Source organism: Pseudomonas fungipugnans, assembly GCF_029955235.1.
Classification (GTDB): Bacteria; Pseudomonadota; Gammaproteobacteria; order Pseudomonadales; family Pseudomonadaceae; genus Aquipseudomonas; species Aquipseudomonas fungipugnans.
Genome location: NZ_JARBWL010000002.1, coordinates 1,718,142 through 1,775,607 on the forward strand (window position 1 = coordinate 1,718,142; position 57,466 = coordinate 1,775,607).

Below are 57,466 nucleotides of genomic sequence, written 5' to 3' on the forward strand. Positions count from 1 at the left end.
GATGGTGGCGAACGTTATGCCACCACCTATTACGATCAGGACTGGCTCAAGGCCCAGGGGTATGAATTAAGCGGCTTGATGGCGGCTGTGACGGCGAGTGTCGAGCGTGGCGAGCCGCTGCCGGCCTCTGTATTACGAGCGAACATCTGACACACCGCAGAACAAAATGTGGGAGCGGGCTTGCTCCCACAATTTTTTGTTGCCAGGAGTGCGTGTCAGGCCTCGAGACCGAGGATGTCGCGCGCCACGGCTTCAGCGATGCGAATCCCGTCCACACCCGCCGACAAAATCCCCCCCGCATAACCTGCGCCTTCGCCCGCCGGGAACAAGCCTTTCACGTTCAGGCTCTGCATCGACTCGTTACGGGTGATACGCAGTGGTGACGAAGTGCGGGTCTCGATCCCGGTCAACACCGCGTCATGCAGTGAATAGCCGCGAATCTGCTTCTCGAACGCCGGCAAGGCTTCGCGAATGGCTTCAATGGCAAACGCCGGCAACGCCAGGGCCAAGTCACCCAAGGCTACGCCGGGTTTGTAGGACGGCTCGACGCTGCCCAGCTCGGTGGACGGCTTGCCCGCAATAAAGTCGCCCACCAGTTGCGCAGGCGCCTCGTAGTTGCTGCCGCCCAAGACAAAGGCGTGGGATTCCAGGCGTTCCTGCAACTCGATCCCGGCCAGCGGACCGCCCGGATAATCCACTTCCGGGGTGATGCCGACGACGATCCCGGAGTTGGCGTTGCGCTCGTTACGCGAATATTGGCTCATGCCATTGGTCACGACGCGATTCGGTTCGGACGTCGCTGCCACCACCGTGCCGCCCGGGCACATGCAGAAGCTGTAGACCGAACGGCCGTTCTTGGCGTGATGCACCAACTTGTAATCGGCGGCCCCCAGTTTCGGGTGACCGGCGTACTTGCCCAGGCGGGCGCGGTCGATCAACGATTGCGGGTGTTCGATGCGGAACCCCACCGAAAACGGTTTGGCTTCCATGAACACGCCACGGCCGTGGAGCATGCGGAAGGTGTCGCGAGCGCTGTGACCGAGGGCCAGAATCACGTGTCTGGAATGAATCTGTTCGCCGCCATTGAGCTCGACGCCGACCAGTTGCCCGTCTTCGATCAGCACGTCGGTGACGCGCTGCTGGAAGCGCACTTCGCCGCCCAGTGCGCGAATCTGCTCACGCATGTTCTCCACGACGCCGGTCAGGCGGAACGTGCCGATGTGCGGTTTGCTGACGTAGAGAATTTCATCCGGCGCGCCCGCTTTGACGAACTCGTGCAAGACTTTGCGGCCGATGAATTTCGGGTCCTTGATCTGGCTGTACAGCTTGCCGTCGGAGAACGTCCCCGCGCCGCCCTCACCGAATTGCACGTTGGATTCCGGGTTGAGCACGTTTTTACGCCACAGGCCCCAGGTGTCCTTGGTGCGCTGACGCACTTCGGTGCCGCGTTCGAGGATGATCGGCTTGAAGCCCATTTGCGCCAGCAGCAGGCCGGCGAAGATCCCGCACGGGCCGAAACCGACGACTATCGGGCGTTGTTGCAGATCCGCCGGCGCCTGGCCGACAGGTTTGTAGCTGACATCCGGTGCTTCGTTGACGTTACGGTCATCGGCGAACTTGTGCAGCAGCGCCGCCTCATCTTTGGCGCTGAGGTCGATGGTGTAGATGAAGCACAGCTCGGAGGACTTTTTGCGCGCATCGTAGCTGCGCTTGAACAAGGTGAAATCGAGCAAGTCATCGCTGGCAATGCCCAGGCGCTGCACGATGGCAGGGCGCAGGTCTTCATCGGGATGGTCGATCGGCAGCTTGAGTTCAGTGATTCGTAACATGACAGGGTCCGGTTCGCGGGGCGCACAACTGCGCCAAGGCGTTTGAAGGGCGCAATTATAGGCCCCAAAAGCCGGTCCCGTGAGGCAAAAACGATCAGTCGTTACGCCCGCCGCCGAAATAGCCGCAACCGCGCTGCACCTGACCGTCGATACGCAGCTCGGCCGTCATGTGCTGGACGCTGCCGGTCGTGCTGTCGACGCAACGTTGCGGTGCCACCCAGAGTTCGATGTGCTTGCCATTGGCTTCGCTGCTGAGATTGAAGCGGCCGTCGCCCAGTTGTTCTTCAACATAAGGCACCGCCAGCGCTGGCTGACCGGCCTGATCGATGACCATGCCCTTGCCGCTGACTTTGACATTCCATTCAGGTGCATGGCCGCTGGCGCGCAGGATCAGCAGTTTGAAATTGGGGTCGTCGCATTGCGCGCCTGAACGTTCGACGCGGTACAACTGCTCCAGGTCGAGGCTGCTGTCGGCGCCACTGGTTTTGATACGGCCACGCACGTCGGCGAACAGCTTGCCCTGTTGATCGGCCAGGTGCGCGAACTCTTGCAGCACACTGGTGCCACCGGTGTCGTTGACCGCATAGCTGCGCTGTTCATTGCAGGGCTGGAACTGCAGCTTGCCGCCTACCGCCATCAGTTGACCCTGCATACGGGTCTGGCCGACGTGTGAGGCGCTCTGGCGCGGGCCATCGAGCAACTGGCAGGCGGCGAACAGCGGAAGCAGGGCAATAACGATCAAGGAACGGGCAACACGCATCTTTGGCTCTCCAGACAAGTGCCGCCACGTTACTCAGCCTGACCGCGCATCACAACCCGTTATCGCATCCGGTTCAGGTAGTCGGGCTTAACCGACGTGAAATGTTTGGCCGGTTTGCAGGCCCTCCACACTTTTGGCGTAAGCCAATGCCACATCCGCCGCAGGCACTGGTTTGTAGCCACGGAAGTACGGCGCGTAGCTGCCCATGGCTTCGAGCAGCACGGTCGGGCTGATCGAATTCACGCGCAGGCCGCGCGGCAGTTCGATGGCGGCGGCGCGCACGAAGCTGTCCAGCGCACCGTTGACCAGCGCCGCCGATGCACCCGTGCGAATCGGATCGTGGCTCAGGACGCCAGTGGTGAAGGTGAACGAGGCGCCGTCGTTGGCGAACTCACGGCCGATCAGCAACAGGTTGACCTGGCCCATCAGCTTGTCTTTCAGGCCCAGGGCGAAGCTTTCCTCAGTCATTTCGCCGAGCGCGGCGAAGGTCACGTTGCCGGCAGCGCAGACCAGTGCGTCGAATTTACCGGTCTGTTCGAACAGTTTTCGGATCGAGGCACTGTCGCTGATATCCACATGGTAATCGCCGCTGCTGCGACCAATCCGAATGACTTCGTGACGTTGGGACAGCTCTTTGTCGACTGCCGAACCGATGGTGCCGCCTGCGCCTATCAAAAGAACTTTCATCGTGCTGTTTCCTCAAGGGCTTGAACGAGGTTTCAGTCTAGAGTGGTTTTTTCCGTGGATAAGCGTGCTAATAGGCAACCTTTGGTTTTCTATTGGAAACAATCCATGAGCGAAATGGATGATCTGGCGGCGTTCGCGGTGTTGATGGAAGCCGGGAGTTTTACCCTGGCGGCCCAGCAATTAGGCTGTAGCAAGGGGCAACTGTCCAAACGCATCAGCCTGCTGGAAACGCGGTTTGGCGTGGTGTTGCTGCAACGCACCACCCGTCGCCTGAGTCTGACGGCGGCAGGTGCGGCGTTGCTGCCTCAGGCGCAAGCGCTGGTAGTCCAGGTCGACAGGGCGCGTCAGGCCCTGGCTCGATTGAAGGACGACATGGCCGGCCCGGTGCGTATGACGGTGCCGGTTTCACTGGGGGAAACGTTCTTCGAAGGGCTGCTGCTGGAATTTTCCGGCAAGTACCCAGAGGTGCAGATCGAGCTGGACCTGAGCAACCACTTCCATGATTTGTCCCGGGACGGATTTGACCTGGCGATCCGCTCCGACGTGGGCAATGACGAACGCCTAGTGGCTCGCCCGTTGCTGGCCTGGCACGAGATGACGTGCGCCAGCCCGGCCTATCTTGAACAATATGGCGAACCGCAGACGCCGGCGGCGCTGGCTGAACACCGTTGCCTGCTGAATAGTCACTACAGCGGTCGCGAAGAATGGCTGTATCACCAGCAACACGAGTTGTTGCGGGTGCGCGTGTCGGGGCCGTTTGCCAGCAATCATTACAACTTGCTGAAGAAAGCGGCATTGGCCGGCGCCGGCGTTGCGCGGTTGCCGTCGTACCTGCTGCAAACGGAATTGGCTGATGGGCGTTTGCGCTGGCTCCTGCGTGATTATCAGACGCGGCGCATGCCGATGTACCTGGTTCATCCATATCAGGGCGGCTTGCCAAAACGCACGCAGGTGTTGGCGGATTATCTGATTGGCTGGTTCAAGCGCAGTGGAGAGGCGTTGGACAGGCTGCAACGTTAACCCTGGTTCACCTCCCCCTGCCGGACTTTTGTGGATCAATCTGCTCCAGCGCCTGATTCACCGCCAGCTCACCGAGCATGATATTGGCTATTTCCCAGCCCATAGACACCGTGCGCGATTTTGATTCATGTCCCTGAATACTGGGGCTTTGTCTTGTGTTTTTTCATGTAGAACAGTGAATTGTAAGTTGAACAACGCCTGTTTTCCGGTTGCGATCGTCAGTAAGGTGCCTTGAGTGTGAAGAACCGATTTGCAGACTTTTTCATTAGCAGAAACTTTTCACTCTTGTGGCTGGCCCAGGCGCTCTCTTCTTTTGGCGAGTTTGTGTTCGAGAGTACGGTCGTCGTCTGGCTGGTCGCCGATCTGTTTCGCGACAGTGCCTTTTTACCGAGTGCCGTCGGGTTGGCAGTCGCCGCCTCGGCCATCCCACGGGTGCTGGTAGCGCCGTTGGCCGGGGCCTGGGTTGATCGCATGACACCGCTCTACGTGATGATGGCGGCAGACGCCATCAGGGTGACCAACTTCCTGATTTTCGTCCTGGTCTACTCGCTGTTCGATCTCGACAAGATGCAGGTGCTTTTTGGTGTATTGGCCGTGTTGCTCCTGAACAGCAGCGCTGCGCAGTTTTTCAACCCCTCGCGTCAGGCGGTCATGCAAGTGGTCATCCCGCCGGCCAAACGGGTGGGTGCATCGGCCAAGGCGATGTTTTCCCTGACGGGCATCGCCGTGCTGTCGGCGTCTTTGGGGCCTGCGCTGTATGCCTCGGTCGGGCCGGCGTGGGCGCTGATGATCAATGTATTGGCCTTTAGCTGTTCGGCGCTGTGTATCGTCGCCACCCGAGGCCTTCGGAACACGTTGCTGGTGCAACAGGAACGGCCTTCATTCTGGGGTGGGGTGTCGGCAGGCCTGCGGTTTTCATGGGGGCATGCGTCGATTCGCACCTTGCTGATCGGTATCGCGTTGTATGGCTTTTCGCTCGGGATCAATAGCGTCGCTTTATCCTTGTATGCCTTTAAAACACTGGGGTTAAGCCCCTATGAGTTCGGTCTGATTCTGGCTGCATTTCCCATTGGCGGGTTGATTGCGGCGTTGCTGGTGGGGCCGATATTGAAGTTTCTCAGCATTCATCAAGTGTTTGTCGCTTCCATTGTGTGCATGGGCCTGGGTTATCTGGGGTATTCGCTCACGCCACCGTTCTACCTGGCATGGGCGCTGATGTTCTGCTGCGGGTTGTTCTTTGCGATGTTTGCCGTTGTCCAGGGGCCGATGCTTCAGGAAGCCGTCCCGGCTGGTTACATGGGGCGAGTGTCCGCAACCATCACCCCCATCCTGGCGATTGCGTCGCTTGCCGGGACGCTGGTGTGCTCCCAGACTCTTTATCTGGCGCAAGAGCTGAACGAGCGTTTTGACGCTCATCTGGACGTCTATGGCTGCTACATCCTGATTGCTGCCTGCCTGTTGCTGCTGGGCGGAGGGTTGATGTTGAGGGGGCAGCGGGTTGCAAGAGGCCAGGTTGCCGAGGCGCTCTGACACCACACACCTGTGGGAGCGAGCCTGCTCGCGAAGGCCGTTTCACATTCAATAGAGATGTGGATTGATCCACCGCTTTCGCGAGCAAGCCCGCTCCCTCAGGGGGATCTTCATTGTTTTTGAGGTGTGCGCAAGGCAAAAAAAAACGGCCCGCGAAGGCCGTTTTTTTGTTTACCGCAAAGGTTTAGCCACCCAGATACGCTTCGCGCACTTTCGGGTCGGTCAGCAGTGCTTCACCGGTGCCTTCCATCACGACCCGGCCGTTTTCCAGCACGTAGGCACGGTCTGCGATTTTCAGGGCCTGGTTGGCGTTCTGCTCTACCAGGAACACCGTCACACCGTCCTTGCGCAGCTGTTCGATGATGTCGAAGATCTGCTGGATGATGATCGGTGCCAGACCCAGCGACGGCTCGTCGAGCAGCAACAGCTTGGGCTTGCTCATCAGCGCACGGCCGATGGCGAGCATTTGCTGTTCGCCGCCGGACATGGTGCCGCCGCGCTGGCTGAAGCGCTCTTTCAGGCGTGGGAAAAGTCCGAGAACCTTGTCCATCTGTTCCTGATAGTCGCCCTTGTCGGTGAAGAATCCGCCCATGGCGAGGTTCTCTTCCACGGTCAGGCGGGCAAACACCCGACGACCTTCCGGCACCACCGCAATGCTCTTGCGCATGATCTGCGCCGAGCTCTGCCCCACGAGCTCTTCACCCATGTACGTGATGCTGCCGCTGTGAGCCTGGGGCGAACCGCAGAGCGTCATCAACAGGGTGGATTTGCCAGCGCCGTTGGCCCCGATCAGGGTAACGATTTCGCCCTGGCGGATTTCCACGTTGACGTTGTGCAGGGCCTGGATCTTGCCGTAGAAGGTGGAAACGTTTTCGAATTGCAGCATTTACGCTTCCCCCAGGTAGGCTTTGATCACTTCAGGATTGTCGCGGATCTGTTCCGGCGTGCCGTCGGCCAGGGGCGTGCCCTGGTTGATCACGACGATGTGGTCGGAAATGCTCATGACCAGTTTCATGTCGTGTTCGATCAGCAGCACGGTGACGTTGTGCTCTTCGCGCAGCATGCTGATCAGCGCCTTGAGATCTTCGGTTTCCTTGGGGTTGAGGCCGGCAGCCGGTTCGTCGAGCATCAGGATCCGCGGGCGGGTCATCATGCAGCGAGCGATTTCCAGGCGACGTTGCTGACCATAGGCCAAGGTGCCGGCCGGGCGGTTGGCAAACGCGGTGAGGTTGACCTTGTCCAGCCAGTACTCGGCAAACTCCATGGCCTCGCGTTCGCTCTTGCGAAACGCCGGGGTCTTGAACAGACCGGCCAGGAAGTTGGTGTTCAGGTGACGGTGCTGGGCGATCAACAGGTTCTCGACCGCCGTCATGTCCTTGAACAACCGTACGTTCTGGAAGGTGCGCACCACGCCTTTGCGGGCGATCTCATGGCCCGGCAAGCCCTCGATGGCTTGCCCGTCCAGCAGGATGCTGCCGCCGCTTGGCCGGTAGAAACCGGTCAGGCAGTTGAACACGGTGGTCTTGCCCGCACCGTTGGGGCCGATCAGTGCCACGACCTGTTTTTCCATAACGGTCAGGGCCACGCCGTTGACCGCCAGCAGGCCGCCGAAGCGCATGCTCAGATTGTCGACTTTAAGAATCTCGCGGCTCATTTTCGCAACTCCATGTGTGGGCGTTGCATCGGCAGCAGACCTTGAGGACGCCAGATCATCATCAGCACCATCAAGGCGCCGAACATCAACATGCGGTATTCACTGAACTCACGCATCATTTCCGGCAACAGGATCATCACCACGGCAGCGAGAATCACGCCCAGTTGCGAGCCCATGCCACCCAGCACCACGATGGCGAGGATGATCGCCGACTCGATGAAGGTGAACGACTCCGGCGTTACCAGGCCTTGGCGGGCGGCAAAGAAGCTGCCGGCGAAACCGGCGAAGCTGGCGCCCAGGGTGAAGGCCGAGAGCTTGATGACGGTAGGGTTGAGACCCAGTGCGCGGCAAGCGATTTCGTCTTCACGCAACGCTTCCCAGGCACGCCCGATGGGCATGCGCAGCAAACGATTGATGACGAACAGGGCCAGCAGCGCCAGCAACAGGGCCACCAGGTACAGGAAAATCACCTTGTTGACCGGGTTGTAGGTCAGGCCGAAGAACTCGTGGAACGTTTGCAGGCCATCGGCGGCGGTGCGCTCGAAACTCAGGCCGAAGAAGGTCGGCTTGGGAATGTTGCTGATACCGTTCGGGCCGCCGGTGAGGCCGGTCAGGTTCCGCAGGAACAGACGGATGATTTCACCGAAGCCCAGCGTCACGATGGCCAGATAGTCACCACGCAAGCGCAGTACCGGAAAACCCAGCAGGAAGCCGAAGGTGGCCGCCATCATCCCGGCAATCGGCAGGCAGATCCAGAAGCTCAGGCCAAAGTAATGCGACAGCAGCGCATAGCTGTAGGCGCCGACGGCATAGAAACCGACGTACCCCAGGTCGAGCAGACCGGCCAGACCGACCACGATGTTCAGGCCCAGGCCGAGCATCACGTAGATCAGGATCAGCGTGGCGATGTCCACCGCACCGCGAGAGCCGAAGAACGGCCACACCAGGGCGCCGGCGATCAACGCGATGATGACCCAGCGCTGGGTGGTTGGCAGGGTCAGGAAGTTACTGGCCCTGGCCGGTATCATCGGTATGCTTGGCGAGGATTTCCACGCCGCGCTGATCGGATCGTTGAACAGCACGCGCAGGAACATCAGCACCGAGCAGATCGCGATGATCGCCAGGGTGGTGTTGCTGGTGCCGTGGACTTCCAGGTTGATGCCGACGATGGTCAGTTTCAGACCGAGTACCGGGTAGGCCACAGCCCACACCAGCAAGGCGCTGAACAGCGCCTGTTTAATATGTTTAGTCATACCTTCTCAACCTCCGGACGGCCCAGAATGCCGGTCGGCCGGAACAACAGCACCAGAACCAACAAGCCGAAAGCCACGACGTCCTTGTACTGGTCGCCGAAGATATCGGCACCAAAGGCTTCCGCCACCCCAAGCACCAGCCCGCCGAGCATGGCGCCGGGAATGCTGCCGATACCGCCCAGTACTGCTGCGGTGAAGGCCTTGAGGCCGACGAGGAAACCGGCGTTCGGATTGATCACGCCATATTGCATGCTCAGCAAAACGGCCGCGACCGCCGCCAGCGCTGCACCGATGACGAAGGTCAGGGCGATGATGTTGTTGGTGTTGATACCCAGCAGGTTGGCCATCTTGATGTCTTCGGCACAGGCGCGGCAGGCGCGACCCAGACGAGAGCGGGAGATGAACATTGTCAGGCCGAGCATGGCGATCAGCGTCACCACGAACACGACGATCTGCATGTACGAAATCAGCACTTCATGTGCGCCACCTGGCCCGAAGGAGATGTTGCCGGGGATCAGGTTGGGAATGGATTTGTCCTTGGAGTCTTGCGCCAGCAGAACCGTGTTCTGCAGGAAGATCGACATGCCGATGGCGGAAATCAGCGGGATCAGACGGTTGCTGCCGCGCAAGGGGCGGTAGGCGATCCGTTCGATGCTGTAACCGTAGGCACTGGTAACGACGATGCTCGCGAGGAAAGCCGCGGTCATCAACAGCGGGACACTGTCGAGTCCCATCATGGACAGCCCGGCGATGGCGATGAACGCCACGTAGGAGCCGATCATGTACACCTCGCCGTGGGCGAAGTTGATCATTCCAATGATGCCGTAAACCATCGTATAGCCGATGGCGATCAGGGCATACGTGCTGCCAACGGTCAGGCCGTTAACCAGCTGTTGGAAGAAGTGATAGATGTCAGGCATTACAGCGCTCCTAAAAACCTGATACGCATTTCACTGGTGGAGTCATTTTCCCGCTCGGAGCCCGTGGATCTGCATCCACTTCGGTTTCGAGGTTTGCCAGCGAACCGCTGATGACGGTTTTGAGATTTTCAGGTGGGGAGACTTGCGGATCACGCAAGCGCGGCCCAGTACATTCGTAAAACAAAGCCCACGGCACGCCGTGGGCTTTATTGGCAGTCAGTCAGGCAGCGCCTTACTGAGGCGAAGCTTCAGTTTTAGGTTTGCCGAAGTGCCACTCGTAGACCACGAACTTGAAGTCTTTCAGGTCGCCCTTGGCGTCGAAGCTCAGGTCGCCAGTCGGGGTCTTGAAGGTGCCTGCGTGAATGGCTTCGGCCACTTTGGCAGGGTCTTCGCTCTTGGCAGCTGCGATACCACCGGCAATGACTTCAACAGCCGAGTAGGAAGGGAATACGAACGGGCCGCTCGGGTCTTCTTTCTTGGCTTTGAACGCGTCAGCCAGGGCGACGTTGGCCGGATCCTGGTCGAAGGATTTCGGCAGGGTCACCAGCAGGCCTTCGGAAGCGTCTTTGGCGATCTGCGAAATGGAGTCGTTACCCACGCCTTCCGGACCCATGAACTTGGCTTTCAGGCCTTTTTCCTGGGCTTGACGCAGGATCAGACCCAGCTCCGGGTGGTAGCCGCCGTAGTAGACGAAGTCGACGTTGGCTTGCTTGAGCTTGGAAATGATCGAGGAGAAGTCTTTGTCGCCAGCGTTGATGCCTTCGAACACGGCGACTTTCACGCCATCTTTCTCGAGGGTCTGTTTAACGGCGGTGGCGATGCCTTCACCGTATTGCTGTTTGTCGTGCAGGACAGCAACGATTTTCGGTTTGACGAACTTGGCGATGTAGTTACCAGCGGCAGGGCCCTGGGCGCTGTCCAGGCCGATGGTGCGGAACACCATTTTGTAACCACGGGCGGTGATGTCCGGGCTGGTGGCAGCCGGGGTGATCATGATCACGCCTTCGTCTTCGTAGATGTCGGAAGCAGGTTGAGTGGAGCTGGAGCACAGGTGACCGACCACGAACTTGACGCCGTCGTTGACGACTTTGTTCGCAACAGCCACCGCTTGTTTCGGATCGCAGGCATCGTCGTATTCAACGGCTTCGAGTTTCTTGCCGTCGACGCCGCCCTTGGCGTTGATCTGTTCGATGGCCATTCTGGCGCCACTGAACTGCATGTCGCCGTATTGGGCTACAGGACCGGTTTTAGGGCCGGCGATGCCGATCTTGATGGTGTCGGCTGCGAACGAATGGCTGGCAACCCCGGCCAGAACCATAGCGGCAAACAGTTTGGAAATCTGCTTAGTAGCCTTAGTCATAGTGCTCCACTCTTACTGTTGTAGTTTTTATAGTCCTGGCGCCGTAGCAGCAGAACCGGGTCAGATATCTTCGATACCTTCCGGAAAATGCCCCCGGCAACTGTACCGGTACAGTGTAGAGCGCCAATTGTTGGCCTGGGAAGCTGGCGCCAGGGGGCAAAACCTGAGGGTGTCGCTATTTTGAAAGAAAAATACAGAATTGCGGCGGGCTGTTAGCTGGCTAATTGCTTGAAACCTCAGCATTCCCTGGCTTTCCTGCGTTTTTCTTTCGGTGACGCAATTGCATCCGGGTTTTTCTGCCAGACCACCGACGTTATCATTCACGCCGATTTCTTTTCCGGACAGGACCCATGACTCAAGAACCTAGCACCCTCTATGCCAAGCTGCTTGGTGAGACCGCATCTATTAGTTGGAAGGAACTGGAACCGTTCTTCGCCAGGGGTGCCCTATTGTGGGTCGACCCGGCCCTGGATTTGATCGCAGCCGCAGAGGCCGTGGCTCAGGATGAAGGGGAGAAAGTCGCTGCCTGGCTGGCTGCTGACAAGGTCGCCAAGCTCTCTGAAACGCGGGCGCTGGATCTTTTCGAGCGCGATCCGGCGCTGTGGGCAGTGGTGGTTTCGCCGTGGATTCTGATCCAGGAAAGGGCGGCCGCCAAATAGACTGCGCTTTATTGGTGCGCGTGATTTGCCGGGAAAAGTGTGTAGCCGAGTAGCGTGATGGCATGTTGCCGTGGAGAAAGGCCACAGAAGGGTCTTGAAGAGGGTGACGTGCGCGTAACGGGAACAGTTTTGCGAGCTGCCTGCGGGCTGCTTAATTGTTTCTGGATGTTGGGATTTGTGCTGTAGGTGAGGCCGTCATCGCGAGCAAGCTCGCTCCCACAGTTGACCGCATTCTGTCTGAATGAATGCGGTCAACTGTGGGAGCGAGCTTGCTCGCGATTGGGGGCAACCCGGTCTCGCGCCGGACCTTAAAACGTCTTGCCAGTATGGTTATTCAGCGAAATAACCTTGGTCTTGCCAATCCGGTGGCGGTAGATCTCGCGCAGGTACTTGATCGCCTTCTTCACGCAATCGCGCGACAGGCGAATGTCGTTGATCGAGACGAACTTGTCCTTGTCGTTGATCAGCTCGCGGTACTTCTTCTCGTACATCGGCTTGATCGCGTACCAGTTGGTGTCGAGGATTTTTGCCGGGTTTTCGAATTCGTTGAGCAGGTCGTCGATCAGGCCTTCGTCAAACTCTTCATTGATGATGAAGTCGAGGATCGAGTTGTCCAGGGTCTCGTCGAAGCGGTACGGATTTTTCGCAAAGCAGCGCTTGATGAAGGCCACGATCAGGGTCAGGAAGTCGTCCGACAGGCACGGGCTCTTGGCGATCAAGGTGGTCAGCGACAGGTTGGCCGAAGCGCCGATCACCAGTGCGTAACGCTTGAGCGTGGTGTTGGGGAACAGGCTGTTAAGGTGGGTCTTCAAGCGGTTGAGGTCCATGTAGGACAGCTTGTAGTCCTTGGGCAGCGAGACGATCGACACCACTGACGAGCAGTTCTTGAAGAAATGCAGGTCGTGCAACGCGGCCGCGTCGTAGCCGGAATTCTTGTACTGCTCAAGCGAGGCGCGATAGCGCTTGGACTCGATCGGCAGCAGGCTGATGCCTTCGATGGCCTGGGTGACCTTGTTGAAGTGCGGCAGGTCGATGGAGCGGAAGAACAGGTCGTCGATGTTCAGGCGCTGCGGCTCTTTGTCGAATACCTTGAACTTGTCGCTGCTCGGCGGCGGCGTTTCCGGCACCACGGATTCGGCATAGGCAATCGCCACCGGGCCGGCGAGGCTCATGAACAGATCGTTGGCGTCCAGGCGAATGGTTTCGCCGATGTCGATACCGGCACGACGGAAATAGTTCTGGTCGTAGTCAGTGGTGACCGCCTGCGCCGTCAGAATGTTGAAGATCTGCTGCGAGATGTACTGGTTCGCGTGCTTTTCCATCGCGTTGACGTCGATGTTCTGAATGTTGCCGTCATCGCTTTCTTCGGCATAACGCATGATGTCGTTGGAGATCAGCATCATCGCGTTCCATGGACGAATACGGCCCATGACGCTGGCTTCGCTGCTGTCTTCATTGTCGAAGTTGTAGGAAAAGTCCCATTCTTCCGACAGGTATTTGCACAGCAGGCGACCGGCGTTGATGTGCAGCGCCTCGGACATTTCGCTGCGGTGATCGGAAATGTTCGGCAGCACACAGATGCCGCTGGTGAAGATCGGCTCGAAGACGAAGGAGTGGCCGCTCTTGCTGTCGTGCTCGTCCACCGGTTTGGTGTCGAACGTCTTGTTCATGTACGAGTGCTGCTGGGCCAGGCCGAATTCCGAGGCCATGCCCGAGCCCGTTCCGCCGCCGGCACTGAAGATCGAGAAATACAGGCGCGACTGGTTGGCCTTGATGCCGCAGCTGTCGATCAGGTACGAGTGAATCATTTTCCAGTCCGGGCTGGAGAAACGCTGGGTGTCCTTGTTCAGGATGATCTTGGCCAGGTACTGGCCGAGGATCGGCGCGTTACCGGCGCCACCGGCATGGACTTCCGACAAGTCCATGATTTTCATTTTGCTGTAGTCGCGCAAAAAGCCGCTTTTTTCGCCCTTGCGCGAGAAGCGGATGCGCCCGGCGATGTCCTTGTCCAGGTCGCCCAGCATCACCAGCGGCTCGACCAGGAACACCGGTTTGGTCGCCTTGTTCGGGCCCAGGCGCAGGTTGTTGCGGATCCACTGTGCCGGGCTGTAGCCCTTTTCGGCGTAGCGTTTGTCCGGCGACAGGCGATCTTCGTTGTTGAATTCGTTGAGGTAGAACTTGCGGGCGTTGTACACCAGCTCCGCCACGTCCAGCGCAATGTTGGAGCCGCAACGGCCCAGGCCGATCAGGCACACCGAGGGGAATTCCTGCTCGTTGTGCTGTTCGCTGTCGCCTTCCTGATGCGGTGGGCGCGGGAACACCATGTCGCGCAGGCCGTCGAGGTTATCGAGGATGCGGTCGGTATTGGTTTCGGTGAAGTACAGGTATTGCTGGGTTGCCAGCGGGCGCGATGCAATCAATGGCTTTGACGGGGCGGGGCTGTTGGCCGCGGGGCTCAGGGTCAGATCGGATACCGCAGTGGCCGGATTGTTCTTGGAAGTCATTGTGCGCCATATACCTGGACTGGTTGGCTCGCCGACCTGGTGCGACGAGCCATCACGGAATGGATTCTCGCGACTTGTAGCGCGATATTTGCCCAGACGTCAGGGACTTGGCCTGAACGTTACTTGGGGGAATCCTTTCCTGAATCATGATGAATCGGCCAATATTCGGCGATCTTTAATCAAAAGGAGGCAAGATGATGGCAACCCTGTCAGGCGAGTGCCCAAACGTGTGGGAGCGCGCTTGACCTGCGGTCATCACCAGGAGTCGCGCGCGCCCTCAGCGGATTGGACGCACAACCGATCCGCCTCCATGGGGGCCAGGGCTTTTAGGAAAAGGATCCGGCGACGTTAGTGCCGTTATACCGCGAGCCAGACTCAGAGGGCTGACCGAGTGACTGTGTTTGCGTTGGTTGATTTCGTGTAGCACCGGCAGTAACTCCTCCAGTGACACCGGCCGACTGAGCAGATAACCCTGGACGAAATCGCAACCGTGGCGCTCCAGGAATTCGTATTGCTCCAGGGTTTCGACGCCTTCGGTAACCACCTGCAAATGCAGGGTGTGGGCCATGACAATGATTGCCTGGACGATCTCCATGTCCTGGGTGGCCTTGGGGATATCCTGGATGAATGAACGGTCGATTTTCAGCGTATTGAGTGGCAGGCGCTTGAGATAGGCCAGGGACGAATATCCGGTGCCGAAGTCGTCGATCGACAGAGAAACTCCGAGGGCGCGGATCTGCCGCAACAGCACCAGCGTATTGGCGATGTTGCCCATCAGCGCGTTTTCGGTCACTTCCAGTTCCAGCCGCTGGGGCGCGACGCCGGCCAGGCGCAGGGCATGTTCGATTTCGTCGGCCAGCTCTTCCCGGGCCAGGTTCAGCGGCGAACAGTTCACGGCGATTTTCAGCTCCTCGCATCCCTGTCGGGAGAGTGTGCCCAAGTCCTCGCAGGCTTTGCGCAGCACCCAGTTGTCGAGCTCGGCAATCAGGCCGTTGTTTTCGGCGATGCTGATGAAACGGTCCGGGGGAAGCAGGCCAAGGACCGGATGCTGCCAGCGGATCAGGGCTTCCAGCTTGGTGACCTGCCCGGTTTTGAGGTCGTAGATCGGCTGGTAGTAGAGCATCAGCCCGGCTTCCTCGCGCAGGGCGTAGCGCAATTCTTCTTCGAGTTGCAGTTCCAGCGTGGCGCGGGTTTTCATGTTGGAGCTGAAAAAATGCAAGCTGTTACGTCCGCTGCCCTTGGACTGGTACAGCGCCAGATCGGCGTTTTTCAGCAGGTCCTCGCACGTGTTGCCGTCTTCGGGGAACAGGCTGATGCCGATGCTGGTGGTCATGACCATGCGCCGCCCGGCCAACTCGATCGGCTCTTTCATTTTCAACATGATGCGCTGGGCCATGTGTCGCGCTTCCTCGCGCTCGCGCAGGCCGATAAGAATGCAGAACTCGTCGCCGCCGAACCGCGCCACGACATCGTCGTGGCTGCGTACCGACCCCTTGATGTGATGGGCGATGACTTTGAGCAATTCGTCGCCAGCGTCGTGGCCAAGGCTGTCATTGATTCGTTTGAAGTGATCGATGTCGAGGAACATCACGGCCAGCATGCCGCCTTCGGTGGTTTTCTCGATGAGCTTTTCGGCAAAGATCTGGTTGAAACCCCGACGATTGATCAGATTGGTCAGGGCGTCGTAGTGCGCCACCTGTTGCAGCGACATGCGCGCCTGATCAAGCTGGCTGAGCAGGGCATTGACCCGGCGCAGGTCGCGCTCCTTGTTTTGCAGCTTTTTGTCGGCCAGCGCTGCGCTGATCACGCTGCCGATGATCAGCAGCATGATGACCGCCACCGTCAGCCCCAGTTGCAGGTGATTGTTGGCGCTTGGCGCGATCAGCACGCTACCGACAGGCACCACCAGGTTGAGCGCGGCCATGGCGGTGAAGTGCATGCCGATGATGCCCGCGCCCAGCACCAGGCTGGTGGCGTATTTGAGCAATTGATGGAACATGCCGCTGCCGTCGCGAAGGTGCCGGGCAATCGACAACGTGGCCAGGCTGGCAGCGATGCCGATCAGGATCGACAGGACGAACAACCCGGGTTGGTAATAAGCCTTGGCACTGGATTGCAGGGCGGCCATGCCGACGTAGTGCATGCTGGCGATGCCAAAGCCGATCCAGACCGACGTCCGGACGTACTGCCAGAGGGTATGCCGGGGCTGGCCAAGGCTATACATCGCCAGCAGCGAAGCGCCGAAGGCGAAGAATAGCGAGAGCAAAATGGTCGGGAGTCTGTAGTGGACCTCCAGGGGCACCTGAAAGGCCAGCATGCCGATGAAATGCATGGTCCAGAGGCCACCGGCCAGGCATGCGGCGCCGACCCAGCGCCACAGTCGCTGCGAGGTGGGGTTGTCTGCATGCCCGACACGCTCGGCGGTGTCCAGGGTCGCAAAACTGGCCGCGCAGGCCACCAGGTAGGCGGCCAGCACCAAAAACGGATCATGTGTGCAGTTGAGTATGACCTGCCCGCTGCGCGGCAACTCGGTAATAAACTGCAAACCAAGCCAATCCATAGCATGCCCCGTCTCTGAGTCATCCTGGCCCGCGCCTTAGATGCTGGCGAATGGATGGAGTATAGAGGCCGTGCCAGGAGCGCAAGGGATGGTGGCACATTGGTGCCAATGATTTTGAAATTAGTCTGATAGCCGTTTGCGCTAAGGCTCAGGCGCTTTGTTCGTAAGGCATGTCGAAGGCTGGTTCCAGTGGTGGCAACCCGAACGCCGCTCGGGCTGCATCGCAATCGACGTTGGCTTCGCCATGCTCCCAGGATGCTTCGAACTCCCGGCAAGTGCTGGAGCGTTGCGCGTAGATCGAGCATTGCACGGTGCTGCCCACTTCACCTTTCAGGCTGATGCACCGGGTGGGCTTGCAGTCGGTGCCGAGCATCGCCACGCGGCTGGGACTGATGGAGGCGACCAGCTCATCGGGCACCGTTCCCCCGGAAGAGGCGCATTCACCCCAGAAAAAAGACACGCGAAAATGAGAACAGCAGGCACCGCAATTCAGACACGGACTGGCTTCGGACATGGGCGATTATCTAAGGGGTGGGGACGCAGGGAGGGGGCTGGGAAGGTCGCTATTCTAGGCTTCGCAACGGCGTTGGGAAGGGGGGGCTGAAGGTATTTTTCAACGCTTGGTCGGACGGCACAACATCACTGCAAGTCCCCTGTGGGAGCGAGCTTGCTCGCGATGACGGAGTGTCAGCCAACGAATAGGGCGACTGTTACGCCGCCATCGCGAGCAAGCTCGCTCCCACAGGGTTTTGTGGTGTCCGGAGGCCGGCGAGGGCGCCATGGTCTGCTATCAAACTGGCGAATGATCACAGACAGCTTTTGCACAGCTGACTAGATTGCAGACTCCGGGGGCAGTGACGCCTCATAACAATAAAAGAGACGGACCCATGCAGAACTCGACCCAAGCGGCGAATGCCTGGCGCATTCTGTTCCTGTTGTTCCTGGCCAATCTGTTCAACTTCTTCGACCGCACCATCCCCGCGATCATCATCGAGCCGATCCGCCATGAATGGCAGCTCAGCGATTTTCAGCTGGGCATCATCGGCACCGCGTTCACCCTGGTTTATGCCATCGCCGGACTGCCGTTGGGGCGGCTGGCCGACACCGGTTCGCGCAGCAAACTCATGGGTTGGGGCCTGGCGGTGTGGAGCGGGCTGACGGCGGTCAACGGGTTGGTGGGCAGTTTCTGGGGTTTTCTGATCGTACGCATGGGCATCGGTATCGGCGAAGCCAGTTACGCACCGGCGGCCAACTCGCTGATCGGCGACCTGTTCCCGGCTCATCGTCGGGGGCGGGCGATGGGAATTTTCATGCTGGGTTTGCCGCTGGGGCTGTTGTTGGCGTTCTTCACCATCGGCGCCATGGTCAAGGCCTTCGACAGCTGGCGCGCTCCGTTCTTTATCGCTGCGGTGCCGGGGCTGATCCTGGCTATTTTCATGTTCTTCATCAAGGAACCGAAACGCGGCGCTGCCGAGAGTGTGTGCGTGTCCCAGGAGCGCGTGGGCCGGCCGATCCGCCGGGTGTTGGCCGTGCCGACTTTCTTGTGGCTGGTGCTGGCAGGGCTCTGTTTCAACTTCGCCACCTACGCCTGCAACTCGTTTCTGGTGCCGATGCTGCAGCGCTATTTTCTGATGCCGTTGCAGGAAGCCGCCGTGGCAACCGGGGTGATTGTCGGCATCACCGGCTTGTTCGGCCTGACCCTCGGCGGCTGGGTCGCCGACAAGATTCACCTGCGAGTGGCCAATGGGCGTCTGCTGTTTGCCGCGTTCAGCCTGATCATCTCGACGGTGTGCACCGCTTGGGCGCTGCACGCCGGGCGGATCGAAATTGGCGTGTTCGTTGCGCTGTTCAGTGTAGGCTGGTTGTTTGCCTACAACTTCTATACCTGTGTGTACACGGCCATCCAGGACGTGGTCGAACCACGCCTGCGGGCCACGGCCATGGCGCTGTTTTTTGCCGGGTTGTATTTGCTGGGTGGTGGATTGGGACCGGTGGTGGTGGGCGGTTTGTCCGATCATTTTGCCCAGATGGCGATGTCGCAGGCGGGCGCCGGGCAGATGACCGAGGCGTTCAAGGCGGTCGGATTGCATGACGCGATGTACCTGATCCCGGTGGCGCTGTTTTTCACCATGGTGTTTCTGTTTTTGGCGGCGCGGTGTTTTGTACGCGATGCGAAGCGGATGAAAGCGGGGTTGGTGGCTGAGGTTGAGCCAGAAGTTTCTGTGGCAACTGCCTGATCGCGAAGAGGCAATCCGTTGCCCCGCAAAAAAACAGGCCTACCACATTTGGAGTGCGTTCCCTGTGGGAGCGGGCTTGCCCGCGAAGAGGCCGTCAGCAACGGCACAAAAAATGAAGTGAATAAAAAAGGCCCGCATCGCTGCGGGCCTTCTTTTATAGCGGTGCAGCAGAGGGGATTAACCCGCCACCAGCACCCGAATCGCTTCCAGTCGCAGTGCAGCCTTGTCGAGCATGGCCAGACCTTGCTCGCGCTGGTTGCGCAGGGCCACCAGTTCGCTGTCGCGCACGGTCGGGTTGACCGCTTGCAACGCGGTCAGGCGCGCCAGTTCTTCGTCGGTATCGGCTGCCAGGCGGCGTTTCGCCTCGGCCACACGCTCGGCGTGACGCGGGGTGATTTTCTCTTCGCCAGCGTTGATCCGTGGCGTCAGCTGGTCGCGCTGGGCCTGGATGAACTTGTTGGCGCTGGCGCGTGGCACGCTTTCCAACTGGTCGTTCAGGGTCTCGAACGAGACGCGGCCCGACAAGTCGTTGCCGTTGGCATCGAGCAGGCAGCGCAACGCCGCCGGCGGCAGGTAACGGCCCAGTTGCAGCGAGCGCGGGGCAACCACTTCGCTGACGTAGAGCAGTTCCAGCAACACGGTACCGGGTTTCAGCGCCTTGTTCTTGATCAGCGCCACGGCGGTGTTGCCCATCGAGCCGGACAGCACCAGGTCCATGCCGCCCTGCACCATCGGGTGTTCCCAGGTGATGAACTGCATGTCTTCGCGAGACAGCGCCTGGTTGCGGTCGTAGGTGATGGTCACGCCTTCGTCGTCACCCAGCGGGAAGCTGGCGTCGAGCATTTTTTCGCTCGGCTTGAGGATCAGGGCGTTTTCCGAATGGTCTTCGCTGTCGATCCCGAAGGCGTCGAACAGGGTTTCCATGTAGATCGGCAGCGCGAACTGATCGTCTTGCTCAAGGATGTCCTCGACCAGTTGATCACCTTCGCCGGCGCCGCCGGAGTTGAGTTCCAGCAGGCGGTCGCGGCCAGTGTGCAGCTCGGCTTCCAGGCGCTCACGCTCGGCGCGGGCCTCATCGATCAGCGCTTGCCACTCGCCGTCGTCGGCGTTTTCCAGCAGCGGCAGCAGCCGAGGGCCGAATTGATGCTGCAGGGCGTTGCCGGTCGGGCAGGTATTGAGGAAGGCGTTCAGCGCTTCGTGATACCACTGGAACAGGCGCTCTTGCGGGCTGGTTTCCAGGTACGGTACGTGCACTTCGATGATGTGCTTCTGGCCGATTCGGTCCAGGCGACCGATGCGCTGTTCCAGCAGGTCCGGGTGCGACGGCAGATCGAACAGCACCAGATGGTGCGAGAACTGGAAGTTGCGGCCTTCACTGCCGATTTCCGAGCAGATCAGCACTTGTGCGCCAAACTCTTCGTCGGCGAAGTAGGCGGCGGCGCGGTCACGTTCGAGGATGTTCATGCCCTCGTGGAACACCGTGGCCGGAATGCCGGAGCGCACGCGCAGGGCGTCTTCCAGGTCCATGGCGGTTTCGGCGTGGGCGCAGATCACCAGCACTTTGGTGCGTTTGAGCATTTTCAGCTGATCGATCAGCCACTCGACGCGCGGGTCGAATCTCCACCAGCGCTCTTCTTCGTTGGCGTCCGGCTGGGCCTGGAAGCTGACTTCCGGGTACAGCTCGGCGTGATCGGCCAACGGCAATTCGAGGTACTCGTCGGGGCAGGGCAGCGGGTACGGGTGCAGCTTGCGCTCCGGGAAACCCTGCACGGCGGCGCGGGTATTACGGAACAGCACGCGGCCGGTGCCGTGGCGGTCCAGCAGCTCGCGCACCAGACGGGCGCTGGCTTCGGCGTCGCCATCGTTGACGGCGGTCAGCAGTGCTTCGCCTTCGTTGCCAAGGAAACCCTGAATGGTCTTGTGCGCCGCCGGGGACAGGCGGCCCTTGTCCAGCAGCTCCTGCACGGCTTCGGCCACCGGGCGATAGTTTTCGCTCTCGGCGCGGAAGGCGGCCAGGTCATGGAAACGGTTCGGGTCGAGCAGGCGCAGACGGGCAAAGTGGCTGTCCTGGCCCAGTTGTTCCGGGGTGGCGGTCAGCAGCAACACGCCGGGAATGACTTCGGCCAGTTGCTCAACCAGCGAGTATTCCGGGCTGGCCTTGTCTTCGTGCCACACCAGGTGGTGGGCCTCGTCGACGACCAACAAGTCCCAGCCTGCGGCGAACAGTGCGTCCTGGGCCTTCTCGTCGTCCACCAGCCATTCCAGAGCCACCAGCGCGAGCTGGGTGTCTTCGAACGGGTTGGCGGCATCGCTTTCAATGAAGCGTTCTTCGTCGAACAGCGCGACCTGCAGGTTGAAGCGGCGGCGCATTTCCACCAGCCACTGGTGTTGCAGGTTTTCCGGCACCAGGATCAGCACACGGTTGGCGCGACCGGAGAGCAGTTGGCGATGGATCACCAGACCGGCTTCGATGGTTTTACCCAGGCCTACCTCGTCCGCCAGCAGAACCCGTGGCGCGATACGGTCGGCGACTTCACGGGCGATGTGCAGTTGGTGCGCGATCGGCTGTGCACGCACGCCGCCCAGGCCCCAGAGTGCGGACTGCAGCTGACGGCTGGTGTGTTCCAGGGTGTGATAACGCAGGGAGAACCAGGCCAGCGGGTCGATCTGGCCGGCGAACAGACGGTCGCTGGCCAGACGGAACTGAATGAAGTTCGACAGCTGGGTTTCCGGCAGGGTGACCACTTCGTTTTGCGCGTTGAGGCCGTGGTAGACCAGCAGGCCATCGACGTCGTCGACTTCCTGTACGGTCAGTTTCCAGCCTTCGAAGTGAGTGATCGAATCACCCGGGGAGAACCGCACGCGTGTGAGGGGCGCATTCCGTAGCGCGTACTGGCGAGTGTCGCCAGTGGCCGGGTAGAGCACGGTCAACAAGCGGCCGTCCTGTGCCAGAACGGTGCCTAAACCCAGCTCGGCTTCGCTGTCACTGATCCAGCGTTGCCCCGGTTGATACTGCTGCGCCATGCTGCCTGACTCCCACCTTGAAAAAGCGGGCTATCTTAACGGAATGAGGGCTTGAGGGCCAAAGGACTCTCATAAAAACTCACACTCTTGCGTCAGTCCCAGGATCGATGGCATGCGGGCCAGGGCACCAATGACTGCCAACCAGGTCACAAGTTTGCGACCAATGGCTCAAGTCGCCACCGGCGCAGCCGACAGCCTGCTGACAGGAGACCCATAATCATGCTGCCACCGATGCTCCCCTTGAGCGCCGTGCCGATCACCTCCCAGCAGGATCCGGTGCGTCCGCGCCCGGACATTGCCCCGGTAGTACCGGTGCAGGAAAGCTCCAACGAAAGCACCATCGATTTGCAGAATCGCGATCCGGAAGCGGCGGGCCTGCAACTGCGTGAAGAGCAACGCCGCCAGCAAGAGCGTCAGCGCCGTCGGCGTGAAGCCGATGACGACCCCGAAGCGCACTTGGCGATACCCGGTGACGAACTCAATGCCGACAACACCGTGCCAGTGGCGCCGTTGATAGAAGATGAGCCGCGTCAGGGGCTGTGGGTCGATATCCAGATTTAAGCGGGCGGCTGGTCAGCACTGCCTTCACCCTGCATTATTAGCGCATCCCTGCCACGCGATGCCCTGCACACCATGAGCCAAGACGACAAACTGATCGACCTCAACAGCGAACGCGCCAAGCGGGTTCACGACCTCAATGAAAAGCGCCTGAATGAAGTGCGTCAGGCGTTCGAGCAGGCGATGCCGTTGGGTAAAGCCAAGAAAAAGCCGAAAAACAAACCGAAAAAGCGTTGAAGCACCCTGCATCGGTTGATGCAGGTCAGTTTTTCACCCTCCTTTACGCCCTGTCGTGGGTGCCATTGATCCCGGTCAATTTTCTCTCCTGCCTGATTGGTTAACTTAGCCCCATCGCAACAGGGCAAGTGCAGGAGGCCAGTCATGTTTTTCGATAACGTGGTGATCGCCGGAGTGCTGACAGTCGGCCTCATGGTTCTGTTTTTCGCAGGGTTTGGATTTTTTATCTGGAAGGACGCAAACAAGCGGAAAAAACCGTAGTTCCTTCCGAGTAATGAGCACGCAAGGCATTTTGGGCAACTTCGGTTGCCCTTTTTTTGCCTGCAGAAATCTGACTGCCAGCACGAATCCCACAGTGGTTCTACGGTGTTTGGAAGAAGGCAGGCAATAAAAAAGGCGCGACTCTTGCGAGGCGCGCCTTTTTCGTTGCAGCGACGTATCAGCTAAGCGCTTTCGACGCCAGCCAGAACAAGCCGGCCGACAGGCCCACCGTAGCCGGCAGGGTCAGGACCCAGGCCAGCAGGATGGTTTTCACCGTGCCGCCTTGCAGGCCGCTTTTGTTGGCGACCATGGTCCCGGCCACGCCCGAGGACAGGACGTGGGTGGTGGACACCGGCAGGCTGAAGATGTTGGCCAGGCCGATCATGCACGCAGTAGTGATCTGCGCCGACATGCCCTGTGCGTAGGTCATGCCTTGCTTGCCGATCTTCTCGCCGATGGTCAGCACCACGCGTTTCCAGCCGACCATGGTGCCAAGGCCCAGGGCCAGGGCGACCGCCAGAATTACCCAGAACGGGGCGTATTCGGTGGTGGTGGTCAGGTCTTTGCGCAGCTTGTCCAGGTCAGCCTTTTCACGGGCGTCGAGGCCAGGCAGCTTGCCGACTTTTCTCGCGGTGTCATCCAGGCAGAGCAGGTAGCGACGCACTTCGATGCGGCTGTCGGACGTCAGCGAGTGATAGTCCGCAACACCTTTAAGGGTACCGAGCAGGGCGGTGATGGTCGGTTCGGTCTGTTGCGGATTGCAACGGAATTTCTCCGGCAGATCGCCTTCCACGCTTTTGCCCAGCGCCAGGTATTCACCCAGGGTGTCGGCGTTGCGCTTGTAGAACTGGCTCAAGTGCAGGGTCGCGTCACGGGTGCGTTCGATCTGGTAAGTGGTGCTGCTCAGGTCGAGAACGAACTGTGCCGGCACGATGCCGATCAACACCAGCATGATCAGGCCGATGCCTTTCTGGCCATCGTTGGAACCGTGGACGAAGCTCACGGCCATGGCCGAAATCACCAGTACCAGGCGATTCCAGAACGGCGGGTGCTTCTTGTCATCGAGCTTGCGGCGCTGGTCCGGCGTCTTGTGCATCTTGGACAGCGGACGCCACCATTTAAGGCCGACCAACACCAGCGCGGCAACAATGAAGCCTGCCATCGGCGAGAACACCAGGGAGGCGCCGATATCGATCGCCTTCTGCCAGTTCACGCCATCGGCCAACGGAATGTCGTTGATCAAGGCGTTGGCCAGGCCCACGCCGAGGATCGAGCCGATCAGCGTATGGGAGCTGGAGGCGGGGATACCGAAGTACCAGGTGCCGAGGTTCCAGGTGATGGCGGCGGCGAGCAACGAGAACACCATGGCCAGTCCGTGTCCGGTGTTCACATTGATCAGCAGCTCTACCGGCAGCAGGTGGACGATGGCATACGCCACGCCCACACCGCCCAGCAGCACGCCGAGAAAGTTGAACACACCGGAAAAGAACACCGCCAGATGAGGCGGCATGGCTTTGGTGTAGATAACAGTGGCCACCGCGTTTGCAGTGTCATGAAAGCCGTTGATGAACTCGAAGGCGAGGACAAAGGCCAGGGCGAGCAAGAGGCTCACAAGCACCCAAGCATCCAGTCCGCTGAATAAATCGATCATGAAGGTTTTCTGACCCGGTCATAAGGGGGCGCGATTATGCCAGAAAAGACTGCCGATCAATGCACTAGCTGCTCATCGGTAACATTCTTCAACGAATTAATTTGCCACGAGCCCCTAAGCCCCAGGCTTTTACTGGGTTTTGCAACCAATTGAATTTAAAAGAAAAATACTGAGGAGCAAGCGATTGTGTCGAGGTTGTGAACACCTCAAACGCTTGTGTGAAATATCTGAGAAGCGAGTCAGACATGCGCCATTTGCCTCATTCGGTGGCTGAGGTGGCTGCTGCCCGCTCATAGCGGGCGCGAAAGGCATGGTCGATGCACCGCGCTTTTAACGGATGCAGACGTAGACCCTTGAAGGATTCAGGCCGCGGCGGTCAAGGCTCTTCGGCTTTGAGTTCCTTTTCCATCTTCTGCAGTTCCTGGGTGAAGGCCTGGTCCTGAACGGTGGCGCGTTTACGCCAGGGCTTGCGTTCCGGTTCGGGCTGAGCGGCGTAGGTGGTGACTTCCCCGCCGTAAACTTCCTTGTAGCGTTGTTCCTGGCGCTCAAGTTCCGCGCGCAGTTCGTCTTTCGTCACAGTGCTACCTGTTTGAGTTGAGATAAATTCTGGTGAAACGCGCTGCATCGAGTTTATTGACCGCACTCGTCGAAAGGACAATACCTGGCAGGCATTGGCCTTTGAATGATTGGGCAATCAACACTTCCATGTTGCAGGCGGCCACGGCACCAGAGAAAACAGCTGACGCAGCATCAGGTTCTTGTTCCAGCAAGCGCGTTGGCAAGGCATTTGAGATGAGCGCCGGGCGCTGGCTGCTGACAATGGCGATGGAACATCGCATTGCCGGGTAGCGCGTTCGGCAAGTAAGAAACCGACACGTCGCTGAGATGTATTATAGCGGCCGATCCGAAGAACACTATCACTGAGGAGTTAAAAGTGCTGCTGCGTGTGTGATGTTTTTGTTACCCGCAACTTTTTAACGGTCGTTAACCCATGTTTGGACGGCACGGTGCAGTGTTTTGTTTCTGGCGCCATTAAGTCGAACAAGTTATTGCTGCTACTTCTCAGTTGAAGGTTGCTGCAAGCGCCGATGCGTCATTGAGCCTGGCCCAGGGCGAGCGATTGCGATTATCGGTCTGTGGTTCGATAATCGCCCAATCTTGATGCGCCCCGGCTTGTACAGGAGCGTGCGAGCCGCTTGTAATAGCCGTTGATCCGTCTAGGAAAAGGACCTGATATGAACGATCAAATGCGCAACTCCTTCGCCTCAGTGGCGCCACCGATCGTTGCGTCACCGGCCAAACGGATTCAGGCCCTGACCGGCGACCCGGATTTCATGACGTCCCTGGCCCGTGGCCTGGCAGTGGTGCAAGCGTTCCAGGAACGCAAACGGCACCTGACCATCGCCCAGATCAGCCATCGCACGGAAATTCCCCGCGCGGCTGTGCGCCGTTGCCTGCACACCCTGATCAAGCTCGGCTACGCCACCACCGACGGGCGCACGTATTCGCTGCTGCCCAAAGTCCTGACGCTGGGCCATGCCTACCTGTCGTCCACGCCACTGGCGGTGTCGGCCCAGCCGTATCTGGACCGCATGAGTGAGCAACTGCATGAAGCCTGCAACATGGCCACGCTGGAAGGCGATGACATCCTTTATATAGCCCGCTCGGCCACCACCCAGCGCCTGATCTCGGTTGATCTGTCGGTCGGTGGGCGACTGCCGGCCTATTGCACCTCGATGGGCCGGATTCTGCTGGCGGCGCTGGATGACACCTCTTTGCGCGAGTACCTCGACCACGCGGAGTTTCAAGCCAAGACCAGCCGTACGTTGCACACCCCCGAAACGTTGCTTGAATGCCTGCAAGAGGTACGGCAGCAAGGCTGGTGCATCGTTGATCAGGAGTTGGAGCAGGGCCTGCGGTCGATTGCCGTTCCGGTGTATGACGCTTCCGGGCAAGTGGTGGCGGCACTCAATGTCAGCACCCATGCCGGGCGCGTCAGCCGCAGCGAACTTGAGCAGCGTTTCCTGCCCGGGCTGCTGAGCGCCAGTCGCGACCTCAGCGCGCAGTTGTTCGCCTGATCGATACGTAAATGTGGCGAGGGAGCTTGCTCCCGCTGGACGGTGCAGCAGGCCCGGTTTTCTGGGGAACAGGGGACGCTGCGCGACCCAGCGGGAGCAAGCTCCCTCGCCACAGGTCTAGCTGTGTGCATTGAAGACGTTCGATAAACGCACACAGTTGCGTTTGTCGAATTGACGCACTTTCCCCCGGCTTATTAATGTCGCGCCAGCGTCATCCGGCGCTCTCCGACTGCGTTCTTGCGTGGAATATAAAAATAATGAACCAGCCTCAGTCTGCTGTAGGGAACTGCCTTGATGTGCAGTCCTTTATCAATGCCCAACCCATCTCACGCTACCAGTGGCGAGTGGTGATCCTGTGTTTCCTGATTGTCTTTCTCGACGGCCTCGACACCGCTGCCATGGGTTTTATCGCCCCGGCGCTGTCCCAGGATTGGGGCATCGACCGCGCCAGCCTCGGCCCGGTGATGAGCGCCGCGCTGATCGGCATGGTCTTCGGCGCACTGGGCTCCGGCCCGCTGGCTGACCGCTTCGGGCGAAAAGTCGTACTGGTCGGGGCGGTGCTGTTGTTCGGTGCCTTCAGCCTGGCTTCGGCCTACAGCAGCAACGTCGAACAGCTGCTGGTGCTGCGCTTCCTCACCGGTCTGGGCCTGGGCGCCGGCATGCCCAACGCCACCACGCTGCTGTCGGAATACACCCCGGAGCGCAACAAGTCGCTGCTGGTGACCAGCATGTTCTGTGGCTTCAACCTGGGCATGGCCGGTGGCGGGTTTATCTCGGCCAAGCTGATCCCGGCATTCGGCTGGCACAGCCTGCTGATGATCGGCGGGATCCTGCCGCTGATACTTGCGGTGGTGTTGCTGTTCTGGCTGCCGGAATCGGCGCGCTACCTTGTCGTGCGGAACCGTGGCACCGACAAAGTGCGCAAGGCCCTGGCGCCCATTGACCCGGCAGTGGTGGCGCAGGCATCGAGCTTCAGTGTGCCGGAACAGAAGACCGTCAAGGCCCGCAACGTCTTCGCCGTGATTTTCTCCGGCACCTACAGCACCGGCACGCTGCTGCTGTGGCTGACCTATTTCATGGGGCTGGTGATCGTTTACCTGTTGACCAGCTGGCTGCCGACGCTGATGCGCGACAGCGGAGCGAGCATGGAGCAGGCGGCGTTCATCGGCGCGTTGTTCCAGTTCGGCGGGGTATTGAGCGCGGTCGGTGTGGGCTGGGCCATGGACCGCTTCAATCCGCACAAGGTGATCGGTATTTTCTACCTGTTGGCGGGAGTGTTTGCCTACGCCGTCGGGCAGAGCCTGGGCAACATCACGTTGCTGGCGACCCTGGTGTTGGTGGCAGGGATGTGCGTCAACGGTGCGCAATCGGCGATGCCGTCGCTGGCGGCAAGGTTTTATCCGACACAAGGGCGGGCGACGGGCGTGTCGTGGATGCTCGGGATTGGCCGCTTCGGCGCGATTCTCGGGGCCTGGATGGGGGCAACGTTGCTGGGGCTTGGCTGGAATTTCGAGCAGGTGCTGACGGCGCTGGTGATCCCGGCGGCGCTGGCGACAACGGCGGTGGTGATCAAGGGCATGGTCAGTCATGCGGATGCGACCTGAGGGACTGATCCAATATTTTTGCTGCATCTGATGGCCTCTTCGCGAGCAGGCTCGCTCCCACAGGGAGAAGCGACCAACTGTGGAAGCGAGCTTGCTCGCGAAGCTTTTGATCTGGATCGATAGGAAGACAACAATCTGTTCGATAACCGAACACTCACTCGATTATCGGATTGTTTGGCTTTTTCCCCAGGCTTAATCTTCAGTGACTCCGGCGCAGTCCAGGCGCCCCTTCTTCCACTGTCGGTTCATCTCAAACGGGAGCCTGCTCCATGGCTGAAATCCTTTCGCTGCATGACGCGGTGAAGCAGTTCGTCAACGACGGCGACACCGTCGCGCTCGAAGGCTTCACCCACCTGATTCCGACGGCGGCGGGTCATGAAATCATTCGTCAGGGCAAGAAAGACCTGACCTTGGTACGGATGACACCTGACCTGATCTACGACCAGTTGATCGGTGCCGGTTGTGCTCGCAAGCTGATTTTTTCCTGGGGCGGCAATCCCGGTGTTGGCTCTCTGCATCGCCTGCGCGACGCGGTCGAGAAGCACTGGCCCCATGCCCTGGAAATCGAAGAACACAGCCACGCCGACCTGGCCAACGCCTACGTCGCCGGTGCTTCCGGCCTGCCGTTCGCGGTGCTGCGTGCCTACGCCGGCTCCGACCTGCCGAAGGTCAATCCGCTGATCAAGACCGTGACGTGCCCCTTCACCGGCGAAGTGCTGGCCGCTGTACCCTCGGTGCGTCCGGACATCACTGTGATCCATGCGCAGAAAGCCGATCGCAAGGGCAATGTGCTGCTGTGGGGCATTCTTGGCGTGCAGAAAGAAGCCGCGTTGGCGGCCAAGCGCTGCATCGTCACCGTCGAAGAAATCGTCGACGACCTCAATGCTCCGATGAATGCCTGCGTGCTGCCGACCTGGGCCCTGAGCGCGGTGTGCCATGTGCCCGGCGGCGCGCATCCGTCCTACGCTCACGGCTACACCGAACGCGACAACCGTTTCTATCAGGCCTGGGATCCGATTGCCCGTGATCGCGAGACATTCACCGCGTGGATCAACGAGTACATCCACGGCTGCGCTGACTTCAGCGAGTTCCAGGCCAAGCTGGCCGCTGCTTCGGAGACCAGGTAATGACTTACACCACCAACGAAATGATGACCGTGGCCGCCGCCCGCCGTTTGAAAAACGGCTCGGTGTGTTTTGTCGGCATCGGCTTGCCCTCCAAAGCGGCCAACCTGGCGCGACTGACGTCTTCGCCGGACGTGGTGCTGATCTACGAATCGGGCCCGATTGGCGCCAAGCCGAGCGTACTGCCGTTGTCGATTGGTGATGGCGAGCTGGCGGAAACCGCTGACACCGTCGTGCCGACCGGTGAGATTTTTCGCTACTGGTTGCAGGGTGGACGCATCGACGTCGGTTTTCTCGGCGCGGCGCAGGTCGACCGCTTCGGCAACATCAACACCACGGTGGTCGGCGATTACCATCAGCCGAAAGTCCGCCTGCCCGGTGCCGGTGGCGCGCCGGAGATTGCCGGTTCGGCCAAGAGCGTGTTGATCATCCTTAAACAGTCGGCGCGTTCGTTTGTGGAAAAACTCGATTTCATCACCTCGGTCGGCCACGGCGAGGGCGGTGATTCGCGCAAACGTCTGGGGCTGCCGGGCGCCGGTCCGGTCGGCATCATCACCGACCTGTGCATCATGGAGCCGGAAGCCGGCAGCCACGAATTTGTGGTCACCGCGCTGCATCCGGGCGTGACCCGCGAGCAAGTGATCGCGGCGACGGGGTGGACGGTCCGTTTTGCAGGCACGGTTGAAAACACGGCCGCGCCCACCGATATCGAACTGACCGCGCTGCGCGATCTCGAAGTGCGCACCGCCGCCGCCCACGGCCAAGCACCGGGAGAAGCCTGATGCGTGACGTTTATATCTGCGACGCGATCCGTACGCCCATCGGCCGCTTTGGCGGCGGACTGTCGACTGTGCGTGCCGACGATCTGGCCGCCGTGCCGATCAGGGCGCTGATGGAACGCAATCCATCGGTGGACTGGAGCGCGGTGGATGAGGTGTTCCTCGGCTGCGCCAACCAGGCCGGCGAAGACAACCGCAACGTGGCGCGCATGGCCTTGCTGCTGGCGGGCCTGCCGCAAACCATTCCCGGCGTCACCCTCAATCGCCTCTGCGCGTCGGGCATGGATGCCATCGGCACCGCGTTTCGCGCCATCGCCAGTGGCGAGATGGAGCTGGCGATTGCCGGCGGCGTCGAGTCGATGTCTCGCGCACCGTTCGTGATGGGCAAGGCCGACGCGGCTTTTTCGCGCAGCATGAAACTGGAAGACACCACCATCGGCTGGCGCTTTATCAACCCGTTGATGAAAGTGCAGTATGGCGTCGATGCGATGCCGCAAACCGCCGACAACGTCGCCGACGACTACGGGGTATCGCGCGCCGATCAGGACGCCTTCGCCCTGCGCAGTCAGCAGCGCACGGCTGCCGCGCAAGCCGCAGGATTTTTCGCCGAGGAAATTGTTGAGGTGCGCATTGCCCACAAGAAAGGCGAAAGCGTCGTCTGCCAGGATGAACATCCTCGCGCCGATACCACACTGGAAACCCTGGCCAGATTGAAGCCGGTCAATGGCCCCGACAAGACCGTCACTGCCGGCAACGCTTCCGGTGTGAACGACGGCGCGGCGGCGCTGATCCTGGCATCCGCCGAAGCGGTGAAGAAACACGGCTTGACCGCCCGCGCCCGGGTACTCGGCATGGCCAGCGCTGGCGTCGCGCCACGGCTCATGGGCATCGGCCCGGTGCCGGCGGTGCGCAAACTCATCGAGCGTCTTGGTATGGCGATCAGCGATTTCGACGTGATCGAACTCAATGAAGCCTTTGCCAGCCAGGGCCTGGCGGTGCTGCGTGAGCTGGGGTTGGCGGACGATGCACCGCAGGTCAACCCGAACGGTGGCGCCATTGCCTTGGGCCATCCGTTGGGCATGAGCGGTGCGCGTCTGGTGCTGACCGCGTTGCATCAGCTGGAAAAGACGGGCGGCAAAAAAGCGCTGGCGACCCTGTGTGTCGGTGTCGGCCAGGGCCTGGCGTTGGCCATCGAGCGCGTCTGACACAGACCGCGACGACTAACAAGAACTGAGGAACGATTCATGACTGACAAGCCTGGTTACCGCCGCCCGCAGGCGGGGACCCAGCCGGAGTATCTGCACCCGGCCTATCAATCCACCCACCGTCGCTCGCCGTCGAAGCCGTTGGTGTTCCTGCCCCATTCGCTGTCGGAAATTACCGGCCCGACCATCGGCGCCGAGCACGTCAACGAGAAAGACAATGACCTGACCGCCCAGCACCCGGGCGAGCCGCAGGGCGAGCGCATCATTATTCATGGTCGGGTGCTGGACGAGGACGGTCTGCCCGTGCCGGGCATTCTGGTGGAAATCTGGCAGGCCAACGCCGCCGGCCGCTACCACCATCATCGCGACACCCACGACGCACCGCTGGATCCGAACTTCACCGGCACCGGCCGCACCGTGACCGACGCCGATGGCAACTATCAGTTCCAGACCATCAAGCCCGGCGCTTATCCTTGGGGCAATCACCACAATGCCTGGCGCCCGGCGCACATCCATTTCTCGTTGTTCGGCCCGAGCATCCTGACGCGGCTGGTCACGCAAATGTATTTTCCCGGTGATCCGTTGCTGGCCTACGACCCGATCTACAACTGCGTACCGGATACCCGCGCCAAAGAGCGTTTGATCGCCACGTTCGATCTGGAAAAAACCATTCCTTCCTACGCCCTCGGTTACCGTTGGGACATCGTCTTGCGCGGCCGCGAAGCCACGCCGATGGAGAAATAAGATGACGCTGAACGCGACCACGTCCCACACCGTCGGGCCGTATTACCACATCGGTCTGACCTGGCTGAACCGCGAAGACCTGACTGTCGAGCAGACGCTGGGCGAGCGCGTGGCAATCACCGGGCAGGTCATCGATGGCAATGGCGACTTCGTCAACGACGCGATGCTTGAAGTCTGGCAGGCCAACGCCGTCGGCAAGTACGACCACCCTGAAGATGATCAGGCCAAGGCGCTGGACCCGAATTTCCAGGGCTTTGGCCGGGTGCCGGTGGATGCGCAAGGGCGCTTTCGTTTCACCACGATCAAACCGGGCACGGTAGAAGGTTTGCAGGGCACGACCCAGGCACCGCACCTGGTGGTGCTGGTGTTTGCGCGCGGGTTGGTGAAGCACTTGCTGACGCGGATCTACTTTGATGGCGAGCCGGCGAACGTCTCGGACCCGCTGCTCGAATGTGTCCCGGCGGAGCGGCGCGCTACCTTGCTGGCGAAGACGGATGCGTCGGGTGCTTATCAGTGGAATGTGATTTTGCAGGGGACCGATGCGGAGACGGTGTTCTTTGATTATTGAGTGGCCGTTTGCTCTTGTGGCGAGGGAGCTTGCTCCCGCTCGGCTGCGCAGCAGTCGTAAACCGGGCAGATACAGTTTGCCCGGTACAGCGTGACATCAGTTTTTGCGCTTGCTTCGCACGCCAGCGGGAGCAAGCTCCCTCGCCACAGAGGCCGTGCTGCTTTGTTATGTGGAACGGGGCTGTTGCAAAGTATGTCTAGACTCTCACTGTCCCCAAAGAGTGAAAAATAATGACAACCAACACAACTCACTACACCGGTGAAGAGCGCAGCAAAAGGATCTTTGCGATAGTCGGCGCCTCGTCCGGCAATCTGGTCGAATGGTTCGACTTTTATGTGTATGCCTTCTGCGCCATCTATTTCGCGCCAGCGTTTTTTCCATCCGACAACCCCACGGTGCAACTGGTAAACACCGCCGGCGTGTTCGCTGCCGGGTTCCTGATGCGGCCCATCGGTGGCTGGATTTTCGGTCGCGTGGCGGACAAGCACGGGCGCAAGAATTCGATGATGATTTCGGTGCTGATGATGTGCTTCGGCTCGTTGCTCATCGCCTGTTTGCCAACCTACAAGGACATCGGCGTGTGGGCGCCGTTGCTGCTGTTGTTCGCCCGTTTGCTGCAGGGTTTGTCGGTGGGTGGCGAGTACGGCACCACTGCCACCTACATGAGTGAAATCGCCCTCAAGGGTCAACGCGGTTTCTTCGCCTCGTTCCAGTACGTGACGCTGATCGGCGGGCAACTGCTGGCGGTGCTGCTGGTGGTGATCCTGCAACAATTTCTCTCTGAAGACGACTTGCGTGCCTACGGCTGGCGCATCCCGTTCGCGGTCGGCGCGCTGGCGGCGCTGATCTCGTTGTTCCTGCGTCGCACGCTCAAGGAAACCACCAGCAAGGAAATGCGCGAAGACAAGGACGCCGGGAGCATCCGTGCGCTGTTTCGCGATCACAAGGCGGCGTTCATCACCGTGCTCGGCTACACCGCTGGCGGCTCGCTGATTTTCTACACCTTCACCACCTACATGCAGAAATACCTGGTGAACACCGCCGGCATGCACGCCAAGACCGCGAGCTACATCATGACCGGCGCGCTGTTCCTTTATATGTGCATGCAGCCGCTGTTCGGCATGCTCGCCGACAAGATTGGCCGACGTAATTCGATGCTGTGGTTCGGCGCCCTCGGGACGCTGTTCACCGTGCCGATTCTGCTGACGTTGAAAAGCATCAGCAGCCCGTTCCTGGCCTTCGTGCTGATCACCGTGGCGCTGGCAATCGTCAGTTTCTACACCTCGATCAGCGGCCTGGTGAAAGCCGAGATGTTCCCGCCGCAAGTGCGCGCACTGGGCGTTGGCCTGGCGTACGCGGTGGCGAATGCGATCTTCGGCGGCTCGGCGGAATACGTGGCCCTGAGCCTGAAATCGGTGGGTATGGAAAACTCCTTCTACTGGTACGTCACGGTGATGATGGCGGTGGCGTTCCTGTTCAGTCTGCGCCTGCCCAAAGAGGCGGCGTATCTGCATCACGACCTTTGATCTCAACGCGTGGGCCTGGGTGGCCCACGCTGCCAAGGACTGTTTATGAACCAGCGAGCGAACAATCAATTGTTCGATGCCTATTTCACTGCCCGCGATATGCGTGAGGTGTTTTGCGATCAGGGCCGGGTGCAGGCGATGCTCGATTTCGAAGCGGCGCTGGCCCGGGCCGAAGCGCGGGTCGGGTTGATTCCGCCGACTGCGGTGGTGCCGATTGCCGCAGCCTGTCAGGCAGGGCACTTCGATTTCGTGGCCCTCGGCGAGGCAATTGCCACGGCGGGCAATTCGGCGATTCCGCTGGTCAAGGCGTTGGGCAAGCAGATCGCGCTCAACGACGTCGAGGCCGAGCGATATGTGCATCTGGGGGCGACCAGTCAGGACGTGATGGACAGCGGTCTGGTCCTGCAACTGCGTCGTGCGCTTGAACTGATCGAGAGTGATTTGGCGCAACTGGGCGAGCGTCTGGCGACACAGGCGCAACATTATGCCGCGACGCCGCTGGCCGGACGTACCTGGTTGCAACACGCGACGCCAGTGACCCTGGGCATGAAAATCGCCGGTTGGCTGGGTGCGGTCACCCGCAGCCGTCAGCGTCTGCGAGAACTCAAGCCGCGCTTGTTGGTGCTGCAATTCGGTGGCGCCTCCGGGACCCTGGCGGCGCTCGGCGAGCAGGCGCTGCCGATTGCCGAAGCGTTGGCCGAGGAACTGCAATTGCGCTTGCCGGAACAGCCCTGGCATACCCAGCGTGATCGTCTGGTGGAGTTTGGCGCGGTGTTGGGGTTGATCGCCGGCAGCCTCGGCAAAATCGGCCGCGACATCAGCCTGTTGATGCAGACCGAAGCCGGCGAAGTCTTCGAGCCAGCGGCGCCGGGCAAGGGCGGTTCTTCGACCATGCCGCACAAGCGTAATCCGATCGGTGCAGCGGTGTTGATCAGTGCGGCGACACGGGTGCCCGGCCTGGTGTCGACGCTGTTCAGCGCCATGCCCCAGGAACACGAGCGCAGCCTGGGCCTGTGGCACGCCGAGTGGGAAACCCTGCCGGAGATTTGCTGCCTGGTGTCCGGCAGTCTGCAACAGGCGCTGCTGATGGCGGACGGTCTGGAAGTGGATGCCAAGCGCATGGCCCGCAACCTTGAGCTGACCCAGGGACTGGTGCTGGCCGAAGCGGTGAGCATTGTCCTCGCGCAACGGGTCGGGCGCGATACCGCGCATCATTTGCTGGAGCAGTGCTGCAAGCGCGCCGTGGCCGAGCAACGGCATCTGCGCGCTGTCCTCGGTGATGAGCCGCAGGTAATCGCCGAGTTGTCTGCCACCGAACTGGATCGTCTGCTGGACCCTGTCCATTATCTCGGCCAGGCCCAGCGCTGGGTCGAGCGGGCGGTGGCTGAACATGTTGCGTTGACTGCCTGAAGGAGGCTGCCGTGGGATTCGTACAACTCGCCGAGGGCGAACTGCATTACCAACTCGATGGGCCGGTGGATGCGCCGGTGCTGGTGCTGTCCAACTCGCTGGGCACCCACCTGCACATGTGGGACGCGCAAATGCCGGCGTTTACCGAGCATTTTCGCGTGCTGCGTTTTGATACCCGCGGTCATGGGCAATCGCTGGTCACGCCGGGGCCCTACCGCATCGAACAGTTGGGGCGCGATGTGCTGGCGCTGCTGGATGCCTTGCACATCGAGCGTGCGCATTTTTGCGGTCTGTCCATGGGCGGTCTGATTGGCCAGTGGTTGGGGATCAACGCCAGTGACCGATTGAACCGCTTGGTTCTGTGCAACACGGCGGCAAAAATCGGCGAGCCATCGGTGTGGAATCCACGAATCGAAACGGTGCTGCGCGACGGGCCTGCCGCCATGGTCGCTTTGCGCGATGCCTCGATTGCACGCTGGTTTACCCCGGACTTTGCCGAGGCTGATGCGGCGGCCGCCAAACAGATCACCGACATGCTCGCCGCCACGTCGCCGCAGGGGTATGCGGCCAATTGCGCGGCGGTGCGTGATGCTGATTTTCGCGAACAGTTGTCCGCTATCACGGTGCCGTTGTTGGTGATTGCCGGCACTGAAGATGCGGTGACGCCGCCGTCCGGCGGGCATTTCATTCAGGAGCGTGTGCGAGGCGCCGAGTACGCCGAGTTCTATGCCGCACACCTGTCCAACGTCCAGGCCGGCGCCGCGTTCAGCGAGCGGGTGCTGACGTTTTTGTTGCAGCACTGAGGGGATTTTTGTGGACGAGAAACAACGTTATGACGAAGGCCTGAAAGTCCGTCGCGCCGTGCTGGGCGACGCGCATGTTGATCGCAGCCTGAACGCCCTGACCGAGTTCAACTCGGAGTTTCAGGAGATGATCACCCGCCACGCGTGGGGCGACATCTGGACCCGCCCCGGCTTGCCACGCCATACCCGCAGCCTGATCACCATCGCCATGCTGATCGGCATGAACCGCAGCGAAGAACTCAAACTGCATCTGCGCGCCGCTGCCAACAATGGCGTGAGCCGTGGCGAGATCAAGGAAGTGATCATGCAGAGCGCAATCTACTGCGGGATTCCGGCGGCGAATGCGACGTTCCATCTGGCAGAATCGGTGTGGGATGAGCTGGGGGTTGAGTCGAGGGCGTGAGCCTGGGAAATTGTGGTGTTTGGGCTGACGCCATCGCGGGCAAGCCCGCTCCCACAGTTGTTCAGTATGAACGCAAGTCTTGTGTTCACCGAATATCCCTTGTGGGAGCGGGCTTGCTCGCGAAGGCGGTGTGTCAGCCAACACTTATTCAAGGCTGCTGGCCTCTTCGCGGGCAAGCCCGCTCCCACAGTTGTTTGGTGTGAACGCAAGTCTTGTGTTCACCGAAGATCCCCTGTGGGAGCGAGCTTGCTCGCGATGGCGGTGTGTCAGCCAACACTGATTCAAGGCTGCTGGCCTCTTCGCGGGCAAGCCCGCTCCCACAGTTGTTTGGTGTGAGCGCAAGTCCTGTGTTCACCGAAGATCCGCTGTGGGAGCGGGCTTGCTCGCGAAGGCGGTGTGTCAGCCAACACTGATTCAAGGCTGCTGGCCTCTTCGCGGGCAAGCCCGCTCCCACAGTTGTTCAGTGTTAATGCAAGTCCTGCGTTCACCGAAGATCCCCTGTGGGAGCGAGCTTGCTCGCGATGGCGGTGTGTCAGCCAACACTTATTCAAGGCTGCTGGCCTCTTCGCGGGCAAGCCCGCTCCCACAGTTGTTTGGTGTGAGCGCAAGTCCTGCGTTCACCGAAGATCCCCTGTGGGAGCGAGCTTGCTCGCGAAGGCGGTGTGTCAGCCAACACTTATTCAAGGCTGCTGGCCTCTTCGCGGGCAAGCCCGCTCCCACAGTTGTTTGGTGTGAGCGCAAGTCCTGTGTCCACCGAATATCCCTTGTGGGAGCGGGCTTGCTCGCGAAGGCGGTGTGTCAGCCAACACTTATTCAAGGCAGCAGGCCTCTTCGCGAGCAGGCTCGCTTCCACAGTGGACCCGTGTTTACAGGAGGTTGAACGGGTAGCTGACGATCAACCGGTTCTCGTCGAATTCATTGTTGTTGAAGTCCCGGCGCATGCTGGAGTTGCGCCATCTGACGTTCAGGTCGCGAAAGGTGCCAGTCTGCACCACGTAGCCCAGTTCACTTTCGCGGCCCCATTCCTTGCCGTCGGTGGTGCTGGCGGTATGGACATTGTCGCCGCTGATGTAGCGGTTCATCAGCGTCAGGCCAGGGATGCCGAGGGCGGCGAAGTTGTAGTCGTGGCGCAGTTGCCACGAGCGTTCCTGGGCGTTGTCGTAGCTGTTGTTGTAACTGTCGTTGGCCAACGTCCCGCCGCTGGTGCCGTTGACGCGCATCCAGGCGCTGTCGCCGGTGAGTTTTTGCAGGCCGAGGTAGAAGGTGCTGCCACCGTATCGGGCCGAGAACATCCCCGACCAGGTCTTGTTATCCAGCTCGCCGGCCCGGGCGCTGCCGTCGTCCTTGCCATGGAAAAAGCCGAGGTTGGCGCCCAGGGTCCAGTCGCCCAGCGGCTGGCTGTGGGTCAGGTTGATGTATTGCTGGCTGTAGATATCCTTAAGCTCGGCGTTCCACAGACCGACCTGGGTGCGTTTGTCGTTGAAGGTGTATTCGCCGCCCTCAAAGTTGAAACGGTCGGAGGTGAAGGCGGTTTTGCCGACCATCGACATCTCGCTCATGCTGCTGTCGTCGCGGGGGCTGTTGGCGCGGAACTGGCCGCCGTAGAGCGTCAGGCCGTCGATCTCTTTCGACGTGACCTGGCCGCCACGAAACGTTTGCGGCAGGGAGCGCCCATCGTCCGAGCGCAGGATCGGCAACACTGGCATCCATTCGCCGACCTTGATGTCGGTCTGCGACAGCCTGGCCTTGAACGCCACGTCGGTGCGGCCAAAGTTGTCCGCCGGGCGCCCATTGTGGTCCAGCGGCAGCAATTGCGTACCGCCAGTGCCTTTGCCGCCATCGAGCTTCACCGAGTACAAGCCGAGCACGTCCATGCCGAAACCGACCGTGCCCTGGGTGAAGCCGGAGCGGGCGTCGAGGATGAAACTCTGCGTCCACTCTTCAGCCTTACCCTGAGCCTTGGTCGGGTTGGTGAAGTTGCGGTTGATGTAGAAGTTGCGCAGGTTGAGGTTGGCCGTGGCGCCGTCGATAAAACCTGAATCCTCGGCGAGCACGGGCAGGGCGCTGCTGGCCAGTGCGGTGGCGATCAGGCCGGGGAACAGGTACTGCGCGGTAGAAGGCGTCATGGGCTCGGGTCTCTCTAATTGTTAGGGGTGAAACGGGGCGCTGCCGCAACCGTGGGGTGCAGACAAGGTGTTCGAATTCTGGAAAAAGCGGCGGGATCAGCCGGACGGGGCAGGGCGCGGGGGCATGGTGTCAGACCTGTTGTTATTGGTTTTGTGCGACGAATGGTGCGGGGGATGGATGGCGGGATTCAATTGGGGGAGGCGGGTTTTGGGCGGTTATCGAACACTGTATTGATGGCGTTTTGTGGTGTGAGGGATGGCCTCTTCGCGAGCAGGTTCGCTCCCACAGGTGACCGAGTTTTTTCATGAGAATGCGATCAAATGTGGGAGCGAGCTTGCTCGCGATAGGGCCAGACCAGACGACACATCTTTTCCAGATGCCAACAAAAAGCCCACCAAAAGGTGGGCTTCTCGTTTCTACAGCGCTATCAGAACAACTTCAGCTTCGGTGCTTCTTCTTTCAACGGCTCGTTCTTCGCGGTCTGCTGGTTCCAACCACCGCCCAGCGCCTTGTACAGATTGACCGCGCTGACCAGTTGCGCCAGACGGTCGGTGATCAGTACCTGTTGGGCACTGAACAGCTGACGCTGGGCATCGAGGAAGGTCAGGTTGCTGTCGACGCCAATGCGATAACGACGCTCGGCCAGACGGTAGTAGTCCTGGTTGGCGGCGACGAAATCACGCTGGGCCTGCAACTGCTCGGTGTAGGTCTGGCGGGCGGCCAGGCCGTCGGCAACTTCCTGGAAGGCCGTTTGTATGGACTTCTCGTAGTTCGCCACGCCGATGTCTTTCTGGATTTTCGAGTAATCCAGGCTGGCGCGCAGGCTGCCGGCGTTGAAGATCGGCAGGTTGATCTGCGGCGAGAACAGCCAGGTGCCCGAACCGCCCTTGAACAGGCCGGACAAGTCCGGGCTGAGCGTGCCGGCATTGGCCGTCAGGCTGATGCTCGGGAAGAACGCTGCACGCGCCGCGCCGATGTTGGCGTTGGCGGCTTTCAGGTTGTACTCGGCCTGAAGGATGTCCGGGCGACGTTGCAGCAAGTCCGACGGCAGGCCGGCGGGTACGTCGCTCAGCAGGTCGTCAGCCAGTGGCTTGGCAGCTTGCAGGTTGGCCGGCACGCCGGTGCCGAGCAGCAGGGTCAGGCTGTTTTCATCCTGAGCGACCTGACGGGTGTACTTGGCCAGTTGCGCCCGGGCGTTTTCCACCGAGGTACGCGACTGGGCCAGGTCCAGCGCAGAGGCCACGCCCACTTCGTTGCTGCGTGCGGTGAGCTTGTAGCTCTCTTCGAACGCACCCAGGGTGTCCTGGGTCAGCTTCAGCAGTTCCTTGTCGGCCTGCCAGGTCAGGTAGGCGTTGCCCACGCTGGCCACCAGGCTGATCTGGGTGCTGCGGCGCGCTTCTTCGGTGGCGAAGTATTGTTGCAGCGCTTGTTCGCTCAGGCTGCGAACCCGACCGAACAGGTCGAGTTCGTAGGCGCTGACACCAACGGTGGCGGAGTAGGAACTGGAGATCATTTCCTGGCCGGTGCTCGACGCTCTCGCCGGCAACCGCTGACGGCTGCCTGTGCCATTGGCCGATACGGCCGGATACAGATCGGCACGCTGGATGCGGTATTGAGCCGCATAGGCATCGATGTTCAGCGCCGCGACACGCAGGTCGCGGTTGTTTTCCAGGGCGAGCTGGATGAGTTGCTGCAGGGCCGGGTCATGGAAAAACTGCTTCCAGCCCTGCTCGGCGGCCGCCTGGCCAGGTGCCTGGGCCGGCGAATACGCCGGACCTTGCGGGAACTGGCCGGCGACCGGGGCAGCAGGCTGCTGATAATCAGGTATCAGCGAGCAACCACCGAGTACAAACGCGGCGACTGCCAGGGAGAGTAGCGACTTGCTCATTAGCCAGCCTCTTTAGGAGTTTCGGTTGCGTCATCCTGGTCGGCCTTTTTACGCTGGCCGATGGAGGACACGGTGACGAAGAACAGTGGGACCCAGAAGATGGCCAGGACCGTGGCGGTGATCATACCGCCAATTACCCCGGTGCCAATCGCATGCTGGCTACCCGAACCGGCGCCGGTGGAAATCGCCAGTGGAACCACACCCAGGACGAATGCCAGCGACGTCATGATGATCGGTCGCAGACGCATCCGGCAGGCTTCGATCGCCGCCTCGCGCAGGGAGTGTCCCTGCTCGTGGAGTGCCTTGGCGAACTCGACGATCAGAATGGCGTTTTTCGATGCCAGACCGATGGTTGTCAGCAGGCCCACCTGGAAGTACACGTCGTTGGACAGGCCGCGCAGGCTGGTGGCCATCAACGCACCGATGATCCCCAATGGCACCACCAGCATGACCGCGATCGGAATCGACCAGCTTTCATACAGCGCCGCCAGACACAGGAATACCATCAGCAGCGACAGGGCATACAGCGCTGGCGCTTGCGAGCCGGACAGCCGTTCCTCATAGGACAGGCCAGTCCAGGAGATACCCACACCAGCAGGCAGTTTCGCCGCGAGCGCCTCGACTTCGGCCATGGCTTCACCGGTGGAGTAGCCCGGCGCCGGAGCCCCGAGGATTTCCATCGCTTCCACGCCGTTGTAACGGGCCAGTTTCGGCGAACCGTATACCCACTCACCTTTGGCGAACGCGGAGAACGGCACCATGGTCCCCGCGCTGTTGCGCACGTACCACTTCTTCAGGTCTTCAGGGCTCATGCGCGAACCCGCCTGGCCTTGAATGTAGACTTTCTTCACTCGACCCCGGTCGATGAAGTCGTTCACGTAGCTACTACCGAAGGAGATCGACAGCGTGCTGTTGATGTCGGCGAGGGTCAGGCCCAGGGCACTGGCTTTCTCGTCGTCGATTTCCAACTGGTATTGCGGTTCGTCGTTCAGGCCGTTCGGACGCACCTGGTACAGCACCTTGCTCTGCGCAGCCATGCCCAGGAACTGGTTACGTGCTGCCATCAGCTTGTCGTGACCGATACCGGCGCGGTCTTGCAGGAACACGTCGAAACCGGTGGCGTTACCCAATTCCAGTACCGCCGGCGGGGCGAAGGCGAACACCATCGCATCGCGGAAGGTAAAGAAGTGCTGCTGGGCTCGACCTGCCAGGGCAAACACGCTGTTGCTTGCGTCACGCTCGCCCCACGGTTTGAGCATGATGAACGCCAGGCCGGAGCTCTGACCACGACCGGCGAAGTTGAAGCCGTTCACGGTGAACACCGAAGCCACCGCGCCGGATTCTTTCTCCAGCAGGTAGGAACGCATTTCGTCGATCACCACTTGCGTGCGTTCGGCGCTGGAACCGGCAGGGGTCTGTACCTGGGCAAACAGTACGCCCTGGTCTTCTTCCGGCAGGAACGCGGTCGGAATGCGGGTGAACAGCCAGATCATGCCGACGATGATCAGCAGGTACGCCAGCAGGTACGGGATCTTGTGCTTGAGCATGTTGCCGACACCGCGCTCGTAGCTTTTGACGCCACGGTCGAAGTTGCGGTTGAACCAGCCGAAGAAGCCGCGTTTCGGTGTGCCGTGCTCGCCTTTCGGAATGGCCTTGAGCATGGTGGCGCACAGTGCCGGGGTGAAGATCAGGGCGACCATGACCGACAGGGCCATGGCCGAGACGATGGTGATCGAGAACTGCTTGTAGATCACGCCCGTGGAGCCGCTGAAGAATGCCATTGGCAGCAGTACTGCCGACAGCACCAGCGCGATACCGACCAGTGCACCCTGGATCTGCCCCATGGATTTCTTGGTGGCCTCCTTGGGCGACAGGCCTTCCTCGCTCATTACCCGTTCGACGTTTTCCACCACGACAATGGCATCGTCCACCAGCAAGCCGATGGCCAGCACCATGCCGAACATGGTCAGGGTGTTGATGCTGAAACCGAATGCCGCGAGGATCCCGAACGTACCCAGCAACACCACTGGCACTGTCATCGTGGTGATGACGGTGGCGCGGAAGTTCTGCAGGAACAGGAACATCACCAGGAACACCAGCACGATCGCCTCAACCAGGGTTTCAACCACACCCTTGATCGACTCGGTCACCACCGGAGTGGTGTCGTACGGGAACACCACTTCCATTCCCTGCGGGAAGAACGGCTTCAGATCGTCGATGGTTTTACGCAGCGCTTTGGCGGTGTCGAGGGCGTTGGCGCCGTTGGCCAGTTTTACCGCCAGACCGGAAGCCGGTTTGCCGTTGAACTGCGCCGCGATGCTGGAGTTCTCGCCACCCAGACCGACATCGGCAACGTCACCGATACGTACTTGCGAACCGTCCTTGTTGACCTTCAGCAGGATCGCCTTGAACTGCTCGGCAGTCTGCAAGCGGGTCTTGCCGATGATCGTGGCGTTCAGTTGCGTGCCAGGCAGCGCCGGCAAACCGCCGAGCTGGCCGGAGGACACTTGAACGTTCTGCGCCGAGATCGCGGCGCTGACATCGGCCGGGGTCAGGTTGAAGTTGTTCAGCTTGGCCGGGTCGAGCCAGATCCGCATCGCATACTGGGCACCGAAGACCTGGAAGTCACCGACGCCGGCGGTCCGCGAGATCGGATCCTGCATGTTCGACACGATGTAGTTGGACAGGTCGTCCTTGGACATGCTGCCGTCTTGCGATACCACACCGATCACCAGCAGGAAGTTTTTTCACTGCCTTGGTCACGCGGATACCCTGTTGCTGCACTTCTTGCGGCAGCAGTGGGGTGGCCAGGTTCAGTTTGTTCTGGACCTGAACCTGCGCGGTATCGGAGTTGGTGCCTTGCTCGAAGGTCGCGGTGATGGTCATGCTGCCGTCGGAGTTACTTTCCGACGATACATAACGCAAGTTATCGATACCGTTGAGCTGCTGCTCGATGACTTGTACCACGGTGTCCTGCACGGTTTGTGCAGAGGCGCCTGGGTAGGTCACGGAGATCGCAATGGCCGGTGGCGCGATGCTTGGGTACTGGTTTATCGGAAGCTTGAGGATCGATAGAGCACCGACCAGCATGATCACCAGGGCAATTACCCAGGCGAAAATCGGACGGTCGATAAAAAATTTCGACATGGTTTACTCCCCTTTGCCGCCTGCAGCTTTGTCTGTTGCCTGCGCAGGGGCCGGGTTTTTCGCAGCTACGTTGGTCGCGTCGGTCGGTTTCACTTCAATACCCGGTTTGACGAATTGCAGCCCTTCGGTGATCAGGCGATCGCCGGCCTTGAGGCCGTCTTCGATCAGCCATTGGCTGCCGACGGTGCGGCTGGCCTTGAGCTGACGCAGTTCGACCTTGTTGTCTGGCCCGACGACCAGCGCGGTTGGCGTGCCCTTGAGGTCGCGGGTAACGCCTTGTTGCGGCGCCAGAATGGCGGCGGCGTTGACCCCGGCCTGCAATTGGGCGTGCACGAACATGCCTGGCAGCAGGGTGTGTTCAGGGTTCGGGAATACGGCGCGAATAGTCACCGAGCCGGTGGTCTGGTCCACCGAGACTTCGGAGAACTCCAGCTTGCCGTCCAGCTTGTACTGGCTGCCGTCTTCCAGGGTCAGTTTGACCGCTGCCGAGTTGTCACCGGCCTTTTGCAGGCGGCCGCTTTCCAGTTCGCGGCGCAGCTCAAGCAGTTCCACCGAAGACTGGGTCACGTCGACATAGATCGGGTCCAGTTGCTGAATGACAGCCATGGCATCGGTCTGACCATTGTTGACCAGTGCGCCTTCGGTCACGTTCGAGCGACCGATACGGCCGGTCAGCGGTGCGTAGACCTTGGTGTAGCGCACGTTGATCTGTGCGGTCTGCAGCGACGCTTCCGATTGCAGGCGGTTGGCCACGGCGGTGTCGTATTCCTGGCGGCTTACGGCCTGCTCGTTGACCAACTGCTTGTAACGATCGGAGATCGACTTGGTCTGTTGCAGGTTGGCCTCGGCGCTTTTGAGCGTGGCTTCATAGACCGACGGATCGATCTGGTAAAGCTGCTGGCCGGCCTTGACGTCACTGCCTTCCTTGAACAGACGCTTGAGAATGATGCCGTTGACCTGCGGGCGAACCTCGGCGATGCGGTACGCACTGGTGCGGCCCGGCAGCTCGGATGTCAGGGTAAAGGCTTGTGGTTGCAGGGTGACAACGCCGACCTGAGGGGGTGGTGCGGCAGGGGCCGCCTCTTCCTTTTTACATCCGCTGAGCAGCGATGCCAGGGCAACGGCAGTGACCAGAGCGGTAACAGCTGGCTTGAATTGCATGAAGATCCTCGGGTCAGGCGCGCAAAATGCGCACAAGAAAGGTGGAAGGGTAAAAATCGGGAGCTGAGTGGATAAGTAGCTTGCTAAGGAATATACTTACGTTCATGGTTGTTTGTAAATACCTTGGCTGCGTACCCACATCGTTACAAGCGCGGTTCAAAGTTGTGAATTGTAGGCCGGGGACGGCACCCAAGAGCGATCGCCCCATATTTATTCAGCTGATATTCAGACATCGCTGATGCACCCTGATTGAGGTTTTACTGCCATGGTCCGTCGTACCAAAGAGGAAGCTCAAGAAACCCGAAGCCAGATACTCGAAGCGGCAGAGAAAGCCTTTTACGAAAGGGGAGTGGCGCGCACCACGCTGGCAGACATTGCCTCCCTGGCGGGCGTGACGCGCGGGGCCATTTACTGGCACTTCAGTAACAAGGCCGATCTGGTGCAGGCCATGCTGGACACCCTGCACGAACCACTGGATGAAATGGCCAAGGCCAGTGAGAGCGAAGATGAACTCGATCCGCTGGGCTGCATGCGCAAGCTGCTGATTCATTTGTTTCATCAAGTTGCACTGGACCCGAAAACCCGACGCATTAATGAGATTTTGTTTCATAAGTGCGAATTCACCGATGAAATGTGCGACCTGCGCCAGCAGCGCCGAACGGTCAGCCTCGACTGCAATGTGCGAATCGGCCTGGCCTTGCGTAATGCGGTAAATCGCGGGCAGTTGCCGGATGATCTCGATACTGCCCGCGCAGCTATCAGCCTGCATGCCTACATCGACGGCATCCTGTATCAGTGGTTGCTGGCCCCCGACAGCTTTGAGCTGCACACCGAGGCCGAGCGTTGGGTCGATACAGGGTTGGATCTGCTGCGCTTCAGCCCCAGCTTGCGCAGGTGAAACAAAATGCGGAATTGGCACGAGTGATGTCAACACTCGCCTTCTTGAATGACCAGGCATTTGCTGGTTTCGCTTCAAAGGCCTGCCTTTATATAGGTTGAAGGCGCGGGTTGATAGGTAGCGAGCTACGTATTTTGTAGGAATTTTGTGTCGTGCGTGTGAACGAGTGCGCGCAGGCCCCAAAAAAAGCCCCGGCTCTTTCGAGTCGGGGCTTTTGCGTTTCAGATCAATGTTTACAGCGTTGGATAGTCGATATAACCGACCGGACCCTTGGCATAAAACAACTCAGGACGTGCTTCATTCAACGGTGCATCGGCTTTCAATCGTGCGGGTAGATCCGGGTTGGCAATGAACGGTACACCGAACGCCACTGCGTCAGCCTTGCCGGATGCCAGCCAGGCGTTCGCGCTGTCCTTGGTGAAGCGCTCGTTGGCGATGTACGGGCCGCCGAAGGCTTTTTTCAGTTGTGGGCCAAGGCTGTCGCCGGCTTCTTTCTCGCGGGAGCAGATGAAGGCGATGCCACGCTTGCCCAGTTCGCGAGCGACGTAGGTGAAGGTCTCGGACAGGTTGTCGTCGCCCATGTCGTGGGCATCGGCACGCGGTGCCAGGTGCACACCGACGCGGCCTGCGCCCCAGACTTCGATAGCGGCGTCAGTCACTTCCAGCAGCAGGCGTGCACGGTTTTCCAGGGAGCCACCGTAGTTGTCGGTGCGCTGGTTGGTGCTGCTTTGCAGGAACTGGTCGAGCAGGTAGCCGTTGGCGCCGTGGATTTCCACGCCGTCGAAACCGGCGGCCTTGGCGTTCTCGGCACCGGTGCGGTAGGCGTCGACGATGTCGGCGATTTCAGCGGTTTCCAGGGCGCGTGGTGTCGGGTAATCGGCCAGCGGGCGTACCAGGCTGACGTGGCCCTTGGCCGGGACGGCGCTCGGTGCGACTGGCGCTTCGCCGCTCAGGTACGACGGGTGGGAGATCCGCCCGACGTGCCACAGTTGCAGGACGATCTTGCCGCCAGCGGCATGCACCGCCTTGGTCACGTTGGCCCAGCCACGCACCTGATCGTTGGACCAGATGCCCGGGGTGTCCGGGTAGCCGACGCCCATTGGCGTGACCGAGGTGGCTTCGGTGAGGATCAGGCCGGCCGAGGCGCGTTGCACGTAATACTCGGCCATCAGCGCGTTCGGCACACGGCCTTCATCGGCGCGGCAGCGGGTCAGCGGCGCCATGATGATGCGGTTGGACAGTTCAAGGTCGCCCAGTTTGATCGGATCGAAAATAGTCGTCATGAAATACAACCCTCGTGAGTGATTGGTTAATCAGTTGGTAGCAGGGGCCAGCTCGGCATCGCCGCGCTGACGGAAAGTGATCAGGGTCACCAGCAGGGCCAGCACCGCCAGTGCGGCCGCCGCCAGGGGCACGCTGGTCAGGCCGAAGCCGTGGGCGATGACGCTGCCACCGACCCAGGCGCCCAGCGCGTTGCCGACGTTGAAGGCGCCGATGTTCAGGGTCGAGACCAGGTTCGGCGCGGCTTTGCCGAAGGTCACCACGTTGATTTGCAGCGCCGGCACGGCGGCAAACGAGGCGGTGGCCCAGAGGAACAGAGTGATTTCGGTCGGGATCACCGCGACGCTGGTCCAGGTCAGTACGGTCGAGACCACGGCCATCGAGATGAACACGCCGATCAGCGTGGCCGCCAGGCGTTTGTCCGCCAGCTTGCCGCCGATGATGTTGCCCACGGTCAGCCCCAGGCCGATCAACAGCAGGGTCCAGGTTACGCCTTTGGGCGAGACGCCGGTGACATCGCCGAGCAGCGGGGCGACGTAGGTAAAGAGGGTGAACATCGACGCGGCGAACAGCGCGGTCATGCTCAGCGACAGCCAGATGCCGGCGCCTTTGAGGGCCCTCAGTTCGGCGCGCATGTCGAGTTTTTCTTCGTCACGCTTGGCCGGCAAGAAGCGAATCAGGCCGATCAAGGCGATCACGCCAATGACGGTCACGGCCCAGAAGGTCGAGCGCCAGCCGGCTTCCTGACCCAGTGCGGTGCCCAGTGGTACGCCGAGGACGTTGGCCAGGGTCAGGCCGGTGAACATCAATGCCACCGCCGAAGCACGTTTGTTGGCAGGCACCAGATTGGCGGCGACCACCGAACCGATACCGAAGAACGCACCGTGGCAGAGCGCGGTGACCACACGGGCAAACATCAGCACGTTGTAGTCACTGGCCAGGGCGCATAGCAAGTTGCCAATGATGAAAATCCCCATCAACGCTACCAGTGCGGCCTTGCGCGGCAGTCGGGCAGTGGCCAGTGCCATGAACGGCGCACCGATGGCCACGCCTAAGGCGTAACCGGTCACCAGCCAGCCGGCGCCGGGAATCGACACACCGAGGTCGGCCGCCACATCGGGCAGCAGGCCCATGATGACGAACTCGGTGGTGCCGATAGCGAAGGCGCTGAGGGCCAGAATGAGTAGCGAGAGGGGCATCGTTAATTCCTTGTGGGTGCGCTGAGTTCTAAAACGATCGCGTCGAGGAATGCCTGAATCACGTCCTCGTTGCGTTTGAAAAAGTGCCACTGGCCGGCTTTCTGGCTACTGATCAGACCGGCCCGTTGCAAGGTCGCCAGATGCGCGGAAACAGTCGACTGCGACAGGCCGCAGCGTTGATCGATCTGACCGGCGCAGATGCCGTATTCGTGGTTGTGAAGCTGTTCCGGAAACTGGACTTTTGGGTCTTTCAGCCAGTTGAGAATGTCTCGGCGTACTGGGTGTGCCAGGGCTTTTATTATTTCGTCGAGGTCAAGGTTCATGGTTGGGGGCTCGTGATGAGTGAAACGCTATATCGCGATGAGGCGAACTTTAAATCGTTATATTGCGATATACCAATATGATTTTGGTCTGGCGACCGTGCAAATCGGTATATCGGGTTATAACGATATTTGGTGGCAGTGCTAAGCTGCGCCCATGAATTATCTCGCACATCTGCACCTCGGTGGCCAGCGCCCCGGACAATTGCTCGGCAGCCTGTATGGCGATTTCGTCAAAGGTCGGCTGCAAGGGCAGTACGCCCCGGAGATTGAAGCGGCCATCCAGCTGCATCGCCGCATTGACGTGTTTACCGATCGCCACCCGCAGGTGGACATCGCGCTGGCGCGGTTTTCCGTCACGCGACGGCGCTATGCCGGGATCGTCCTGGACGTTTTTTTCGACCATTGCCTGGCGCGGGACTGGGCACTCTATGCGGACCAGTCGCTTGAGCAGTTCACCTCGGATGTGTATCGGGTGTTGTCCAGCGAACCGCAATTACCGGAGCGCCTGGCGCAGATTGCCCCGCACATGGTGGCCAATGACTGGTTGGGTTCTTACGAGGATTTCGAGGTGTTGGCGCAGGTGCTGCGCGGGATATCGCGGCGGTTGACCCGGCCTGAAGAGCTGGCGGGGGCGATGCAGGAATTGCGGGTGTTGTATGAGCCGTTGAGTGAGGATTTCAGAGTGTTCTATCCGCAGCTCGAAGAGTATGCGCGACTCCATCTGGGAGCGAGCTTGCTCGCGATGAGGCCATAACATCCACCATTGATGGTGTCTGACAGGCAGCTATCGCGAGCAAGCTCGCTCCCACAGGTTTTTGGGCCATTCTCACAATCAGGATCAAGCAGCAATCGCCGGGCGTAACGGAACCGGACGTGCTTCGGGAGCGTCCCCAAACAACACCCTCTGCACCGCCTGCTGTGCCTCGAACGCCAGCGCTGCTCGCTCCCGGCCCTGACAATCGATGGGCTTGAGCAGATGAATCTGCACATCACCGCGGTCATTGCCGAACAGACGCATCAGGTGCGACAGCAAATCATCATCGCCAATGAACGGCGCCAGCGAATCGATTTCGCCGTCGCGTGCATAGCGAATCGCCACTGGCTGCATCGCCACTTCAGAATCAATTGCCGCCGACAGCAGGCGACCATGAAAGGTGCGCAACGAACGGCCGTCGGTGGTGGTGCCTTCCGGGAACATCAGCAATGGATGTTGCTGTTGCAGATGGCGGGTCATCTGCTTGCGGATCAACTGGCTGTCGCCTGAGCCCCGGCGGATGAACAGGCTCCCAGCCTTGGCCGCCAACCAGCCCGCTACCGGCCAGGTACGCACCTCGGCCTTGGACAGAAACGACATCGGCGTGAGCATGCCCAGCAATGGGATGTCGGTCCACGACACGTGATTGCTGACCCACAGCATCGGCACTTTCGGCAGTTCACCGTGCACGGTCACGCGAAAGGGCAGGGCATTGCCCAGGCGCGCCATGAAGAACCGCGACCAGCGCTGGCGCCGGACCATCGAATGGGCAATCCCCAGACGCTCGAATATGCCGAACAGGCCGGCCATGCTCAGGCCCAGTCCCACCACAAACAGCACTCGCGCAATCCGCGCGTACACCCGTAGGCGATTCATCACATGGCAGCCTTGAAGTGCTTGGCATAGCGCGGGCACAGCTCATCACGCTTGAGCAGGATGAACACGTCGGCGACCTGGAAATCTTCGTCCCAGCACGGCTCGCCGCAGATTTTCGCGCCCAGGCGCATGTAGGCCTTGAGCAGCGGTGGCATTTCGGCGATGACGTTGGAGGGGATATCCAGGGTCGGCAGCGGCTTTTTCGGCTCGGCCCGAAGGTGTTCGGTGCACAGATAACGTTCGCGCAGGCGCTGCATGATCGCGTGGGCCTGAATGCCGCCGTCCTGCATCGGGATGCTCGCGCAGCCCATCAGGTAGCTGTAGCCGCCCTGGTTCAGTACTTCGGCCAGTTCGCCCCAGAGCACGGCGATGGTGCCGCCGTTGCGGTAGGCCGGATCGACGCAGGTGCGACCGATTTCCAGAATCGGGCCCTGCAGATGCACCAGGCCGTGCAGGCTGAACTCTTCTTCGCTGTAGAACTTGCCCAGGCTGCTGGCGGCGGTGTGGTCCAGCAGGCGGGTGGTCGCTACCAGACGCCCGGTGTTCAAGTCACGCACGCCGATGTGGGCGCAGTGAACATCATAGTCATCCATGTCCAGACCCAGCTCCGCGCCTTTCAGTTTGGCGTTGAATTCGCCGCTGAACACGTTGAAGCGCAAGGCCTGGGCTTCCTGCAAGGCCTCGATGCCGATCAGGCGTTCGGCTTGCAGGCGGCGTTCATTGCCGGTGTCGCTGATGCGGGCGATCTGAGTCATTGCGAATCTCCGTACGGGCCGTTCACCCGTCGTGGGTTGCAGCCGATCGACTTTCTTTATGCAGCCGTGTTGTGCAAAGTCAGGCTATGTAGCCCCGGTGTCATCGCCATGAAGCTTTGGTGATGCTTGTATGACAGCCCACGAGGAGCCTCTGATGCCCTGGCAAACCCTGTTGAATCGCCGTGAACGCCTGCCCGCCAACCCCGATCTGGCGGAAGGCTTTGCGACGTTGTTGCACCAGTTGGGCAGCGTTTCGCCGTTCGAACTGGCGGTGGCGGGCGCTCGCCTGATGGCAACGCCGGGCCTGGCATTCCTGGTGGGTTATCAGGCGGCACTGCGCATGCTCTGGCCCAGCGCGCCGCCAAGTCTTGGGGCATTGTGTGCGACCGAGCAGCGCAGCCTGCGCCCGGCAGACATGCAAACCCGCCTGAGCGATTTGCGCCTGAGCGGGCGCAAGGATTTCGTCACCGCTGGCGATGCCGCCGACTGGCTGTTGATCGCCGCCCGCAGCGAGGCACCCGGTGAAGACCCGCGCCTGAGCCTGGCGGTGGTCTATCCCGGTGAGCCGGGTGTGCGTCTGGAAAAACTCCCGGCCATCGCGTTGATGCCGGACGTCAGTCACGGTCGGGTGTTTCTCGACAACGTGTTGTGCGAGTTGCTGGCGGGGGATGGCTGGGATGCGTACGTCAAACCGTTCCGCACCCTGGAAGACATCTATGTGTTGAGTGCGTTGACCGCGTGGCTGTATGGCGTCGGGCAGGACAGCGACTGGCCGCAGGCGTTGCTGCTGCGTTTGCTGGCCTTGCTGGCCGGCTGCGCGGAAGTCAGCCGGCAGCCGCCGAACAATCCGGCGGGGCATGTGCTGCTGGGTGGGTTGTTTGCCCAGTTCGAAGGGTTGAAGGCTGAGATTGATCAGGCAATGGCTGACGGGCCGCCGTTGTGGGCGGCGATGTGGCAGCGCGATCGAGCGGTGATCGACCTGGCCGCAGGGGCGCGGGGCAAGCGGCTGGCCAAGGCGCTGGGATCTTCGCTGGATTGACCGGCCTCTTCGCGGGCAAGCCCGCTCCCATAGTGATCTTGGGTGAACACAGCACTGGCGTTCGACAGCGAGCCAATGTGGGAGCAACTGTCTTAGCCACACCATTCGTCAGCCACCATTGCCGTTGACTGACCCACCGCCTTCGCGGGCAAGCCCGCTCCCACAGTGATCTTGGGTGAACACAGCACTGGCGTTCGACAGCGAGCCAATGTGGGAGCAACTGTCTTGCCCCTACCATTCGTCAGCCGCCATTGCCGTTGACTGACCCACCGCCTTCGCGGGCAAGCCCGCTCCCACAGTGATCTTGGGTGAACACAGCACTGGCGTTCGACAGCGAGCCAATGTGGGAGCAACTGTCTTGCCCCTACCATTCGTCAGCCGCCATTGCCGTTGACTGACCCACCGCCTTCGCGGGCAAGCCCGCTCCCATAGTGATCTTGGGTGAACACAGCACTGGCGTTCGACAGCGAGCCAATGTGGGAGCAACTGTCTTAGCCACACCATTCGTCAGCCGCCATTGCCGTTGACTGACCCACCGCCTTCGCGGGCAAGCCCGCTCCCACAGTGATCTTGGGTGAACACAGCACTGGCGTTCGACAGCGATCCAATGTGGGAGCAACTGTCTTAGCCACACCATTCGTCAGCCGCCATTGCCGTTGACTGACCCACCGCCTTCGCGAGCAAGCCCGCTCCCACAGTGATCTTGGGTGAACACAGCACTGGCGTTCGACAGCGAGCCACTGTGGGAGCGGGCTTGCCCGCGAAGGCGGTGTCAGCCACGACACAAACTTCAAAACTGTCATCAACCTCGACTAGGCTCAGCAGGTTCTTCTCCCCGAGCCCCTGCCAATGTCCAAAGGCTTGTCCCTGATCTTCATGCTGCTGCTCAGCCTGTCGGCCCACGCCGAAAACTGGCCCGCCGAGCAGTGGTCAACCGGTCCGAAAGTCACCGGCCCGGCGCTTGAAGCGCTGGAAAGTTACGCCTTCCCGACCCGCGACGACGACACTCGCCAAGGCGTGCGTACCGACGCCTTGCTGGTCATCCGCGACGGTCAACTGATCTACGAACGCTACGCCGGCCCGACGACGGCCGACACCCCGCACCTGACGTGGTCCATCAGCAAAAGCCTGATGGCCACGGTGTTGGGTGTGGCCTATGGCGAAGGCCTGTTCAAGCTGCAAGACCCGGTCGTGAAGTTCTACCCGGCGCTGGAAAATCATCCGGCAATCACCTTCGCCGATCTGCTGCACTGGGCCTCGGGCCTGGACTGGCAGGAAGACTATGAATACGCGCCGCTGAAGTCGTCGGTGGTGGCGATGCTCTACACCCGTGGTCATCGCGACATGGCTGCCTACACCGCCGGGTTCGAGGCTTATGCCGAGCCCGGTCAGGCGTTTCGTTATTCCAGTGGCGACAGCAACCTGTTGGCGGCGGCGCTGAAAGCCATCGTCGGCCCCGACCGCTATGCGGATTATCCATGGCGCGCGCTGTTCGAGCCGCTGGGGATTCACCACGCCGTCTGGGAAGCCGATGCCAGCGGGACATTTGTCGCGTCTTCTTATGCCTATCTCACGGCCCGGGATCTGGCGCGGATCGGCCTGTTGATGGCCCGCGACGGTCGCTGGGGGGGCCGACAGTTGCTGCCAAGAGACTGGATTGCGTTCAACCGCGAACCGTTTGCCGGCTATAAAGCGCATCAGGACGCGGCGGTGCCGGGCGGCCAGTGGTGGCTCAATCGAGCGCTGGACGGCGCGACGCAACCCTGGCCGGATGCGCCTGCCGATGCGTTTGCCGCGTTGGGACATTGGGGCCAGGCGCTGTACGTGATTCCCGGCGAGAAACTGGTGATTGTCCGTTATGGCGATGACCGCGACGGCAGTTATCAGCACAACGAACTGCTCAAACGTGTGCTCAAGGCCTTTGCCGAGAAGGTGCAACCATGAGCGCTCGCCGCTTTGTTCGACGGCGCCCGTTCGCCACCTTGTTGTTGCTGTTGCTGGTGGTTTTGCTGGGGTGGGGTTGGCGGGAGCGGGCAGCGCTCTGGGCGTTCCCGGACATCATCAGTGCCTACACCGCCAAGGAATATTGTTCGTGCCGGTATGTGATGAATAACGATGTCGGGTATTGCCACCGCTATGTGAAGCAGTGGTTGCCCTTTAGCGGGTTTGTCGATGACAGGGCGAGCAAACAGGTGACAGTGAGCGGCATGGGGCGCACGAACACGGCGCAGTGGCTCGGTGAACGGCAGGGCTGCCGCCTGCAACCTTGACTTGTGGTGAGGGGGCTTGCCCCCGTTGGGCTGCGAAGCGGCCCCGACATTCTTTCAGATACCGTGCGTCGTCATGGTTTGCGACCGCTTCGCAGTCGGACGGGGGCAAGCCCCCTCGCCACAAGGATTCCTGATCATAAGGGAATGGGCTTTCACAGGCGTTTCGTGGCAACAGACAGTTTGCATCCCGCCCCAAGCCAGTTATGGTTCACGCAGGTTTATCTGCCCCACGAGTCTCTATGTCCACGCGGTTCCCCTGTAACGTCTTCGCGTTCCTGCTGCTGGCCGGTGCCACGTTGTCGGCGCATGCCGACTGGTATCTGGATGGCGAGTCATCGCGGCTATCGTTCATCAGCACCAAAAACGCCAACATCTCCGAGGTGCAGCGCTTCCTGGTGTTGCACGGCAAGGTCGATGCCAAGGGCTTGGCGCAGGTCGAGGTCGAGCTGGACTCGGTCAACAGCGGCATCCCGCTGCGCGATGAGCGCATGCGCAAGGATTTGTTCGAGATCCAGGCATTTCCCAATGCGTTGATCAGCGCGCAGATCGATCTGCGGCCGATCAACGATCTCGCCTCCGGCGCGCAGCTTGAGCTGAGGCTGCCGCTGACGGTCGCGCTGCACGGCAAGCAACACAGCTACAACGCCGAGCTGCTGGCGACCCGCCTCGATGACCGGCGTTTTCAGGTGGTGACGCTGGAGCCGCTGGTGATCAATGCCGAGGACTTCGATCTGGCGCCGGGGCTGGACAGTTTGCGCAAGGTCGCCGGTCTGTCGGCCATCAGCCTGTCGGTGCCGGTGGGTGCGGTGCTGATTTTCACGGCGCGCTGACATGCGCGGCGCAATTTTTCCATGGCGTGACGGTAATCGCTTCGAGCTGCTGATCGACGGTCCGCAGTTTTTCCCGCGGATGCTGGCGGCGATTGCCGACGCCGTAGAGCAGGTAGAACTGGAACTGTATCTGGTGGAGGCGGGCGCCTGTGCCGAAGCCGTGGTTCAGGCGCTGGTGCAAGCCGCCGAACGTGGCGTGCGAGTGCGCTGCCTGTTCGACGATTACGGCAGCCTGGCCTTCACCCTGAATCTGCGTCAACGCCTGACCACGGCCGGGGTTGAACTGCGCTTTTACAACCGTCTGAACTGGCGGCGCTGGGTGGGCAATTTCTATCGCGATCACCGCAAGCTGTTACTGGTAGACCAGCGCCTGGCAGTGGTAGGCGGCACCGGGGTGACCGACGAATTCTGGACGCCCGGTCAGGACACCAGCGAGTGGCACGAGGTGATGGTGGAAATCATCGGCCCATTGGTGATCGACTGGCAGTTGCTGTTCGACCGTCAATGGATGGCCAACCGCTATCGCCGCGCCTGGAAACCCGCTGCGCACTTCGGCTTGCCGCGCCTGCCGCGAGTGCCGTCCGTGGGCGAGGGCATGGGGCGTGTCGCCTATGCCGACGCCCGCCAGCATCGAGACATCTTGCAGTCGCTGTTTCGCGCCTTGAACAGCGGCCAGCGGCGAATCTGGCTGGCTACGCCGTACTTTCTGCCGACCTGGAAAATCCGCCGCTCCCTGCGCAAGGCCGCCGCACGGGGCATCGACGTGCGCCTGTTGCTGACCGGGCCGCGCACCGATCACCCGTCAGTGCGCTACGCCGGGCACCGCTACTACCCGCGCCTGCTCAAGGCCGGGGTGAAGATCTTCGAATATCAGCCGTGCTTCCTGCACCTGAAAATGGTGCTGGTGGATGACTGGGTCAGCATTGGTTCGTGCAATTTCGATCACTGGAATCTGCGCTTCAATCTGGAGGCCAACCTGGAAGCGCTGGACTCGGGATTGACGACGGCAGTGGCGGCGAGTTTCGAGAAGGATTTTGCCTTGAGCCAGAGGGTCAGTCTGGAAGAGTGGCAGCGCCGGCCGTTTTGGCGGCGGGTCAAGCAGCGGGTGTGGGGGTGGGTGGATCGGTTGGTGGTGAATCTGCTGGATCGTCGGGGGTAAACCCAATATTCCAAACACCCTATAACCACTGTGGGAGCGAGTCAGCTCGCGATGGCGGTTTAACAGTCAACAGCGATGTTGAATGTTATGGCCTCTTCGCGAGCAGGCTCGCTCCCACAGGGTTTTGCGGTGTTTGCGCGATTACAGCAACTCAAAACTCTGCTGCGTCACGTCCTGGGAATCCAGGCCGATCTGCACGTTGAACTTGCCCGGCTCCGCCGCGTATTTGAGTTGGGTGTTGTAGAACTTCAGGTCATCCTCGCTGATGCTGAAGTGCACGGTTTTCTGTTCGCCGGCCTTGAGCATGATCTTCTGGAAGTTCTTCAACTCTTTGACTGGACGGATCATCGAGCCGGTCACGTCCTGAATGTACAGCTGCACCACGGTTTCGCCATCACGCTTGCCGGTGTTTTTCACACTGACGGTGGCGTCGAGTTTGCCGGTCTTGTTCAGGGTGGTGGACGACAGCGCCATGTCGCTCAGGCTGAAGTCGGTGTAGCTCAGGCCGAAACCGAACGGGAACAGGGGGCCGGTGGTGTCATCGAAATACTGCGAGGTGTAGTTGCCCGGTTTGCCCGGCGTGAACGGCCGGCCAATGCTCAGGTGGTTGTAGTAGGTCGGAATCTGACCCACCGAGCGCGGGAAAGTGATGGGCAGTTTGCCCGATGGGTTGTAGTCGCCGAACAGCACGTCGGCGATGGCGTTGCCACCCTCGGTGCCGCTGAACCAGGTTTCCAGAATCGCGTCAGCCTGGTCCTTCTCTTCGAGAATCGACAGTGGCCGGCCATTCATCAACACCAGTACCAGCGGT

Annotated in this window: 51 protein-coding genes and 1 pseudogene (2 of these 52 only partly in view); 26 read left to right on the forward strand and 26 right to left on the reverse strand. The window is 60.6% G+C overall.

The genetic code is table 11. The features are described 5' to 3' along the window. A protein-coding gene (locus tag POF45_RS22755; protein WP_259500147.1) for a PLP-dependent cysteine synthase family protein crosses the window boundary here: on the forward strand, positions 1–150 show its end. 945 nt of this gene lie to the left of the window's left edge; 150 of the gene's 1,095 nt are visible here — the last part of the coding sequence; its start codon lies beyond the left edge, outside the window; its stop codon occupies positions 148–150. Between the two features lie 65 nt (positions 151–215). On the opposite strand, the gene POF45_RS22760 is transcribed toward POF45_RS22755, so the two are convergent. The 3 genes from POF45_RS22760 to POF45_RS22770 form a co-directional block, all read right to left on the reverse strand. Beyond that, a complete protein-coding gene (locus tag POF45_RS22760; RefSeq protein WP_259500149.1) occupies positions 216–1,829 on the reverse strand; it encodes an NAD(P)/FAD-dependent oxidoreductase in 1,614 nt (537 codons plus the stop codon). Between the two features lie 94 nt (positions 1,830–1,923). Continuing rightward, the gene (locus POF45_RS22765; protein ID WP_259500151.1) at positions 1,924–2,589 is read right to left on the reverse strand and encodes a COG3650 family protein; all 666 of its coding nucleotides are present in this window, start codon (positions 2,587–2,589) and stop codon (positions 1,924–1,926) included. Positions 2,590–2,676: 87 nt separating this feature from the next. Beyond that, positions 2,677–3,276 (reverse strand): short chain dehydrogenase, encoded by a 600-nt coding sequence (locus POF45_RS22770; RefSeq protein WP_282316819.1) that lies wholly within the window; start codon positions 3,274–3,276, stop codon positions 2,677–2,679. Positions 3,277–3,381: 105 nt separating this feature from the next. Between POF45_RS22770 and POF45_RS22775 the strand changes: the two genes are divergently transcribed. Then, the gene (locus POF45_RS22775; RefSeq protein ID WP_282316820.1) at positions 3,382–4,296 is read left to right on the forward strand and encodes a LysR family transcriptional regulator; all 915 of its coding nucleotides are present in this window, start codon (positions 3,382–3,384) and stop codon (positions 4,294–4,296) included. A gap of 237 nt (positions 4,297–4,533) precedes the next feature. Further along, the gene (locus POF45_RS22780) at positions 4,534–5,826 is read left to right on the forward strand and encodes an MFS transporter (protein WP_282316821.1); all 1,293 of its coding nucleotides are present in this window, start codon (positions 4,534–4,536) and stop codon (positions 5,824–5,826) included. Positions 5,827–6,010: 184 nt separating this feature from the next. On the opposite strand, the gene POF45_RS22790 is transcribed toward POF45_RS22780, so the two are convergent. The 6 genes from POF45_RS22790 to POF45_RS22815 all read right to left on the reverse strand — a co-directional run bounded on the left by POF45_RS22790 (position 6,011) and on the right by POF45_RS22815 (position 11,337). Next, positions 6,011–6,712 (reverse strand): ABC transporter ATP-binding protein, encoded by a 702-nt coding sequence (locus tag POF45_RS22790; protein WP_259500156.1) that lies wholly within the window; start codon positions 6,710–6,712, stop codon positions 6,011–6,013. Continuing rightward, entirely contained in the window at positions 6,713–7,480 is a 768-nt protein-coding gene (gene livG, locus POF45_RS22795; RefSeq protein WP_259500158.1) for a high-affinity branched-chain amino acid ABC transporter ATP-binding protein LivG, read from the reverse strand. Next, entirely contained in the window at positions 7,477–8,733 is a 1,257-nt protein-coding gene (locus POF45_RS22800) for a high-affinity branched-chain amino acid ABC transporter permease LivM (RefSeq protein ID WP_259500160.1), read from the reverse strand. The genes livG and POF45_RS22800 overlap by 4 nt, the downstream gene beginning before the upstream one ends. Then, positions 8,730–9,653, reverse strand: coding sequence for a high-affinity branched-chain amino acid ABC transporter permease LivH (gene livH, locus POF45_RS22805; protein ID WP_259500162.1), 924 nt, complete (start codon positions 9,651–9,653; stop codon positions 8,730–8,732). Before livH ends, POF45_RS22800 begins: the two co-directional genes overlap by 4 nt. A 232-nt stretch (positions 9,654–9,885) precedes the next feature. After that, a complete protein-coding gene (locus POF45_RS22810; protein ID WP_259500164.1) occupies positions 9,886–11,013 on the reverse strand; it encodes a branched-chain amino acid ABC transporter substrate-binding protein in 1,128 nt (375 codons plus the stop codon). A gap of 60 nt (positions 11,014–11,073) precedes the next feature. After that, positions 11,074–11,337 carry a hypothetical protein gene (locus POF45_RS22815; RefSeq protein WP_259500165.1) on the reverse strand — a complete coding sequence of 88 codons (264 nt, stop codon included), beginning with the start codon at positions 11,335–11,337 and terminating at the stop codon, positions 11,074–11,076. 26 nt (positions 11,338–11,363) lie between these two features. Between POF45_RS22815 and POF45_RS22820 the strand changes: the two genes are divergently transcribed. Continuing rightward, positions 11,364–11,672 (forward strand): DUF2288 domain-containing protein, encoded by a 309-nt coding sequence (locus POF45_RS22820; protein WP_282316822.1) that lies wholly within the window; start codon positions 11,364–11,366, stop codon positions 11,670–11,672. A gap of 308 nt (positions 11,673–11,980) precedes the next feature. On the opposite strand, the gene POF45_RS22825 is transcribed toward POF45_RS22820, so the two are convergent. The 3 genes from POF45_RS22825 to POF45_RS22835 form a co-directional block, all read right to left on the reverse strand. Beyond that, positions 11,981–14,176, reverse strand: a complete 2,196-nt coding sequence (locus POF45_RS22825; RefSeq protein WP_259500169.1) for a hypothetical protein — start codon at positions 14,174–14,176, stop codon at positions 11,981–11,983. 277 nt (positions 14,177–14,453) lie between these two features. Beyond that, on the reverse strand, positions 14,454–16,736 hold the full coding sequence (locus POF45_RS22830; RefSeq protein ID WP_282316823.1) for a putative bifunctional diguanylate cyclase/phosphodiesterase: 2,283 nt from the start codon (positions 16,734–16,736) through the stop codon (positions 14,454–14,456). A gap of 148 nt (positions 16,737–16,884) precedes the next feature. After that, positions 16,885–17,250, reverse strand: a complete 366-nt coding sequence (locus tag POF45_RS22835; RefSeq protein WP_259500174.1) for a YkgJ family cysteine cluster protein — start codon at positions 17,248–17,250, stop codon at positions 16,885–16,887. A gap of 373 nt (positions 17,251–17,623) precedes the next feature. On the opposite strand from POF45_RS22835, the gene POF45_RS22840 reads away from it, so the two are divergent. Continuing rightward, positions 17,624–18,973, forward strand: coding sequence for a spinster family MFS transporter (locus POF45_RS22840; RefSeq protein WP_282316824.1), 1,350 nt, complete (start codon positions 17,624–17,626; stop codon positions 18,971–18,973). 177 nt (positions 18,974–19,150) lie between these two features. Here POF45_RS22840 and rapA read toward each other — a convergent pair whose 3' ends face one another. Then, positions 19,151–21,997, reverse strand: a complete 2,847-nt coding sequence (rapA, locus tag POF45_RS22845) for an RNA polymerase-associated protein RapA (protein ID WP_282316825.1) — start codon at positions 21,995–21,997, stop codon at positions 19,151–19,153. A 219-nt stretch (positions 21,998–22,216) separates the two neighbouring features. On the opposite strand from rapA, the gene POF45_RS22850 reads away from it, so the two are divergent. From POF45_RS22850 to ccoM, 3 genes are all read left to right on the forward strand, one after another. Next, positions 22,217–22,558: an aspartate-semialdehyde dehydrogenase gene (locus POF45_RS22850; protein WP_259500179.1), complete on the forward strand. Its 342-nt coding sequence runs from the start codon at positions 22,217–22,219 to the stop codon at positions 22,556–22,558. 72 nt (positions 22,559–22,630) lie between these two features. Then, positions 22,631–22,792 (forward strand): hypothetical protein, encoded by a 162-nt coding sequence (locus POF45_RS22855; RefSeq protein WP_007935839.1) that lies wholly within the window; start codon positions 22,631–22,633, stop codon positions 22,790–22,792. 144 nt (positions 22,793–22,936) lie between these two features. Further along, positions 22,937–23,053: a cytochrome c oxidase subunit CcoM gene (ccoM, locus tag POF45_RS22860; protein WP_015634423.1), complete on the forward strand. Its 117-nt coding sequence runs from the start codon at positions 22,937–22,939 to the stop codon at positions 23,051–23,053. A 178-nt stretch (positions 23,054–23,231) separates the two neighbouring features. Here the strand turns inward: ccoM and POF45_RS22865 are convergent, their stop codons facing one another. From POF45_RS22865 to POF45_RS22875, 3 genes are all read right to left on the reverse strand, one after another. Next, positions 23,232–24,704 carry an inorganic phosphate transporter gene (locus tag POF45_RS22865; RefSeq protein WP_259500184.1) on the reverse strand — a complete coding sequence of 491 codons (1,473 nt, stop codon included), beginning with the start codon at positions 24,702–24,704 and terminating at the stop codon, positions 23,232–23,234. Between the two features lie 376 nt (positions 24,705–25,080). Next, on the reverse strand, positions 25,081–25,281 hold the full coding sequence (locus tag POF45_RS22870) for a hypothetical protein (RefSeq protein ID WP_007935837.1): 201 nt from the start codon (positions 25,279–25,281) through the stop codon (positions 25,081–25,083). A gap of 4 nt (positions 25,282–25,285) precedes the next feature. Then, complete coding sequence (locus POF45_RS22875; protein WP_259500190.1) at positions 25,286–25,543, reverse strand: hypothetical protein; 258 nt, start codon at positions 25,541–25,543, stop codon at positions 25,286–25,288. A gap of 396 nt (positions 25,544–25,939) precedes the next feature. Here POF45_RS22875 and pcaR point away from each other — a divergent pair, with 396 nt between their 5' ends. From pcaR to pcaC, 11 genes are all read left to right on the forward strand, one after another. Next, complete coding sequence (gene pcaR / locus POF45_RS22880; RefSeq protein WP_259500192.1) at positions 25,940–26,782, forward strand: pca regulon transcriptional regulator PcaR; 843 nt, start codon at positions 25,940–25,942, stop codon at positions 26,780–26,782. A gap of 257 nt (positions 26,783–27,039) precedes the next feature. After that, positions 27,040–28,386: a 4-hydroxybenzoate transporter PcaK gene (gene pcaK, locus POF45_RS22885; protein WP_282316826.1), complete on the forward strand. Its 1,347-nt coding sequence runs from the start codon at positions 27,040–27,042 to the stop codon at positions 28,384–28,386. Between the two features lie 269 nt (positions 28,387–28,655). Beyond that, positions 28,656–29,513 (forward strand): CoA transferase subunit A, encoded by an 858-nt coding sequence (locus POF45_RS22890; protein WP_259500197.1) that lies wholly within the window; start codon positions 28,656–28,658, stop codon positions 29,511–29,513. Then, on the forward strand, positions 29,513–30,292 hold the full coding sequence (locus POF45_RS22895; RefSeq protein ID WP_282316827.1) for a CoA-transferase subunit beta: 780 nt from the start codon (positions 29,513–29,515) through the stop codon (positions 30,290–30,292). Before POF45_RS22890 ends, POF45_RS22895 begins: the two co-directional genes overlap by 1 nt. After that, positions 30,289–31,494 (forward strand): 3-oxoadipyl-CoA thiolase, encoded by a 1,206-nt coding sequence (gene pcaF, locus POF45_RS22900; RefSeq protein WP_282317456.1) that lies wholly within the window; start codon positions 30,289–30,291, stop codon positions 31,492–31,494. The genes POF45_RS22895 and pcaF overlap by 4 nt, the downstream gene beginning before the upstream one ends. Before the next feature lie 39 nt (positions 31,495–31,533). Then, a complete protein-coding gene (gene pcaH / locus POF45_RS22905) occupies positions 31,534–32,238 on the forward strand; it encodes a protocatechuate 3,4-dioxygenase subunit beta (protein ID WP_259500203.1) in 705 nt (234 codons plus the stop codon). A 1-nt stretch (position 32,239) separates the two neighbouring features. After that, entirely contained in the window at positions 32,240–32,806 is a 567-nt protein-coding gene (gene pcaG, locus POF45_RS22910; RefSeq protein WP_282316828.1) for a protocatechuate 3,4-dioxygenase subunit alpha, read from the forward strand. 230 nt (positions 32,807–33,036) lie between these two features. Further along, complete coding sequence (locus tag POF45_RS22915) at positions 33,037–34,332, forward strand: MFS family transporter (RefSeq protein WP_282316829.1); 1,296 nt, start codon at positions 33,037–33,039, stop codon at positions 34,330–34,332. Positions 34,333–34,377: 45 nt separating this feature from the next. Then, on the forward strand, positions 34,378–35,742 hold the full coding sequence (locus tag POF45_RS22920; protein ID WP_282316830.1) for a 3-carboxy-cis,cis-muconate cycloisomerase: 1,365 nt from the start codon (positions 34,378–34,380) through the stop codon (positions 35,740–35,742). Between the two features lie 11 nt (positions 35,743–35,753). Further along, on the forward strand, positions 35,754–36,545 hold the full coding sequence (gene pcaD / locus POF45_RS22925; RefSeq protein WP_259500211.1) for a 3-oxoadipate enol-lactonase: 792 nt from the start codon (positions 35,754–35,756) through the stop codon (positions 36,543–36,545). A gap of 10 nt (positions 36,546–36,555) precedes the next feature. After that, entirely contained in the window at positions 36,556–36,948 is a 393-nt protein-coding gene (pcaC, locus tag POF45_RS22930) for a 4-carboxymuconolactone decarboxylase (protein WP_259500214.1), read from the forward strand. Positions 36,949–37,814: 866 nt separating this feature from the next. On the opposite strand, the gene POF45_RS22935 is transcribed toward pcaC, so the two are convergent. The 4 genes and pseudogenes from POF45_RS22935 to emhA all read right to left on the reverse strand — a co-directional run bounded on the left by POF45_RS22935 (position 37,815) and on the right by emhA (position 45,271). Next, positions 37,815–39,074 (reverse strand): OprD family porin, encoded by a 1,260-nt coding sequence (locus POF45_RS22935; protein WP_282316831.1) that lies wholly within the window; start codon positions 39,072–39,074, stop codon positions 37,815–37,817. A gap of 428 nt (positions 39,075–39,502) precedes the next feature. Continuing rightward, positions 39,503–40,963, reverse strand: coding sequence for an efflux RND transporter outer membrane subunit EmhC (gene emhC, locus POF45_RS22940; RefSeq protein ID WP_282316832.1), 1,461 nt, complete (start codon positions 40,961–40,963; stop codon positions 39,503–39,505). Beyond that, positions 40,963–44,110, reverse strand: a pseudogene (emhB, locus tag POF45_RS22945) (efflux RND transporter permease subunit EmhB). Before emhB ends, emhC begins: the two are co-directional and overlap by 1 nt. 3 nt (positions 44,111–44,113) lie before the next feature. Continuing rightward, positions 44,114–45,271, reverse strand: coding sequence for an efflux RND transporter periplasmic adaptor subunit EmhA (gene emhA, locus POF45_RS22950; RefSeq protein WP_259500219.1), 1,158 nt, complete (start codon positions 45,269–45,271; stop codon positions 44,114–44,116). 265 nt (positions 45,272–45,536) lie between these two features. Between emhA and emhR the strand changes: the two genes are divergently transcribed. Then, a complete protein-coding gene (gene emhR / locus POF45_RS22955) occupies positions 45,537–46,169 on the forward strand; it encodes an efflux system transcriptional repressor EmhR (protein ID WP_259500221.1) in 633 nt (210 codons plus the stop codon). A 233-nt stretch (positions 46,170–46,402) separates the two neighbouring features. On the opposite strand, the gene POF45_RS22960 is transcribed toward emhR, so the two are convergent. Genes POF45_RS22960 through POF45_RS22970 form a run of 3 tightly spaced genes read right to left on the reverse strand, consistent with a single transcriptional unit; the run spans position 46,403 to position 48,972 of the window. After that, on the reverse strand, positions 46,403–47,452 hold the full coding sequence (locus tag POF45_RS22960) for an alkene reductase (RefSeq protein ID WP_259500224.1): 1,050 nt from the start codon (positions 47,450–47,452) through the stop codon (positions 46,403–46,405). A 30-nt stretch (positions 47,453–47,482) separates the two neighbouring features. Beyond that, positions 47,483–48,649, reverse strand: a complete 1,167-nt coding sequence (locus POF45_RS22965; protein WP_259500226.1) for an MFS transporter — start codon at positions 48,647–48,649, stop codon at positions 47,483–47,485. A 2-nt stretch (positions 48,650–48,651) separates the two neighbouring features. Then, the gene (locus POF45_RS22970; protein ID WP_259500228.1) at positions 48,652–48,972 is read right to left on the reverse strand and encodes an ArsR/SmtB family transcription factor; all 321 of its coding nucleotides are present in this window, start codon (positions 48,970–48,972) and stop codon (positions 48,652–48,654) included. A 154-nt stretch (positions 48,973–49,126) separates the two neighbouring features. Here POF45_RS22970 and POF45_RS22975 point away from each other — a divergent pair, with 154 nt between their 5' ends. Beyond that, on the forward strand, positions 49,127–49,726 hold the full coding sequence (locus POF45_RS22975) for an acyl carrier protein phosphodiesterase (protein WP_282316833.1): 600 nt from the start codon (positions 49,127–49,129) through the stop codon (positions 49,724–49,726). A gap of 84 nt (positions 49,727–49,810) precedes the next feature. Here POF45_RS22975 and POF45_RS22980 read toward each other — a convergent pair whose 3' ends face one another. Beyond that, positions 49,811–50,602 (reverse strand): lysophospholipid acyltransferase family protein, encoded by a 792-nt coding sequence (locus POF45_RS22980; RefSeq protein WP_282316834.1) that lies wholly within the window; start codon positions 50,600–50,602, stop codon positions 49,811–49,813. Further along, positions 50,602–51,357 (reverse strand): L-ornithine N(alpha)-acyltransferase, encoded by a 756-nt coding sequence (olsB, locus tag POF45_RS22985; RefSeq protein ID WP_259500234.1) that lies wholly within the window; start codon positions 51,355–51,357, stop codon positions 50,602–50,604. Before olsB ends, POF45_RS22980 begins: the two co-directional genes overlap by 1 nt. Positions 51,358–51,511: 154 nt before the next feature. On the opposite strand from olsB, the gene POF45_RS22990 reads away from it, so the two are divergent. The 5 genes from POF45_RS22990 to POF45_RS23010 all read left to right on the forward strand — a co-directional run bounded on the left by POF45_RS22990 (position 51,512) and on the right by POF45_RS23010 (position 56,655). Beyond that, positions 51,512–52,396: an acyl-CoA dehydrogenase middle domain-containing protein gene (locus POF45_RS22990; RefSeq protein WP_282316835.1), complete on the forward strand. Its 885-nt coding sequence runs from the start codon at positions 51,512–51,514 to the stop codon at positions 52,394–52,396. 849 nt (positions 52,397–53,245) lie between these two features. Next, positions 53,246–54,340, forward strand: a complete 1,095-nt coding sequence (locus tag POF45_RS22995) for a serine hydrolase domain-containing protein (protein WP_282316836.1) — start codon at positions 53,246–53,248, stop codon at positions 54,338–54,340. Continuing rightward, complete coding sequence (locus POF45_RS23000; RefSeq protein WP_282316837.1) at positions 54,337–54,666, forward strand: amidase; 330 nt, start codon at positions 54,337–54,339, stop codon at positions 54,664–54,666. Before POF45_RS22995 ends, POF45_RS23000 begins: the two co-directional genes overlap by 4 nt. Positions 54,667–54,905: 239 nt before the next feature. Then, positions 54,906–55,496, forward strand: a complete 591-nt coding sequence (locus POF45_RS23005; protein ID WP_282316838.1) for a YceI family protein — start codon at positions 54,906–54,908, stop codon at positions 55,494–55,496. Between the two features lies 1 nt (position 55,497). After that, complete coding sequence (locus POF45_RS23010) at positions 55,498–56,655, forward strand: phospholipase D-like domain-containing protein (RefSeq protein ID WP_259500244.1); 1,158 nt, start codon at positions 55,498–55,500, stop codon at positions 56,653–56,655. Between the two features lie 141 nt (positions 56,656–56,796). Here the strand turns inward: POF45_RS23010 and bglX are convergent, their stop codons facing one another. After that, positions 56,797–57,466, reverse strand: the 3' portion of a protein-coding gene (bglX, locus tag POF45_RS23015) for a beta-glucosidase BglX (RefSeq protein ID WP_282316839.1). Its footprint extends 1,622 nt past the window's final position; the window shows 670 of its 2,292 coding nt (coding positions 1,623–2,292); the start codon falls outside the window, past its right edge; the stop codon is at positions 56,797–56,799.

Coding starts and splice junctions, on each gene's coding strand:
- pcaH (WP_259500203.1), top strand. CDS start 31,534: ATGACTGACAAGCCTGGTTACCGCCGCCCGCAGGCGGGGACCCAGCCG.
- pcaK (WP_282316826.1), top strand. CDS start 27,040: ATGAACCAGCCTCAGTCTGCTGTAGGGAACTGCCTTGATGTGCAGTCC.
- olsB (WP_259500234.1), bottom strand. CDS start 51,357: ATGACTCAGATCGCCCGCATCAGCGACACCGGCAATGAACGCCGCCTG.
- POF45_RS22920 (WP_282316830.1), top strand. CDS start 34,378: ATGAACCAGCGAGCGAACAATCAATTGTTCGATGCCTATTTCACTGCC.
- POF45_RS22835 (WP_259500174.1), bottom strand. CDS start 17,250: ATGTCCGAAGCCAGTCCGTGTCTGAATTGCGGTGCCTGCTGTTCTCAT.
- emhR (WP_259500221.1), top strand. CDS start 45,537: ATGGTCCGTCGTACCAAAGAGGAAGCTCAAGAAACCCGAAGCCAGATA.
- pcaG (WP_282316828.1), top strand. CDS start 32,240: ATGACGCTGAACGCGACCACGTCCCACACCGTCGGGCCGTATTACCAC.
- POF45_RS23000 (WP_282316837.1), top strand. CDS start 54,337: ATGAGCGCTCGCCGCTTTGTTCGACGGCGCCCGTTCGCCACCTTGTTG.
- POF45_RS23005 (WP_282316838.1), top strand. CDS start 54,906: ATGTCCACGCGGTTCCCCTGTAACGTCTTCGCGTTCCTGCTGCTGGCC.
- POF45_RS22765 (WP_259500151.1), bottom strand. CDS start 2,589: ATGCGTGTTGCCCGTTCCTTGATCGTTATTGCCCTGCTTCCGCTGTTC.
- POF45_RS22855 (WP_007935839.1), top strand. CDS start 22,631: ATGAGCCAAGACGACAAACTGATCGACCTCAACAGCGAACGCGCCAAG.
- ccoM (WP_015634423.1), top strand. CDS start 22,937: ATGTTTTTCGATAACGTGGTGATCGCCGGAGTGCTGACAGTCGGCCTC.
- pcaR (WP_259500192.1), top strand. CDS start 25,940: ATGAACGATCAAATGCGCAACTCCTTCGCCTCAGTGGCGCCACCGATC.
- POF45_RS22820 (WP_282316822.1), top strand. CDS start 11,364: ATGACTCAAGAACCTAGCACCCTCTATGCCAAGCTGCTTGGTGAGACC.
- POF45_RS23010 (WP_259500244.1), top strand. CDS start 55,498: ATGCGCGGCGCAATTTTTCCATGGCGTGACGGTAATCGCTTCGAGCTG.
- POF45_RS22760 (WP_259500149.1), bottom strand. CDS start 1,829: ATGTTACGAATCACTGAACTCAAGCTGCCGATCGACCATCCCGATGAA.
- POF45_RS22890 (WP_259500197.1), top strand. CDS start 28,656: ATGGCTGAAATCCTTTCGCTGCATGACGCGGTGAAGCAGTTCGTCAAC.
- POF45_RS22840 (WP_282316824.1), top strand. CDS start 17,624: ATGCAGAACTCGACCCAAGCGGCGAATGCCTGGCGCATTCTGTTCCTG.
- POF45_RS22800 (WP_259500160.1), bottom strand. CDS start 8,733: ATGACTAAACATATTAAACAGGCGCTGTTCAGCGCCTTGCTGGTGTGG.
- POF45_RS22790 (WP_259500156.1), bottom strand. CDS start 6,712: ATGCTGCAATTCGAAAACGTTTCCACCTTCTACGGCAAGATCCAGGCC.
- POF45_RS22810 (WP_259500164.1), bottom strand. CDS start 11,013: ATGACTAAGGCTACTAAGCAGATTTCCAAACTGTTTGCCGCTATGGTT.
- POF45_RS22980 (WP_282316834.1), bottom strand. CDS start 50,602: ATGAATCGCCTACGGGTGTACGCGCGGATTGCGCGAGTGCTGTTTGTG.
- POF45_RS22865 (WP_259500184.1), bottom strand. CDS start 24,704: ATGATCGATTTATTCAGCGGACTGGATGCTTGGGTGCTTGTGAGCCTC.
- POF45_RS22975 (WP_282316833.1), top strand. CDS start 49,127: ATGAATTATCTCGCACATCTGCACCTCGGTGGCCAGCGCCCCGGACAA.
- POF45_RS22965 (WP_259500226.1), bottom strand. CDS start 48,649: ATGCCCCTCTCGCTACTCATTCTGGCCCTCAGCGCCTTCGCTATCGGC.
- livG (WP_259500158.1), bottom strand. CDS start 7,480: ATGAGCCGCGAGATTCTTAAAGTCGACAATCTGAGCATGCGCTTCGGC.
- POF45_RS22875 (WP_259500190.1), bottom strand. CDS start 25,543: ATGCGATGTTCCATCGCCATTGTCAGCAGCCAGCGCCCGGCGCTCATC.
- emhC (WP_282316832.1), bottom strand. CDS start 40,963: ATGAGCAAGTCGCTACTCTCCCTGGCAGTCGCCGCGTTTGTACTCGGT.
- POF45_RS22935 (WP_282316831.1), bottom strand. CDS start 39,074: ATGACGCCTTCTACCGCGCAGTACCTGTTCCCCGGCCTGATCGCCACC.
- POF45_RS22995 (WP_282316836.1), top strand. CDS start 53,246: ATGTCCAAAGGCTTGTCCCTGATCTTCATGCTGCTGCTCAGCCTGTCG.
- POF45_RS22830 (WP_282316823.1), bottom strand. CDS start 16,736: ATGGATTGGCTTGGTTTGCAGTTTATTACCGAGTTGCCGCGCAGCGGG.
- POF45_RS22970 (WP_259500228.1), bottom strand. CDS start 48,972: ATGAACCTTGACCTCGACGAAATAATAAAAGCCCTGGCACACCCAGTA.
- POF45_RS22825 (WP_259500169.1), bottom strand. CDS start 14,176: ATGACTTCCAAGAACAATCCGGCCACTGCGGTATCCGATCTGACCCTG.
- POF45_RS22895 (WP_282316827.1), top strand. CDS start 29,513: ATGACTTACACCACCAACGAAATGATGACCGTGGCCGCCGCCCGCCGT.
- emhA (WP_259500219.1), bottom strand. CDS start 45,271: ATGCAATTCAAGCCAGCTGTTACCGCTCTGGTCACTGCCGTTGCCCTG.
- POF45_RS22990 (WP_282316835.1), top strand. CDS start 51,512: ATGCCCTGGCAAACCCTGTTGAATCGCCGTGAACGCCTGCCCGCCAAC.
- POF45_RS22775 (WP_282316820.1), top strand. CDS start 3,382: ATGAGCGAAATGGATGATCTGGCGGCGTTCGCGGTGTTGATGGAAGCC.
- POF45_RS22850 (WP_259500179.1), top strand. CDS start 22,217: ATGCTGCCACCGATGCTCCCCTTGAGCGCCGTGCCGATCACCTCCCAG.
- livH (WP_259500162.1), bottom strand. CDS start 9,653: ATGCCTGACATCTATCACTTCTTCCAACAGCTGGTTAACGGCCTGACC.
- rapA (WP_282316825.1), bottom strand. CDS start 21,997: ATGGCGCAGCAGTATCAACCGGGGCAACGCTGGATCAGTGACAGCGAA.
- POF45_RS22960 (WP_259500224.1), bottom strand. CDS start 47,452: ATGACGACTATTTTCGATCCGATCAAACTGGGCGACCTTGAACTGTCC.
- POF45_RS22770 (WP_282316819.1), bottom strand. CDS start 3,276: ATGAAAGTTCTTTTGATAGGCGCAGGCGGCACCATCGGTTCGGCAGTC.
- POF45_RS22915 (WP_282316829.1), top strand. CDS start 33,037: ATGACAACCAACACAACTCACTACACCGGTGAAGAGCGCAGCAAAAGG.